The sequence below is a fragment of the uncultured Veillonella sp. genome (genome assembly GCF_963543145.1).
In the GTDB taxonomy this organism is placed as follows: Bacteria; Bacillota; Negativicutes; order Veillonellales; family Veillonellaceae; genus Veillonella.
The window spans coordinates 1-45,074 of record NZ_CAUTZP010000015.1 but is presented as its reverse complement, the minus strand read 5'-3'; the positions used below and the strand labels follow the sequence as shown (position 1 = coordinate 45,074).

The 45,074-nt window shown below is 39.9% G+C and carries 37 protein-coding genes, 1 pseudogene and 1 riboswitch; of the genes and pseudogenes, 8 read left to right on the top strand and 30 right to left on the bottom strand.

The window, feature by feature from the left end:
• Positions 1 to 254 precede the first annotated feature (254 nt).
• Positions 255 to 1,190, top strand: coding sequence for a DUF3829 domain-containing protein (locus RWZ05_RS07325; protein WP_314643283.1), 936 nt, complete (start codon positions 255 to 257; stop codon positions 1,188 to 1,190).
• A 45-nt stretch (positions 1,191 to 1,235) separates the two neighbouring features.
• On the opposite strand, the gene RWZ05_RS07320 is transcribed toward RWZ05_RS07325, so the two are convergent.
• The 10 genes from RWZ05_RS07320 to RWZ05_RS07275 form a co-directional block, all read right to left on the bottom strand.
• Complete coding sequence (locus tag RWZ05_RS07320; RefSeq protein WP_314643281.1) at positions 1,236 to 2,789, bottom strand: ABC transporter substrate-binding protein; 1,554 nt, start codon at positions 2,787 to 2,789, stop codon at positions 1,236 to 1,238.
• Positions 2,790 to 3,142: 353 nt separating this feature from the next.
• Positions 3,143 to 3,958 carry a dipeptide/oligopeptide/nickel ABC transporter ATP-binding protein gene (locus RWZ05_RS07315; protein ID WP_314643278.1) on the bottom strand — a complete coding sequence of 272 codons (816 nt, stop codon included), beginning with the start codon at positions 3,956 to 3,958 and terminating at the stop codon, positions 3,143 to 3,145.
• Positions 3,951 to 4,748 (bottom strand): ABC transporter ATP-binding protein, encoded by a 798-nt coding sequence (locus RWZ05_RS07310; RefSeq protein WP_314643276.1) that lies wholly within the window; start codon positions 4,746 to 4,748, stop codon positions 3,951 to 3,953. The genes RWZ05_RS07315 and RWZ05_RS07310 overlap by 8 nt, the downstream gene beginning before the upstream one ends.
• 12 nt (positions 4,749 to 4,760) lie before the next feature.
• Entirely contained in the window at positions 4,761 to 6,329 is a 1,569-nt protein-coding gene (locus RWZ05_RS07305) for an ABC transporter substrate-binding protein (protein ID WP_314643275.1), read from the bottom strand.
• Between the two features lie 162 nt (positions 6,330 to 6,491).
• On the bottom strand, positions 6,492 to 7,313 hold the full coding sequence (gene nikC, locus RWZ05_RS07300; RefSeq protein ID WP_314643273.1) for a nickel transporter permease: 822 nt from the start codon (positions 7,311 to 7,313) through the stop codon (positions 6,492 to 6,494).
• Positions 7,313 to 8,251, bottom strand: a complete 939-nt coding sequence (gene nikB / locus RWZ05_RS07295) for a nickel ABC transporter permease (protein ID WP_314643270.1) — start codon at positions 8,249 to 8,251, stop codon at positions 7,313 to 7,315. Before nikB ends, nikC begins: the two co-directional genes overlap by 1 nt.
• Before the next feature lie 163 nt (positions 8,252 to 8,414).
• A riboswitch (cobalamin riboswitch) is annotated at positions 8,415 to 8,602 on the bottom strand.
• Positions 8,603 to 9,045: 443 nt separating this feature from the next.
• Positions 9,046 to 10,377 carry a putrescine-ornithine antiporter gene (gene potE / locus RWZ05_RS07290; RefSeq protein WP_314643269.1) on the bottom strand — a complete coding sequence of 444 codons (1,332 nt, stop codon included), beginning with the start codon at positions 10,375 to 10,377 and terminating at the stop codon, positions 9,046 to 9,048.
• 557 nt (positions 10,378 to 10,934) lie between these two features.
• Positions 10,935 to 12,362: an argininosuccinate lyase gene (argH, locus tag RWZ05_RS07285; RefSeq protein ID WP_314643267.1), complete on the bottom strand. Its 1,428-nt coding sequence runs from the start codon at positions 12,360 to 12,362 to the stop codon at positions 10,935 to 10,937.
• Entirely contained in the window at positions 12,362 to 13,573 is a 1,212-nt protein-coding gene (locus RWZ05_RS07280; protein ID WP_314643265.1) for an argininosuccinate synthase, read from the bottom strand. The genes argH and RWZ05_RS07280 overlap by 1 nt, the downstream gene beginning before the upstream one ends.
• 287 nt (positions 13,574 to 13,860) lie before the next feature.
• On the bottom strand, positions 13,861 to 14,667 hold the full coding sequence (locus RWZ05_RS07275) for a biosynthetic peptidoglycan transglycosylase (protein WP_314643263.1): 807 nt from the start codon (positions 14,665 to 14,667) through the stop codon (positions 13,861 to 13,863).
• 363 nt (positions 14,668 to 15,030) lie between these two features.
• Between RWZ05_RS07275 and RWZ05_RS07270 the strand changes: the two genes are divergently transcribed.
• Positions 15,031 to 15,309: a metal-sensing transcriptional repressor gene (locus RWZ05_RS07270; protein WP_004695033.1), complete on the top strand. Its 279-nt coding sequence runs from the start codon at positions 15,031 to 15,033 to the stop codon at positions 15,307 to 15,309.
• A 78-nt stretch (positions 15,310 to 15,387) separates the two neighbouring features.
• Here the strand turns inward: RWZ05_RS07270 and RWZ05_RS07265 are convergent, their stop codons facing one another.
• The gene (locus RWZ05_RS07265; RefSeq protein WP_009352491.1) at positions 15,388 to 15,648 is read right to left on the bottom strand and encodes an HPr family phosphocarrier protein; all 261 of its coding nucleotides are present in this window, start codon (positions 15,646 to 15,648) and stop codon (positions 15,388 to 15,390) included.
• Positions 15,649 to 15,798: 150 nt separating this feature from the next.
• Complete coding sequence (gene ptsP / locus RWZ05_RS07260; protein WP_314643261.1) at positions 15,799 to 17,526, bottom strand: phosphoenolpyruvate--protein phosphotransferase; 1,728 nt, start codon at positions 17,524 to 17,526, stop codon at positions 15,799 to 15,801.
• Between the two features lie 309 nt (positions 17,527 to 17,835).
• Between ptsP and dapF the strand changes: the two genes are divergently transcribed.
• From dapF to RWZ05_RS07240, 4 genes are all read left to right on the top strand, one after another.
• Entirely contained in the window at positions 17,836 to 18,669 is an 834-nt protein-coding gene (gene dapF, locus RWZ05_RS07255; RefSeq protein ID WP_314643258.1) for a diaminopimelate epimerase, read from the top strand.
• Between the two features lies 1 nt (position 18,670).
• Positions 18,671 to 20,068: a Na+/H+ antiporter NhaC family protein gene (locus tag RWZ05_RS07250; protein WP_314643256.1), complete on the top strand. Its 1,398-nt coding sequence runs from the start codon at positions 18,671 to 18,673 to the stop codon at positions 20,066 to 20,068.
• A 107-nt stretch (positions 20,069 to 20,175) separates the two neighbouring features.
• Positions 20,176 to 21,090: a 1-phosphofructokinase gene (gene pfkB, locus RWZ05_RS07245; protein ID WP_314643253.1), complete on the top strand. Its 915-nt coding sequence runs from the start codon at positions 20,176 to 20,178 to the stop codon at positions 21,088 to 21,090.
• 33 nt (positions 21,091 to 21,123) lie between these two features.
• Complete coding sequence (locus tag RWZ05_RS07240) at positions 21,124 to 23,109, top strand: fructose-specific PTS transporter subunit EIIC (protein ID WP_314643251.1); 1,986 nt, start codon at positions 21,124 to 21,126, stop codon at positions 23,107 to 23,109.
• Between the two features lie 113 nt (positions 23,110 to 23,222).
• On the opposite strand, the gene RWZ05_RS07235 is transcribed toward RWZ05_RS07240, so the two are convergent.
• Together RWZ05_RS07235 and RWZ05_RS07230 are read right to left on the bottom strand one after the other, a co-directional pair.
• Positions 23,223 to 23,801, bottom strand: coding sequence for a hypothetical protein (locus RWZ05_RS07235; RefSeq protein WP_314643250.1), 579 nt, complete (start codon positions 23,799 to 23,801; stop codon positions 23,223 to 23,225).
• 8 nt (positions 23,802 to 23,809) lie between these two features.
• Complete coding sequence (locus RWZ05_RS07230; RefSeq protein WP_314643248.1) at positions 23,810 to 24,391, bottom strand: hypothetical protein; 582 nt, start codon at positions 24,389 to 24,391, stop codon at positions 23,810 to 23,812.
• A 290-nt stretch (positions 24,392 to 24,681) separates the two neighbouring features.
• Between RWZ05_RS07230 and RWZ05_RS07225 the strand changes: the two genes are divergently transcribed.
• Entirely contained in the window at positions 24,682 to 28,338 is a 3,657-nt protein-coding gene (locus RWZ05_RS07225; protein WP_314643246.1) for a subtype B tannase, read from the top strand.
• 176 nt (positions 28,339 to 28,514) lie between these two features.
• Here the strand turns inward: RWZ05_RS07225 and cysK are convergent, their stop codons facing one another.
• The 16 genes from cysK to RWZ05_RS07145 form a co-directional block, all read right to left on the bottom strand.
• A complete protein-coding gene (gene cysK / locus RWZ05_RS07220; protein ID WP_012864824.1) occupies positions 28,515 to 29,450 on the bottom strand; it encodes a cysteine synthase A in 936 nt (311 codons plus the stop codon).
• Positions 29,451 to 29,465: 15 nt separating this feature from the next.
• Positions 29,466 to 29,915 (bottom strand): Rrf2 family transcriptional regulator, encoded by a 450-nt coding sequence (locus RWZ05_RS07215; RefSeq protein ID WP_004698292.1) that lies wholly within the window; start codon positions 29,913 to 29,915, stop codon positions 29,466 to 29,468.
• A gap of 377 nt (positions 29,916 to 30,292) precedes the next feature.
• Positions 30,293 to 30,856: an alkyl hydroperoxide reductase subunit C gene (gene ahpC / locus RWZ05_RS07210; RefSeq protein ID WP_004698190.1), complete on the bottom strand. Its 564-nt coding sequence runs from the start codon at positions 30,854 to 30,856 to the stop codon at positions 30,293 to 30,295.
• Positions 30,857 to 31,465: 609 nt separating this feature from the next.
• A complete protein-coding gene (locus RWZ05_RS07205; protein WP_314643243.1) occupies positions 31,466 to 32,611 on the bottom strand; it encodes a low temperature requirement protein A in 1,146 nt (381 codons plus the stop codon).
• Positions 32,612 to 32,824: 213 nt separating this feature from the next.
• Positions 32,825 to 33,262 (bottom strand): helix-turn-helix domain-containing protein, encoded by a 438-nt coding sequence (locus RWZ05_RS07200; RefSeq protein WP_207798782.1) that lies wholly within the window; start codon positions 33,260 to 33,262, stop codon positions 32,825 to 32,827.
• 9 nt (positions 33,263 to 33,271) lie between these two features.
• Positions 33,272 to 34,882: a CTP synthase gene (locus RWZ05_RS07195; RefSeq protein ID WP_314643239.1), complete on the bottom strand. Its 1,611-nt coding sequence runs from the start codon at positions 34,880 to 34,882 to the stop codon at positions 33,272 to 33,274.
• A 15-nt stretch (positions 34,883 to 34,897) separates the two neighbouring features.
• The gene (gene argS / locus RWZ05_RS07190) at positions 34,898 to 36,631 is read right to left on the bottom strand and encodes an arginine--tRNA ligase (protein ID WP_314643237.1); all 1,734 of its coding nucleotides are present in this window, start codon (positions 36,629 to 36,631) and stop codon (positions 34,898 to 34,900) included.
• Positions 36,597 to 37,055: a DUF1934 domain-containing protein gene (locus tag RWZ05_RS07185; protein WP_314643235.1), complete on the bottom strand. Its 459-nt coding sequence runs from the start codon at positions 37,053 to 37,055 to the stop codon at positions 36,597 to 36,599. Before RWZ05_RS07185 ends, argS begins: the two co-directional genes overlap by 35 nt.
• 52 nt (positions 37,056 to 37,107) lie before the next feature.
• A complete protein-coding gene (locus RWZ05_RS07180; RefSeq protein ID WP_314643234.1) occupies positions 37,108 to 37,389 on the bottom strand; it encodes a GIY-YIG nuclease family protein in 282 nt (93 codons plus the stop codon).
• Positions 37,379 to 38,020 (bottom strand): peptidylprolyl isomerase, encoded by a 642-nt coding sequence (locus RWZ05_RS07175; RefSeq protein WP_314643231.1) that lies wholly within the window; start codon positions 38,018 to 38,020, stop codon positions 37,379 to 37,381. The genes RWZ05_RS07180 and RWZ05_RS07175 overlap by 11 nt, the downstream gene beginning before the upstream one ends.
• Before the next feature lie 141 nt (positions 38,021 to 38,161).
• Complete coding sequence (locus RWZ05_RS07170; protein ID WP_314643228.1) at positions 38,162 to 38,383, bottom strand: hypothetical protein; 222 nt, start codon at positions 38,381 to 38,383, stop codon at positions 38,162 to 38,164.
• 193 nt (positions 38,384 to 38,576) lie between these two features.
• Positions 38,577 to 39,353 (bottom strand): HAD family hydrolase, encoded by a 777-nt coding sequence (locus RWZ05_RS07165; protein ID WP_314643226.1) that lies wholly within the window; start codon positions 39,351 to 39,353, stop codon positions 38,577 to 38,579.
• Between the two features lie 8 nt (positions 39,354 to 39,361).
• Entirely contained in the window at positions 39,362 to 39,598 is a 237-nt protein-coding gene (locus RWZ05_RS07160) for a DUF1653 domain-containing protein (RefSeq protein ID WP_314643224.1), read from the bottom strand.
• 44 nt (positions 39,599 to 39,642) lie between these two features.
• Positions 39,643 to 40,716: an iron-containing alcohol dehydrogenase family protein gene (locus RWZ05_RS07155; protein ID WP_314643220.1), complete on the bottom strand. Its 1,074-nt coding sequence runs from the start codon at positions 40,714 to 40,716 to the stop codon at positions 39,643 to 39,645.
• A 149-nt stretch (positions 40,717 to 40,865) separates the two neighbouring features.
• Positions 40,866 to 42,197 (bottom strand): branched-chain amino acid transport system II carrier protein, encoded by a 1,332-nt coding sequence (gene brnQ, locus RWZ05_RS07150; RefSeq protein ID WP_314643219.1) that lies wholly within the window; start codon positions 42,195 to 42,197, stop codon positions 40,866 to 40,868.
• A 130-nt stretch (positions 42,198 to 42,327) separates the two neighbouring features.
• Positions 42,328 to 44,331 (bottom strand): molybdopterin-dependent oxidoreductase, encoded by a 2,004-nt coding sequence (locus RWZ05_RS07145; RefSeq protein WP_314643216.1) that lies wholly within the window; start codon positions 44,329 to 44,331, stop codon positions 42,328 to 42,330.
• Between the two features lie 580 nt (positions 44,332 to 44,911).
• Between RWZ05_RS07145 and RWZ05_RS07140 the strand changes: the two are divergent.
• Positions 44,912 to 45,074 (top strand): annotated as a pseudogene (locus RWZ05_RS07140) (Ldh family oxidoreductase); the annotation flags it as partial.

Genomic DNA, 45,074 nt, shown 5'->3' with positions numbered 1-45,074 from the left:
TATGTTTGGTAATTGAGAATAAAAAGACGTTTACACAAAATTATTGACACTACCTCATTTCATCTGTAAATTGCAATATATAAATATTAATACATGTTCATATCGAATAATTTCATCAATCCCTTATGATTATTACTGTTATACGTCTTTTTTGTCGCTTAGAGTTGTGATATAATGTAACTAATTACTCTTGGGGTATTAGTCTGCCCAAATGGATCCAAAAGAGTTCGTGTGTTTGCAAGGAGCGTACGCAGTTGAAAAAGGGGTACATCAAGTTAATAGCGGCCATCGTACTCGGTGCGGCTATTATCGGTGGTGGGATTTATGGAGTGTATACACTCTTGTCATCCAATACAACGACAATTTTATATCGATCAACAGTTGACGATAAGATCAACGCAATTCGTCCTTATATTGTCGCATTAGACACTTATAACGCGTACAGTGTAGCTTATGCTAACCAATTACAACCAACTCTTGAAGAGTTGCGTAATGGTTCTCATAACACGACGATTACCTTGCCTAAATATAAGGATCTTAGAACGGCTCTAGAAGCAGCAAAACAAGATAGTTCTACTCCATATGAAGACGTAAACCAAGCAACAAATGACGTACTCACCGTGCTTGATCAGATCATTCCCATTGCAGACCAGTTGCAAGCTTACTATGTAGAACGCCGCTTCGAAAAAGATAATTTCAAAGGTAGCGATGAACTAGCTGCACAATATGTGCCATTAGCTGAACAATTCTACGCTACGTATAATGCATTGGATTTAGCTTTAGATAATCGTAACAATGAACTTTATACTGAACGCATGAACGAGTATCAAGGTGAAAAGCGCGATAATGCGGTTAACTTTATTGAGTTAAACCTCATGACAGCACAAACTATTGACCTTATTGATCCAGATGGAAATACGGATACGCAAAAGGTTGAAACTAACTTACAGCAAATTACCCAACGCATTAATAAATTACAACCTGGTACTACTCCAGAGGCACAAAATGCTGTGCGAGAGTATCAAGATGCTGCAAAAGAGTTTGTTGCAGAAGCTCGCAACTATATCATTATTAACTCTTCTTACGGCGAAGCCTATACGCAATTATTTATCAAATATAATAAAATGGTTGGTAAAGCAAATGTTGTTAATATGGCAGACTTAGATGTAACAGAGAAAAATAAAAAATAAAGATATACAAAAATAAGAGGACCAAATGGTCCTCTTATTTTTGGTTTATTTACGCTTCAAATCTTTCGTAATAATGTAGTATTCAGATGGTGTCATCTTAATGCCATCAATCTTATTATTACCTACGATATTGATTTTAGGATAGCCTAAGAATAATGCTACAGCGTTATCTAGCATGAGTTGTTGCGCATTGATAACAGCATTACGGCGTACCTCAGGATCGTTAGAGCTTTCACCAAGGGCTAACAATTCATCAAAACGAGGATTAGAGAAGCCTGTACCATTAGTTTCAACGCCTGTCCCCCAATATTGTTTCAAGAACCATACTGGTTGACCTGTATTAGCAGTTACCACGCTAGAGATAAGCATATCATAATCCCCAGACTGGGATAATGTGTCGATTACAGCATAGTCTACGATTTTAATTTTTAAATCTACACCGATTTTTTTGTAGTCTGCTTGTAATGCTTCTGCATATAGTGGCAATTCAGGACGAGATGTATAAGCATAGAAATCAAGTACTAGGTTTTCACCATCTTTATCTACAATGCCGTCTCCATTCGTATCTTCATAGCCTGCACGTTTAAGTAATTCTTTCGCACGTTCTACATTGTATTTATTAGGGTCGCGCAATTGGTTAAAACCATAGTCAAGGGTTGGTGGCAATGGAGCCTTACCTGCTACAAAGGTATCCTTCATGAGATTTTTCGCATAAGACTCGCGGTCTGCTGCAGCAATAAGGGCCGCACGCAAATCAGGATTTTGAAGCTTCCCTTTTTGCCCCATACGAACAAATACGTCACGCAAAGAAGCTACTTCATAGACAGTAAAGTTCTTATCATTTTGGAAGATACTGTATTCGCCAGGACCAATGCTAACGGCCATATCTACATCGCCCGCTTGTAATGCCATGGCACGTGTGTTGGCATCGTTAATGGATGGAATTTCAACCTTAGAAAAGCCTACTTTACCATCCCAGTAATTATCATTACGTTTGAGTTCTGCGCGCTCTTTTGTGAAAGAGGATACTACATAAGGGCCTGTACCGATAGGACCTTCTTTTGCAATATCACGACCATCGGCCTCTGCTGTAACATCCATAATTAGGAACAATGGATCCCCCAGCAAGTTAGGCAAGTTATCGTATTCCTTGTCAGTCTTAATCGTAAGCTCTTGACCCTTAGCGGTGATGTCTGTATAGTTAAAGAACGTTTTTGCTCGTTTACTCTTAGCGAAGGTTCTTTCTAGAGATGCTTTTACAGCCTCTGCTGTCAAACTTTTACCATTTGAAAATTTTGCTTTATCGTTGATGGTGAAAGTCCAGGTCAACTTGTCATCTCCTTGTTTCCAAGAAGTAGCAAGCCATGGTGTTGCTTTCATTTGATCGTCAAACTTGATAAGCGTTTCACCTACGCCAAAGCGTACAACAGCCCAACTGAAATAATTTTCTGTTGGTTCTAATGTTCCAGCAAAGCTAATGGCCCCTACCTTTAGCACATCATTGGATGGAGTAGCATCTTGATTCATACACCCAACAGTGCCTAGCACGGTCATACCCAAGGTCATGCCAATTAATAGAGCCTTACGTAATCCTGTCATTTACATACCTAACCTTTCTACATTCCTTAACTATTATTTATGCTCAGACACCCACTATGTTGTGCATTAACATAACCGAGTAAACCTAACCCACTTTTACAGCAGTTAATATAACGAGAATCTATGTATATCGCTTCATATGAGCATATTTTGTAATACCCATATGGGTATATTTTATATAGTCAACTATACTATAGATTCGGTGTTAACACAATAAACATTTGCTAAATATTTCGATATGTCTATTGTAGAAAGGCCATTTCATATCTATATTTCACATATCTATATTTCATGTAAAAAAATAGCAGTTAGCTTACAAACTAACTGCTATTATAATGTACCTATTTCTTATATTACGGTTCTAATGCAGCCTCTTCCAGTGTAAGTGGCTTATGATCTTGGCCAATTTCAAAGATGGAGCTCAATAGAACCTTTGTATAAGGATGCTTCGCATCAGCTAAGTGGAATGCATCTAGTTCTTCAACGATAGCGCCTTTATACATTACGACCACCTTATGGCACATAGTACAAATGAACGCAATATCATGAGCGATAAATAGGTATGTTAAGTTTTTCTTTTTTTGTAAACGCGCCAATAAATAGGCAATGGAGTCTTGTACAGATACGTCTAGAGCACTAGTAGCCTCATCTAATACGAGAATTTCAGGCTCTAACACGATTGCACGCGCAATGGCCACACGTTGACGTTGACCACCAGACATTTCATGAGGATAGCGATGCATAAACTCGCGAGGTAAATCTACCATTTCAAGATAATCACCAGCAATCTGTTCTTCTTTTCCTTTTTCTAGAAGGCCAAAGTTGTATAGGGGCTCAAGAATAATATCCTTTACCTTCATACGCGGATTAAACGCCGCAGATGGGTCTTGGAATACCATTTGAATTTTCTTGCGGTATTCTTTTGTTTGCTCAGAGTTCATATGTTGAATCTCTACGCCATCTACATAAATCTCGCCTTCCGTAATAGGAAGCATCTTCATGATCATACGAACCAAAGTCGTTTTACCAGAACCAGATTCCCCTACAATCCCAAGGGACTGGCCTTTTTCTAAGGTAATATTAATATCCTTACACGCTTCGAGCTCACCACCAGTAGGAAGTGGGAATCGTTTACATACATTTTTTAATTCTACAGCGTAATTAGTCAATGTAACGACCTCCTCCCAGTGTTGGTACAGCATCTTTTAATTGCTTCGTATATTCATTAGTTGGATTTTCCAAAATATCTTGTGGTGTACCTGCATCGACAACACGGCCCTTCTTCATAACAATAATATAGTCAGACATATAGGCTGCTACACCAAGATTATGCGTTACCATAACGATTGCAGAATTATGTTCTTTTGCAAGTTCTAGCATTTGCATAACTACTTGAGACTGTGTCGTTACATCTAGTGCCGACGTCGGTTCATCGCCGATGAGCAACGCTGGGTCTAAGGCTAATGCCATGGCAATGCCCACACGTTGGCGTTGACCACCAGATAACTCATGAGGGTAACGACGCAACATATCGGCTCCATTAGGAAGAGAAACAGCTTCTAGCAATTCAATGGCACGACGATCACATTCATCATTATCGATTTCAATGTGAGCCTTAAATAGTTCTCTAAATTGTTTACCGATGCGAACGATTGGGTCTAATGCACTACCACTATCTTGGAAAATCATGGCCATATCTTTACCACGCAAAGATCTCCATTCGGATTTAGACAGGTTACGAAGGTCATGACCATTAAAGCTCATAGAACCTTCTATAACTTCACCACCTACAGGTAATAAACCCATGAGGGCCCGAATCACGGTAGTTTTACCGGATCCAGACTCACCTACAATGGTTAATACCTTGCCGCGTTCCAAGGTAAAATTTACATCCATAACAGCAGGCACACCTTGGTACGCGATGTTAAGGTTTTCTACAGTTAGTATGTTTTCTGCCATTATAGCTCCTTACTATTTTGTAATTTTATTAGTAATCCAGTAGTAATCACTTGGGTACATTTCAGCACCTTTCAAGTAAGAACCAGTAACAATATTAGTTTTAGGATAACCTAAGAATAATGCAGCCCCATCGTTCATCAACAATTGTTGAATTTGAATTACATATGCACGACGTTTTGCAGTATCGAATTCAGTTTCAGCAGCGTCAAGTAATTGGTCAACTTGTGGGTTGGAGTAGCCAGAACCATTTTGAGGGTTGGAACCATCCACATTAGTATGCCAGTAATTAGCTAAGAACCAGATTGGATCACCTGTATTAGCAGTTACGATGTTGGAAATAAGCATATCATAGTCGCCCTCTTGACCCATTTTGTCGATCAAGTTATAGTCAACTGTTTTGATTTTCATGTCGATACCAACTTTTTTGAGGTCAGATTGTACAGCTTCCGCATAAAGTGGTAATTCTGCACGAGAGTTATATACTACGAAGTTGAATGTTAATGGTTTGCCATCTTTATCGAGGATACCGTCGCCATCAGTATCTTTCCAACCATCTTCAGCTAATAATTGTTTAGATCGTTCAGGATTATACGCATTAGGATCTTTCAATTCGTTAAAGCCATAGTCCATGGATGGTGGAATAGGAGCGGAGCCAGGGATAAATGTACCTTTCAACAATACATCTGCATAGCTTGCACGGTCTGTTGCAGAAATAACAGCAGCGCGAACCTTGTCATCACCAAGAATACCTTTATGGTTAATACGTGCCAATACTACACGAAGAGATGAGATTTCATCTACGTTGAATTTATTGTTGCCTCGGAACAAACCGATTTCGCCAAAACCGATATTAACCGCCATGTCGATATCGCCAGATTGCAAGCTCAAAGCACGCGTATTAGGGTCATCGATAGAAGGAATTTCAACAGTTTTGAATGGTACTGCACCATCCCAGTATTTTTCGTTCGCTACCATGTCAGCCCGTTCTTTAGTGAAAGATTTAACTACGTACGGACCTGTACCGATAGGACCTTCTTTAGCGAAGTTACGACCATCTTTCTCAGATTGTACGTCAACGATAAGGAACAATGGATCCGCCAATAGACCTGGCATGTTAGGGTATTCTTTATCTGTTTTGATAACTAATTGTTGGCCATTTGCTTCAATAGAATCATATTTGAAGAATGTTTTAGCCCGATTAGATTTTTCAAAAGCACGTTCAATAGATGCTTTTACTGCTGCTGCATCTACTTTTCTACCATTAGAGAATGTTACTTTATCGTTAATTGTGAAAGTCCAAGTCTTTTTATCTTCAGATACTTCCCATTTAGATGCAATCCAAGGTTGCGGTCTCATTTGCTCGTCGAATCTAGTCAATGTTTCACCTACACCATAACGCATTACAACCCAAGCGAAGAAGTTCTCTGTTGGTTCTAATGTGGATGCGAAATTAGTTACGCCTACTTTTAACACATCTTTGTTTGCAGAACCATTATTATCGGAACCACAACCAGCGATGAAAGAACCCATCATCACAATACTAAGACCTGCTAAGAGGGCTTTTTTCCAAGATTTTTTCATGTAAAATCTCCTTGTACAATGACATACAAAACATAAAAACATTTAACATCGTGACTATGACAATCCTACATAGTCAGTGATGGAAAAACCATAATTTTACAATCCACCCATTCAGAGACTTTCACAAAAGAAAATCACTAAGAAGTGAGCCGATTGACTCTATTACCCTTGGTTCTTAGGATCCACTACGTCCCGTAAAGAATCAGACCAAAGATTAAAGATAGCAACTACGATAAGGATGGACATACCAGGAAATACCATGAGCCACGGGCTCGTTTGCAAGTACTGGCGACCTTCATTGAGCATGAGGCCCCATTCTGGTGTTGGTGGCTGAGCACCAAAGCCTAGGAATGATAGACCGGCTACCTCAATCATGATTGCCCCAATATCTAAGGCACCTGTCGTAATGACGAGGGGCATAATATTAGGAATGATATGACGTCTAATAATAGTCGTTGTAGACGCACCCATCATAACGGCTGCCGTTACATACTCCTCACCACGTACCTTGAGTGTCATAGAACGTACGATACGAGCATATTTTGCCCAACCAACAACGGACAAGGCTAAAATCGTATTTACAATGCTACCGCCCAAGATACCAGCAATAGCAATGGCTAATACGATCCCCGGGAAGGATAGCATGATATCTGCGAAGCGCATGAGAACCATTTCAACTTTACCACCAAAATAGCCCGCTGCAGCACCGACAACGGTACCAAAGCTCACCATGATAGCAACGATAGTAACACCCATGAACAAAGATATTTGAGTACCATAAATAACGCGAGATAATACATCACGCCCCAATTTATCAGTACCAAACCAATGTTGGCTACTTGGTGCCTGTAATGCTTGAGTCATATTAGATGTGAAAGCATCACCTGGTGCGAGCCACGGTGCAAAGATAGCAACGATAACTACCAGAAGCATCAAACAGCTATAGAAAGAGAACAATTTATGTTTTTGAATGAATTCTGCCATTATGCTCTCTCCCGTTTCAATCTAGGGTCTAATAGGATATATGATGCATCTACTAATGCATTGATGCACATATAGGCTAAAGATACCCACAATACAAAGCCTTGGACCAATGGATAGTCGCGCATGGTAATAGCATACACTGCCATGTTCCCTAGACCAGGCCAGGAGAATACCATTTCCACGACTGCTACACCACCTAATAGCCAGCCCATGAGAACACCAAGAATCGTGATGAGCGGCAAGACGGCATTTGGCAATATATGACCAAATAAAATTTTTGTCTCACTCACACCACGAGCACGAGCACCGATTACGTAATCCTTTTCCATCTCTTCAATGATAACGAGTCGTACTTGGCGCATGTACTTGGAACCTATTACAACTGCTAAAGTAACAGCTGGCAAGATAACACCAATCGGTGTCACTCGAGATGTGGCAATAGGTACGAGACCTAGTTTAAGCCCGAAGATATAAATAAGTACAAGACCTAACCAGAACGTCGGCATGGATACGCCTACAAAAGATACTGCTCGCAACAAGTAGTCAATCCATTTATTACGATTTAAGGCGCTTATAATCCCTGCCGGCAACGCATAGAGTAGAGTAAACACTAGAGCTGTACCAGCTAACATTACTGTTCCCGGTAAAGCCTCCATCATTCGATCTACTACTGGCTTTTTAGCAGAGTAACTCCTCCCTAAGTCACCTTGTGCAGCATTCACAACCCAGTTCGCATATTGCACTATAAACGGTTTATCTAACCCAAGCTGAGCTCGAGTCTCATCAATAAGCTCTTGAGACACGATAGTATCTGCCGTTTCTAGTAGCATCGTTACTGGATCGCCTGGTGCTAAATAGGTGAGACAAAATGTCAAAAATGTGATGCCAAACAAGGTAACTATAAATTGCCCCAACTGTTTGACAAAGCGTTTACCCATAGGCGCCTCCTAAACTCTCTAAACACTAACAACAAATCAAAGGAAAAACTAATGTTACCATCTGCTCAACGCAGCAGTAATACGTAAAATAATAAGGAAAATATAATCGTCTGAGAAACAAAAAAGGCTAGTAGCCTGACTAACCTAAATTAAGCACGGTATATGCACACCATGCATTTAGAGCAGGCTTTCTGACTCAGACTCATCGCAACATTTCGGCCTTCCCAGTTTCCCAGTGACCCTATAATGAAACCTTGCTCCTCATTACAGCTATTTGCATAGTATGGGATTTACACCCATTTTCCTCTTTTACGCTCGGCTAACACCGACACTCACTAGTTCATTCACTTTTATCGATTATAAATATACTATATTAATATTCTGTTTACAATACATATACCCCTTAGGGGTATGTATATATCGTTGATTTTCAATGTAATTTTTATACTGATTAAAAATATTGATTAGTAATTAAGTTAATTTCTATGTATAAACCTATTTAGATTACCTTATATATATGTTTTTCTACTGTATTTAATGTATACAAATGTATATATATTAATTTTTTTGATAATGATGATTTTCTTATAAAATATTTTTATACATACCGAAAAAACTTTTAATCTGCTAATCAACTACCATCATCCAATAATTAATATGTAATAATCAAGAAGTATAATTAATATATTATATTAACAATACTGTTTGTTACATACTCAAGAGACTCTTAAAATAGAATACCAAAAAGAGGCTGTTACTAAGTAACAGCCTCTAATAAGACGAGAGATATTCAGTTAATCGATACTTTGTTGTAAGCGGTGTGCTCTACGTGTATCCCACGCTTTACGCAAAACATAGATCACGAAACCGATGCTTACCGCTACTGCACTACCTACCATAGCATCAAAGCCACATGCGTAGATTGCATATAAACAGTAGATAACGCCTGCGCCACACACGTAGTTGGAACGTTTAATACGGCTTTCAGCTACGCCAGCCATACGCATCATTGTAGGTACTGCCAAGATGCACAATACATATGGTACTACATTAGTTACAACCGCTAAGTTTACTAAGATTTCAAATTGCTCACGCAAGGAATCGCTTGCAGTGAACAAAGTAAGTAATGTTTCAACAGCGAGTAAAATGAATACGCCACGAACAGGAGCATCTTTGCTATTTACACGAGCGAATACTTTAGGGAAGTAACCGTGTTCTGCTGCACTTTTGAATACGCGAGACAATGTGAATTGCCAGCAAAGCAAAGCGCCAAAGCAAGAAATAACCATAGCAGCCATAACGATGTTTGCAATTGTATCATTGAACATGTATGCGAATGTCAAACCGAATGGTGCGTTAGAATTTAATAAGTCAACGTTAGGAACGATACCGGCCATAACGTTTGTGGACAAGATGTAAACCACCGCCACTGCTAATGTACCTGCTACAGTTGCAATAGGTACGTTTTTCTTTGGATTCTCAACAGCATCAGCATTAGCCGCTGCGGACTCAAACCCTAGGAAGCCCCATAAAGTTAGGGAAATAGATTGTTTTACCGCATCATAAAGCGGAAGATCATTTGGGTTCCATGCTGCCCAATAGATAGACGAATCAAACCAATACCAGCCGATTGTACCGATTAAAAGAACCGGAACAATAGAGCCCCAAATAGTCATGTTGCTGAGTCGACCTGTGAAGCGATTGCCTCGGAAGTTCAAAATTGCTGCAAACCACAAGAGCACAATTGTTACTTGGCTTGTTTGTGTTGCATTAAGGTCAACACCAAAGAAAGCTGCGCCATAACCTACGGCAGATACCGCGATGGCGATATTAGCAATGATGAGAGATATGCTGTAAGCATAGCTCGCCATAAAATGTCCAGTTTTACCGAAGCGGTGTTCTGCATAACCGCCCATGCCTCCTTTAATCTGGGAGAACATACCCGCTTGAGCAAAAATATACGCTAGCAAAAGCGCACCCACAGCCGTTACGAGCCAAGATAACACTGAAATAGTACCAACTTGAGCCAAATTGGTTGGTAACATAATAATCCCAGCTCCTAGCATATTGGCTGCTACCATTGTGGTTAGCTGGAATACAGACATTTTTTTAGCGGTCGTTTTCATGTATCAATCCCCTTTCACTAAGGTGAATTTTTTCTCGTCCATAATTCACTTAAATATAATATACCGCTAAGTAAATCCAGTTCGTGCTGTGATGGGCTTGAATGTGGATTTACCGTTGTTATTCTTATTACGAATTAAATAATAACACCTATGAAACCAAAATAAAAGTACTTTATTGGCGGACAAGCAATATTACACGAATTGAATAAATTATAGGTAATTTATCATCTAAAACGAACAGAACTCATTTTAATAACGACAAGGTATATTTTTACCCTATTTTATTCTGTGTATATATGTAATTTTTCCTATCTATCACGGTTATAGTGTCGTAGTACAAGACTATTATTTCTCGCAGTCCACTGTATGCGTACATCAATTTACACCATTTCACTAGTAAATTATCAATTAGAAGCGTCTTTTTATAGGTATTATCTGGCTTTTAAATAAAAAAAATCGATATACACATAAGATTAGAGCTAATTATCAAGCTTTTAAAATAGACTTATATGTATATCGATCTTAAGTTTTCAATGGAAAGTTAAAATGTAAAATACTTATTCTTGTACAGATTCAACAATAGCTTTCCATTCAGCAATTTGTTTTTCTTCTGCAGCGATAACAGCTTTACCATTGTTGCGTTGTCTTTCCACACATTCTGGAGCTGTACCAGAGTAGTTGTTACGACCTGCTACGCAAGCTTCGATAGAAATGGCATCAAGGATATCTGCATCAAAATGAGGGGAGATAGCTTTGAAGTCCTCAACGGATAAATCTAGCAATACGCAACCTTTTTCAATGCAATGATGTACAGCATTACCTACGATTTCGTGAGCTTCACGGAATGGAACGCCTTTTTTCGCAAGGTAATCGGCCATATCCGTAGCATTAGAGAAATCATCATCGAGAACAGCTTTCATATGCGCCCCATTGACCTTCATGCCCCGAATCATTGCTGCATTGATGGACAATGCAAAGTGTACTGTATCAATCGCATCAAAGATACCCTCTTTATCCTCTTGCATATCTTTGTTGTATGTAAGGGGCAAACCCTTTAAGGTAGTTAACAGGCCCAGTAAGTGACCATAGGTACGACCAGTTTTACCACGAACGAGTTCGCATACGTCAGGATTTTTCTTTTGTGGCATAATGCTAGAACCTGTACAATGAGCATCATCAAGTTCAATAAAATTAAACTCATTGGTAGACCACAAAATTAATTCTTCACTGAGACGGCTCAAGTGCATCATCACGAGAGACGCAAAGGCCAAGAATTCAACAACGTAGTCACGGTCGGATACGGCATCCATACTATTTTCGTAAATACGGGAGAAGCCTAATAGTTTTTGTGTATAGGTTTGATCAATACCGTACGTAGAACCAGCCAAGGCCCCTGCACCAAGTGGCATGATATCTGCATGCTTAAATACCATCAACAAACGATCAAAGTCGCGTTCTAGCATAGAGAAATACGCCATCATATGATGACCAAATAATACCGGTTGTGCCCGTTGCAAATGCGTATAACCAGGCATGATAACATCACTATATTTTTCAGCTGTTTCGATGAGCGCTTTTTGCATATCTACGATGAGTTCACCCATCTCTACAACAGCTTTACGCACATACATATGTAAATCGACGGCGCATTGGTCATTACGACTACGACCTGTATGCAGACGACCACCCGCTTCACCAATATCATCTGTTAAGCGTTTTTCAATATTCATATGAATATCTTCAAGAGCCACGGAGAATGGGAACTCCCCTTTATCAATTTGGCCTTTAATTTTTGTTAAACCTGCTACAATAGCATCCCGATCTACGTCGGAGATAATATTTTGTTTTGCTAGCATAGTCGCATGTGCTTTACTACCTGCAATATCTTCGGCGTACATCCGCGCATCAAAAGCGATAGAGGATGTAAAATCCTCTACCGCTTTATCAGTGCCTTTTGTGAAACGCCCGCCCCACAATTTAGCCATTATTTACCTGCCTTTTCTTTCATCAAAGCATTAATTTTGAGAGGTAAACCGAACAAGTTGATGAAACCAGCCGCATCAGCTTGGTTGTATACATCATCTTCTTCAAATGTTACGAAATCTTCGCTGTACAAGGAGTATGGAGATGTAGCACCAGCAGAAATGATGTTACCTTTGTACAATTTAAGTTTTACATCGCCAGTTACAGTTTTTTGAGTTTCATCAACGAATGCTTGTAACGCCTTCATCAATGGTGCGAACCACATGCCATCGTATACGAGTTCAGCATATTTGTTAGCAATCAGTTCTTTATAGTGGTACGTAGCTCTGTCGAGGCAAAGGTATTCAAGTTCTCTGTGAGCATACATGATGATGGAACCACCTGGGTTTTCGTAAACGCCACGGGATTTCATGCCTACCAATCTATTTTCAACGATATCTACAACGCCTACACCATAATGTGCGCCAATTTCGTTGAGTTTTTCTAACAATTGTAATGGAGTACCTTCTTGGCCATCTACCGCTACAGGTACACCCTCTTTGAAGGATACAGTTACATAACCAGCTTCATCTGGAGCTTGCTCAGGCGTATGTGTTACCAAGTATACATCATCTTTAGGAGCATTTGCTGGATTTTCAAGATCGCCGCCTTCATGGGACAAATGCCATACGTTTTGGTCCATGGAGTACGGATGTTTTTTAGTAGCTACTACTGGAATGTCATGCTTAGCAGCATATTCCATGCAGTCAGTTCTAGATTTCAAGTCCCACTCTCTCCAAGGAGCGATAATTTTCATATTTGGAGCCAACGCTTTGATGGTAAGTTCGAAACGAACTTGGTCATTACCTTTACCAGTCGCACCGTGAGCGATAGCATCAGCACCTTCTTTTTCAGCAATATCTACGAGGATTTTACCAATCAAAGGTCTTGCGAAGGATGTACCTAATAAATATTTACCTTCGTAAATGGCACCCGCTTTTACTGTAGGCCACACATAGTCTTTTACGAATTCTTCTTTAGCATCCACAATGTACGCTTTAGACGCACCAGATTTGATGGCTTTTTTCTCAACCGCATCATAATCCTCAGGTTGACCCAAGTCTACACATACAGCGATAACTTCAGCACCATAGTTTTCTTTTAACCAAGGAATGATAACGGATGTGTCCAAACCACCAGAATATGCGAGTACTACTTTATTTGCTTTACCCATGATAACACCTCATAAAAACTTTCAATCTATTTAGACTCATATAATCAATATTATATCAGATAATTGTGAAAGCACCGTGGTTGGATCTACGACCAACGGTCACTTCTTCCTTCTGACAAAAAATAGTATACACCTGCATAATTATAAATGCAAGTATTATTTTTATTCAATTTAATAATATATTTCGAAACGTAACTATTCAAATATAAAATAAGCTATATTATGTATTCGCCTACACAATATAGCTTATTTAGGTATATTAAGATATATATTAAGTTATTATTAATTTATTCTTCTACAAGGCCCAGCTCTTGTTGGTATGCATAGTCTGCCTCGGCTTGTGTAATCATGCCTTGGTCTACCATTTGTTGTAAGACAAGTTTTTGTCTCGCCTTTGCCCCTTTATAGTTTGTATACGGATCCAAATAGGATGGTGCATTAGGTAGAGCTGCAAGAAGTGCACTTTGGGCCAAGGTCAATCGACTCGGGCTCGTTCCAAAATATCCATGTGACGCCTCATAGATTCCGTAGTAGTTATGACCATAATATACGGTATTCAAATACATCGTTAGGATTTCATCTTTTGAGTAATAATGTTCCATTTCACTGGCCAGAATTGCCTCTTCCACCTTACGACTCAAAATTCGTTTTGATGAAAGGAATAGATTTTTCACTAGTTGTTGTGTAATGGTACTGCCACCTTCGACGGTTTCACCAGCGATAGTATTTGTATAAAAAGCACGAATGATACCGAGCACATCAATGGCTCCATGGTTATAATATCGTTTGTCCTCGATCGCAATGAGTGCATTCTTTGTATATTCTGGAATCACGTCGCCCTTAACCCAGTGTTCCTTTTTGATACGTTGATGTAGTGCAGTTTCTACTTTTTCTTTAAACGTAAATAGGCGCATAATCCGGTCTGTACGACTGAGCGTATCTTCACTTTCCTCTATTCGTTTTTCAACAGTTGTATGAGCGTTACTTTCACGAGCTGTACCTTGATAACTATGGTATCCGTCATATATAAACATAGCCAATATAATGACTATCACAAAGACCAGTAAGTTTCGAAGGTAATGAAACACTTTCATTGCTTTCACCTATTTCATAAAGGCTTGTAGATAAACACATATAATAGAGAGATCCGTTTGTAACAATATATCTACAGAGCCTAGTACATATACAAATACAATGTGTATTAAAAGTATTGTATCACATCAATGAAGAAGAAGATATTAATTATACTAGGTCTTAATAGGTGCCCATCATGCAAAATATATTTGATAATTTAAATACTGTATGTAAAGGTCTCCCTAAAATATACATTCAATGGAATTGTAAATCTATATATGCAGATTTAATGCATATTAGGTATACTTATTAAGTTGTATTACAGTCTTTAGATAGAGTATAATTAATAAGATGATAAAAAACATGCCCATTGGAGGAGTAATATGAAACAGTGTATGGATTCAGAAAATCTGCATCGTCGATTGCGTAAAATCTTAGGTCAAGTGCAAGCTATTGATCGAATGATTGAAGAAGACATTCCCTGCGAAGATGTGTTGAGTCAAATTAATGCAGCTAAGTCTGCACTACACAAAGTAGGACAAGTAGTTCTTGAAGGTCACATCAACCACTGCGTACGCGATGGTATCGAGCATGGCGACGTAGAAAAAACCATTAGCGATTTTACAAAGGCTGTAGAACGTTTTGCTAATATGGGAAAATAAAGAAGAGGCTAAATTGCCTCTTCTTTTTTTGTAAAAAAAGACTCTACCGTAGTAGAGTCCTTTTATTTCCCTCACAAATTAGTCGTGATTAGTTGTTAAGAATTCGCTCAATGCAGCGAGTGCATCGTCTTCGTCAGCACCGTCAGCTGTTAAAGTAACGGATGTGCCTTTTGTAGCGCCTAAAGTCAATACCGTTAAGATGGATTTAGCATCAGCTGTTTTGCCGTTAGCAGCGATTGTCACTTTGGAAGCGTATTTAGCAGCCAATTGTGTGAAAGCTGTAGCAGGACGAGCGTGTAAACCAGATTCGTTTGTAATTTCTACTGTTAATTCTTTCATGGTAACCTCTTTCTATATAGATAGGACGTGCCTATCCCTTACGTTCTAATAGATATATTGTATCAAGTTCAAGCGTTTCAATTCAAGTATATGAAAACTTATTTCCTTTGAAATGATATACTTAACGCTTTCCGTTGACTTCTAACAATACTATAGTAAACCTTTTTCTATTAATACGGATTTAGCATATTCTGTAATTTCTTCAGCTGTATCCATAGTAAGCACTTTATTTGCCACCTCTTCACATTCTGCTTTAGAAACGGAACGCAAAATATTTTTAATCAGTGGAATAGAAGATGCTGTCATGGAGAACTCGTCTAGGCCTAGGCCTAATAGAATCATTGTAGCCATAGGATCGCTAGCAAGTTCACCACACATGCCGGTGAATTTACCTTGTTCATGGCTAGCATCAATAACATGTTTGATAAGACGTAACACGCCTGGATGCAATGGTTGATAGAGACTACCGATAGCTTCGTTCATACGGTCTACCGCCAAAGTATATTGGCATAAATCGTTTGTACCGATGCTGAAGAAGTCTACATACTTAGCAAGGATTGGCGAAATAACAGCTGCCGCTGGTACTTCGATCATGATACCAACCTTAATATCCTTGTTGAACTCTTTGTCTGCTGCTGTAAGCTCTTCCTTACATTCATCAAGCAAATCATTCGCTTGTTTTACTTCCTCTACGGAAGCAATCATGGGATACATGATGTGAATATCACCAAAGGCACTAGCACGCAACAACGCACGCAATTGCACTTTAAAGATATCTGGACGATTTAAGGAAATACGAATAGCACGATAACCAAGGAATGGATTCATTTCGCTAGGTAAATCAAGACATTTTAGTTCCTTATCGCCACCGATATCCATCGTACGGATAATAACAGGTTGCCCCTGCATATCTTCTGCAACCTTTTTATACTCTTCAAATTGTACATCTTCAGATGGTAATTCATCATTTTCCATGTACAAGAACTCTGTACGGTACAAGCCGATACCTTGAGCACCCATAGTAAGAGCATGTTTAGCATCTTTAGACTTACCAATGTTACCAAATAATTCTACATGATGACCATCAGTTGTGGTAGCTTCAAGATTAGCAGATTCGCGCAACCGTTTTAATTCCTCTTGGTATGCAACCGCTTGATTGGTGTATTCCTCCCAATCCGCATCAGATGGATTTGTTTCAACAACGCCATCTGTACCAAGTACAACTGCTTTCTCGCCATCAACAAAGCCTTCAATATCACCAACGCCCATAACGGCAGGAATTTCCAAGGTGCGCGCCATGATAGCTGCATGAGATGTAGGGCCACCCGCCGCTGTTACAATACCTTTCACAACACTTTTATCAAGAGAGGCTGTATCAGATGGAGCCAAGTCATGAGCCACCAAGATAACCTCTCCAGAAATATGGGATAACCCACGAGGATTCATGCCTAACATATTACGCATTAAGCGATCACCAATATCCTTAATATCTGCACCGCGTTCGCGCATATATGGATCATCCATACCAAGAAAGATATTTGCAAAGGTTTCAATAGTTTGAGCCGTAGCTGCCACTACGTTAGTACGGCTAGTCTCAACAAGGGATTTAATACCATCAGATAGAGATGGATCTTGGGCAATTTGCATATGTGCTTCAAAAATAGCAGCCTCGTCAGGTCCCATTTCTTTTAAAGCCTTTTGGCGTATAATATCCAATTGTTTTAAGGTGGATGCCATAGCAGCCGCAAACTTACCAATTTCCGCTTCTACTTTGTCCTCAGCTACAGTGTAGTCAGGAATAACAATTTCCTCTTGAATATATCTATATACATTGCCTACTGCAACGCCACGAGATCCAGAAATCCCTTGAATTCGCATATGTGTTCCTCTTTCTATTACGATAAACTACATTACTTTTTATTTTATCATTTCTCCGTTAAACAATAAAGTAATTAGACAACATCTAACAGCCTTAGACGCCATCCCACATGGGTTATTTTTGACGCATCAATCAATTTAGATAGATACTAAAAGAGGGTTAACTTTTCGTCTATTTCGCCATAATTTTATAAGATTTCACCTCATAATCAAGTGTTCTTTATGTTATAATATAGAATATATAATTATATACATCTGAGACTTTCACAGGCTTCATGGTGAAAGTCTTACTTATTGATAGGAGATTTTATGAAATTAACTAAAATGCATGGTCTCGGCAATGATTTTATCCTCTTTGCGGACCCACAAGGGACTGAAAAAGACTACACAGACCTCGCCATTCGCCTTTGTGATCGCCGCACAGGTATTGGTGCTGACGGTCTTGCCATCCTAGTTCCTTCTAAAACATGTGATGTGCGCATGCGCATTATCAACTCTGATGGTAGTGAAGCAGAAATGTGCGGCAACGCCATTCGTTGCTTTGCCAAATACGCTTACGAACACGGTGAAACTACGAAAGAGACTTTCACCATTGAAACCTTGGCAGGTGTAATGAAACCTACGTTGACCATCGAAAACGGCATCGTAACACAAGTTACAGTAGACATGGGTAAACCATTTTTTAAATCCCAAGATATTCCTATGAATGTAGACATGGATAAGGTTATCGATGTAGACCTCGATGTTAACGGCGAAACCGTAACGGTGAGCTCCGTATTGCTCGGTGTACCGCACACAGAGGTATACATCGACGATATTACGAAAGCACCTGTAACAACACAAGGACCTATCCTTGAAAAACACAATGCATTCCCAGCTAACACAAATGTTAACTACATTGAAGTGGTAAACGACAAGCATATCAAGGTGCGCACTTGGGAACGCGGCGCAGGCGCTACATTAGCATGCGGTACAGGCTCTTGCGCTTCTGCTGTTATGTCCTTTGAAAAAGGCTTAACTGGTCGTGAAGTAGATGTAGAGCTCTATTTAGGGACATTACATATTTCATACTTGGAGGATGGCACGGTGCTCATGACAGGACCTGCTGAGGAAGTCTTCGAAACAGAACTTCCTATCGACTAAGATGAAGTGGTTACAACTCATATTAAATGCGTTCTTAAAATACCAAAAAGGCCGTGCGCTCATGCAAAGTAATGTAGAGCCCCTCATAGGGTTACTCGCATCCATCCTCGTCATCATCGTAGCACTCGCCAATGGCATTGCTATCGGCTACGCCTTAATTATAGTATGGTGCATTATGGCCTTTGTATTTTATCGCAAAGGATATCAGCTAAGGGAGCTGTTAAATCTATCATGGGCAGGTGCTAAAACGTCCATCGTAGTGATGCAAATCTTCCTTCTTATCGGTTGGCTCATCGCCATGTGGCAAGCTGCAGGTGTTATCCCTATGATTATCGCTATGGGCATCGATGTAATTAGCCCGTCGCTCTTCATTGTTTCCGCCTTCTTATTGACAGCCTTAGTGAGCATGTTGTTAGGCACAGCACTAGGAACTGTGGGTACCATGGGTATTGTACTCATCACGATGGCAAGGGCCGGTAATATTCCAGAGGATATCGTAGCAGGCGCCATTATAGCAGGTGCGTACTTTGGCGATCGGAATGGTCCTTTATCATCGAGCGCCTCTCTCGTAGCAGCTTTAACGCATACAAAGGTCTCAACCAATATCCCTATTATGTTTAAGGATGGTCTACCAGCACTTGTAATTTCCACAGTGCTTTATCTATTACTATCGCAGCGGTTCTCACTTAACTATACTAATAGCTTGCTATCCGATACAATCCACTTTATGTTCAACATCGATTGGACCTTATGGATTCCAGTGATTATCATCATCGGTCTATTGCCTTTGAAAGTATCTATTCGTTGGCCCATCGGCCTCAGTGCATTGGCGGCGGCAATTCTAGCTTATACAAATCAAGGATCTACCCTTTCTGAATTGGGATGGTATACCTTAACAGGCTTTGAACTACCACATTATAATCCACTAGCAGATATCATTCACGGCGGTGGATTGCAAGCCATGTTCATCCCTACATTATCTATCTTTATGGCCACTGCCATTTCAGGTATGCTCGAAGGGGTTGGCTTTTGGAATGATGTTAGACAACTATTAGAGCGAGCTAAAACACGGAGCGATGTATTTGCTGCCAATGTAGGTCTCTCACTCTTAACCGGCGCTGTCGGCTGTAGCCAATCTATTGCGGTTGTGATGACACATTCCATTATGCGCATTACCTACGCGCAACGGGGTATTCAAGATGAAGATGTGATGCTCGACTTTGCAAACAGCGGTATTGTCCTTGCCCCCTTACTACCATGGAACATCGCTGCTTACGTACCAGTAGTTATGATGGGTACTAGCATAGCAGGCTATGTACCATTCGCCTTCTTCCTCTATCTCGTACCAATCATTTACTGGTTACGATTACGGAAGCAAGATCAACCAATCATACGCTAAATACAAGATTAGTCAAATTTAGGCTAGTTACAAGATTAGTCAATCATAGGCTATTTACAAGATCAGCTAATAGGCTATTTAATTTATCTTATTTAAGGGGGATTTGTATGATTTACACCATTACCTTTAACCCAGCCCTCGATTATATCGTGCGACTTGACCACCTCAAGACGGGCACTATTAATCGTACAACCCAAGAATACGTTCTTGGCGGCGGCAAGGGTATCAACGTATCAATCGTGCTCAATAACTTGGGCATGGATACAACGGCTCTGGGTTTCATCGCCGGCTTTACAGGTGAAGAAATCGTTACGCAGCTCAATAGCTTCGGCGTAAAAGAAGATTTCATTCGCCTCCGCGAAGGTTTAACCCGCATCAATGTTAAGGTAAAAGCCTCTGATGAGGAAACAGAGATCAACGGCCGTGGCCCAATCATCGCTAAAGATGAATTAGAAACCCTCTACAAACAGCTCGACGCATTGACTGAACAAGATACATTAATCCTTGCAGGCAGTATTCCTTCTAGCTTGCCTAGCGATATGTACGAGCTCATTATGGAGCGCTTGCAACATAAAAACATTCGCATCGTCGTAGATGCTACAAAAGATTTACTTACACGCGTATTGCCATATAAACCGTTCTTGATTAAACCTAACAATCATGAACTTAGCGAAATCTTTGGTCGTACACTCTCTACTAAGGAGGACCTCGTAAAAGCTGCTAACACATTACAAGAGAAAGGCGCACAGCATGTGCTTATCTCTATGGCTGGTGATGGAGCCATCTTGGTCGCAGCTGACGGCACTGTATATACAAGCCCTGCCCCTAAGGGAACACTCGTAAATTCTGTGGGCGCTGGCGATTCCATGGTAGCAGGCTTTATTACAGGCTTTGAAAAGACAGGTGATCTACAAGAGGCACTTTACTGGGGTATCTCTAGTGGCTCTGCCTCCGCTTACTCTGAAAACCTCGCTACACTAGCAGAAGTAGAAGCACTACTTTCACAAGTACGAGCTAAATAGTTTTATATTTTATTTGCATCAAGGAGTTTATATATGCAAATCACTGATTTATTAAAACCACAATCTGTTTTACTCAACGCGGAACCGGTGACAAAGGCGGATGCCATTTACATGTTGGGTGAGTTAATGGAAAAAGGCGGCAACCTCATCGACAAAAGTGAGTACTTAGCAGCTGTTTTCGCTCGTGAAGAGTCTGGCTCTACCGGCCTTGGTGATGGTATCGCTACACCACATGCTAAATCTGCAGGCGTAAAGGAAGCAGGCCTAGCAGCTATGGTTGTGCCTCACGGTGTAGACTTTGAAGCACTCGACGGCCAACCGTCTCGTTTATTTTTCATGATTGCTGCCCCAGAAGGTGCTGCTGATACTCATGTAGAAGTATTGAGCCAATTAGCTATGATGGTTATCGACCCTGATTTCAAAGAAGCCCTCATTGCTGCTCCAACTGTAGAACGTTTCTTGGAACTTGTAACAGCAAAAGAGCAAGGCAACTTTGATCCATCTGTTGAAGGTTTCATCAAAACTGCAGAGTCTCAATCAGAAGAATCTGAAGTAACTGATGCTAGCACAGCAGATATATCTGGTGGAACTACTGCAACGGTTGAAAAAATTACCGTAGACAACCCTCATTACGACGTATTAGCCGTAACTGGTTGCCCTACTGGTATTGCTCATACATACATGGCTGCAGAGTCTTTAGAACGAAAAGCCAAAGAAATGGGCATTTCCTTAAAGGTTGAGAAAAATGGTGCTTCTGGTGTTAAAGATGCACTCACAGCAGAAGAAATCGCTCATGCTAAATGCATCATCGTCGCTTCTGACCGTCAAGTAGAAATGGCTCGCTTTAACGGCAAACCTATGATTCAAACTAAGGTTGCGAACGGTATCAACAAAGCGGAAGAACTGCTAACAGAGGCTATGTCTGGTACAGCTGCTGTATACCAAGCATCTGCTGCAGACCGCGAAGCTGCTGAAATCGCTGCGAGCGCATCCGACAGTGTAGGTCGCCAAATCTACAAACATTTGATGAACGGCGTATCTCACATGTTGCCATTCGTTATCGGTGGCGGTATCTTGATTGCTCTCGCCTTCTTGTTTGACACATTAGATCCTGCGAATCCTAAAAACTTTGGCTCTGGCAATCCGCTTTCTGCATTCTTAATGCAAATCGGTGGTGCCTCCTTTGGCTTCATGTTGCCAGTATTGGCGGGTTACATCGCTATGAGTATTGCGGATCGTCCAGGTCTTGTAGCTGGTTTCGTTGGCGGCTTACTGGCTAATCAAGGCGGCTCTGGTTTCCTTGGCGCCTTGATTGCTGGCTTTGCTGCAGGTTATTTAGTATTATTAGTTAAAAAATTAGTATCTGGTTTACCTCAAGCATTAGAAGGTACAAAACCAGTTCTCTTCTACCCAGTACTAGGCGTATTATTCATAGGTTTAGCCATAACATTCGTGATCAACCCTCCTGTATCTGCCCTTAACCATTGGTTGATGGATTCCTTACAATCCATGGGCACTACTAGCCGTGTATTGTTAGGTCTCATCTTTGGTGCTATGATGTCCGTTGATATGGGCGGTCCTGTAAACAAAGCAGCTTACGTTATCGGTACTGGCGCACTTGCCACTGGTGAATATGGTATCATGGCGGCTGTTATGGCAGGCGGTATGGTTCCTCCATTGGCAATCGCTCTTTGTACTACATTCTTCCCTAGCCGCTTCACAGAGGCTGAACGCAAATCTGGTATCACAAACTACATCATGGGCCTTTCCTTCATCACAGAAGGTGCTATCCCATTTGCAGCGGCTGATCCAGTTCGCGTATTACCAGCGTGCATCATCGGTGCTGGTACAGCTGGTGCGTTATCCATGTTCTTCGAATGTACACTACGCGCTCCACACGGCGGTATCTTCGTAGTACCTACAATCGGTAACCCACTACTCTACCTTGCATCCATTGCAATCGGTTCCGTTGTGGCTTGCTTCATCTTGGCACTTGTAAAACCAAGCCTCAAAAAATAATTATGAAAGCTAGCATAATACTACTGCCTACAGCCCAAAATCACATAAATTAAAGTAGTATATATAGCAAAAGGACTAGAGCCCTAGGGTTCTAGTCCTTTTCTTATTATAAACTATCGACTTACATCATCATAAAATATGCCAAATACTTTCTTAAAAACTCGGTTTGCAACGTGATAGCTTTCAAAATCGAAATCTGTAGGTGTTAAAAAGGTAACATGCTCATACCCTTTATAACCTGGTTGTGTAGGTTTGCTTTCACCATTAAGGGTATAATCCTGTTGTGCCTTAACAGTACCTACAATACCAGAATCATCCATTTTAAGATTCCATATATCATTTAAACTAAACTCAGAAAATCGTTGTTTAAAGTCCGGCATTCTTGCTACTAAATTAGCAAAGGAATACGTCAGATTATAGTCATACCGAATTATATATTCTCGAATCAAATCAGAAGACGGTAATACAACGTATATCTTAGTCTCTATAGTTTTTGTTCGTGCATCGGTAGATGTATCTCGAAGTGTGCTCAACTCAATATATTTCCCATCTCCACTACCAGTGTCACCTTTAGATATAATGTGTTCGAAACGGCTAGTATCTTGCAATTCGGCATTAGAAACTGCTTTCACAGAATTAACGGAAACACACCATACGCATAAAATCGCCATTAAAATTAAGAAACGTTTCATAAGGCACCTCATTTCACCACAATATCATCGAAATGCTGCTGATAAGCAACAACAAACATTGCATCGGCTATGGCAAAGAGCTCCTGATCAGAACGATTACGTTCAAGTGGTTGTGAGAGATGTACAAATTTTTCTGGACTATTAACTACAGTACCATCCCAGGTATAACGTTTCACTCCTTGTAACTCAATTTGTATACCAGACTTATCTTGTGCCGCCTTGATTACTGCATACATAGCCGGCGATGGATTTACACTCTCTTTGGCATGTATTAAGCTACCCAAAGAGTAGTTCGTATCATAGGTAGCAATCAATTCATATTCTGTAATAGCCCAGCCACGAGCACGTTCGTCAACGGAGTAAAAGGTACCCTTCAATTTGTAATGAGGTGCAGCATATTCAAGAACCTCTACAGAATAAGTATTTAAAAAGTCTACAATTCTATAGCTTGAAGCATCATTAAAAGAATATGTTTTTTGATATACATTTTTAAACTGTGGCGATCCATTTAATTCATTAATCGAGATAGCCTGTGTCTGCATGGTGAAAGTAGCTAACACCATACACACTAATAAGAATTTTCTAAACATTTTCTCTCCTTTATCATTAAGACTCAGCTAAATTACCAAAAGCATATCATATTTTATTAATAGATGTATACTTAATGGAAAATATCTACAAATCATTATAGATAACAACTAATCTCCTAGCACTTTAAACTTATTTATATTTTTCTATTTTCATCTCCTTTACATTCATCCAGTATTCACCTATGTTTTTATAAATTGTACAAATATATCGATTTATGTTAAACTATATAAATATAAATAAATTTTAAAATTATAAATTATTATTTGAAATCTAGTTCGGAGAGTAATTCATGAAATCATCTAGGAAACGTAAGGTCACAGCTGCATTTTTTGCAGCAGCAGCGTTGGGTGGTGTTGCCCACGCAGCCCCTACCCTCAACATGAATGATTTAGTAGGTTCAAATACGCCCACTGAATCAACGACTCAAGTCACTACTAATGTAGAGGCACCAGTCGTACGACCTGTAGTAATCCAACCTACGCCCCCAATTACACAAACAACTGTTGTTACTCAACAAGAAGCACCCGTAAGACCTATACAGGTTCAACAAATGACCTCAGTCCAAACTGCACCTCAACAAATGGTTCCAATGCAAACGCAACCTATAATGCAGGCACAAACAGTTAGAAGTGTAACAACGCAAGCACCTCCAAAGGTATCACCTTTGATCCCTCGTGTACGTCCAGTACCAGTAACAGATACTGCAAAAGCTTTATCTCAACAGCATATGGCAATTTCTCAACCACAATACGTTGTTAATAAACAAACTAACACTGTTATGGAACCAACATTGGCTATGCACAGCTTGATAAATGTACAACGGAAAACAGAACCTGTTACTGTACAAAAACAAGTAGATGGTAAGCAACAAATACAAACTACACAAGTACAACGTACGCCAGTAGTTCTACAAGAGCAATCTACTATGCCTTTAACAGTTGCTAATACAACAACAACTAAAGCCGTTGTAGCCAAACAAAACTTGACTATCCGCGATATTCAACGTGCGGAACGTGAAAGAATCGCTCAACTAGAAGCAGAAGAAGCTGCTAAACAAAACGGCGTGGTGCAAGTTGATCAACAAATGGTTGCCCAAAAACAAGCCGAGGCTCAACGTCAAGCAGCAATTCTTGCTGAACAACAACGTCAAATGGCGTTGCAAGCAGAACAACAACGTATAGCCCAACAACAAGCCGAAGCTCAACGTCAGGTGGCAATGCAAGCTGAACAACAACGTCGTATCGCTTTACAACAAGCCGAGCAACAACGTATCGCGGCTCTAAAAGCGGAGCAAGAAAGAATTGCAGCTCAACAAGCAGAACAACAACGTATCGCGGCTCAGCAAGCTGAGGCTCAACGCCAAGCTGCATTAAAAGCAGAACAAGAGCGTATCGCAGCTGAGCAAGCTGAGGCTCAACGACAAGCGGCTCTAAAAGCAGAACGTGAACGTATCCTTGCACAACAAGCTGAAGAAGAACGTTTAGCTGCTGAAGAAGCTGCCCGTCAACGTGCAGAAGCTGCTGCAAAAGCGGAAGCAGAACGTCAAGCTGCCCTAAAAGCAGAGCAAGAACGCATCGCTGCTCAACAAGCGGAACAAGCACGTATCGCAGAAGCACAACGTCAAGCAACTGAACAAGAACGCCTTCGCATCCAAGAAGAGCAACGTCGTATGGCAGCTCAACAAGCAGAGCAACAACGTATCGCAGCTGAGCAAGCTGAAGCTCAACGCCAAGCGGCTCTAAAAGCAGAACGTGAACGTATCCTTGCTCAACAAGCTGAAGAAGAACGTTTAGCTGCTGAAGAAGCTGCCCGTCAACGTGCAGAAGCTGCTGCAAAAGCGGAAGCAGAACGTCAAGCTGCCCTAAAAGCAGAGCAAGAGCGTATTGCAACTGAGCAAGCCGAAACTCAACGGCAAGCGGCTCTAAAAGCGGAACAAGATCGTATCGCGGCTGAGCAAGCTGAAGCTCAACGTCAAGCCGCTCTAAAAGCAGAGCAAGAGCGTATCGCAGCTGAGAAAGCAGAGCAAGAACGTTTAGCCGCAGAAAAAGCAAAAGCAGAACGTGAAGCTGCTATTAAAGCAGAGCAAGAACGTATCGCAGCCCAACAAGCAGAAATTGCAAGACAAGCTGCAATCAAAGAAGAGCAGGAACGTTTATCTGCTGAGCAATTAGCAAAAGAAGAGGCGGAAGCTGCTGCTAAGGCTCAAGCTGAGGCTGAGGCAAAAGCTAAAGCCGAGGCAGAAGCTAAGGCTAAAGCACAAGCCGAAGCTGAGGCAAAAGCTAATGCTCAAGCTGAGGCTGAGGCAAAAGCTAAAGCTGAAGCTGAAGCAAAAGCTAAAGCTGAAGCTGAATCCAAAGCTAATGCTCAAGAAAGCAAATTACCTCAATCCTATGTAGATGCTCGTAATGAAGCATCCACTAAAGGATCTGCTGTAGCAGAAGAGAAAAATATTCTTTCCCAACCAATGGAACCACCATTGCAAGCCGATGCATCTGCAAAGATTAGCCTTGCCTTCGACGTGAAAAATTACGAATCCATGTCTACAACAGTAGATAATAAGGAAATCAAATATCGTGCCTTCGAATATATCCCTTACGTGGCTAATCCTATCGATATCGATCAACAGTACATGAACATTTATGTTCCTGAAGAATACTTTAACAACGGCACTGTAAATGGCTATACGTCACAAACAGCCCCTATCTTCATGCCAAATGCGGTAGGCGGCTACATGCCAAGCCAAGCTTTGACTCCAAAAGTAGAAAATGGCAAACCTAACAGTGTTGTATATGCATTATCTCGTGGTTACGTAGTAGCCTCCCCAGCTACTCGTGGCCGTACAAACAAAGCCTCCGATGGCAACTTCATCGGTAAGGCTCCAGCAGTAATCGTTGACTTACAAGCTGCAACAGCTTACTTACATGCAAACGATTCCACTATGCCAGGTAATGCAAACCGCATTATTACAAACGGTACAAGTGCAGGCGGTGCAGTATCCTTGTTACAAGGCGCTGCAGGTAACAGCTCTGACTTCCAACCATATTTACAAGCATTAGGCGCTGCTACAGCAGCAACAAATGTATATGCAGTTTCTGCGTACGCTCCGATCACTAACCTTGATGCAGCAGATATGGCTTATGAGTGGAGCTATAATGGTATTACCTCCTTCAACAAAGTATCCATGGGCCAAGGCGAATTGCCACAAGCTAATGTAGGTGGTAACTTTGCCCCTCCACAACGCACAATGCAACGTGTAACCTTGAATGCTGATGATGTGGCTTACTCCAATCTGCTTAACGAACACTTCCCTGATTACGTGAATAACTTACAATTGCGTGACTCTGTAGGTCGTGTGTTGAAATTGGATAAGAATGGTAACGGTACTTTCAAAAACTATGTGAAAGAATTTATCGTTGCAGCCGCTAACAAGGCACAAGCTAAAGGTACTGATTTATCTAAACATACATATCTTGTACGTGATAATAAAACCGGTACAATCAAAGATATTAACTGGGAAGCTTATAACCATTTTGTAAGTCGTTCTAAAGCACCAGGTGCATTCGATTCCCGTTCTAATGACTCTGGGGAGAACAACTTATTCGGTACAAGTACAACAGATAACAATCACTTTACAATTACTGCAGCTTTACACGATACAACATCTAATCCAGAGGTATATGTACAAAATGCTAAAATCGTTACTATGATGAACCCAATGAACTATCTCGGTTCTCCAGCAGCGACAAATGCACAGTTCTATCGTATCCGCTACGGTACAGCTGATAGCAATACATCTATAGCAATTCCATTGATCGTCGGTACCCGTGCTCAAAACCTTGGGTATAAAGTAGATATGGCTACACCATTTGGTGTAGACCATTCTGGTGACTACGATCTAGATGAATTATTCAACTGGATGGACAATATCGTTAAAAACGGTAGATAATTACAAGTAAATACATACCATAACATAAAAGGAGCTACCTAGTAGCTCCTTTTCTTTATATCAATTTAAATAATCAAAAAATAAAGTCCCAGTGTGTAACATAAGAAAAAGCCCCTCTAAGCGAGGGGCCTTGCTATATTAGGAAAGCATACACTGCTTTCACCAATCATATTCTATTACACTTCAGGGAATAAAGCTGTAGATAAGTAGCGTTCGCCTGTATCAGGGAGAATTACTACAATATTTTTGCCTTTATTTTCAGGGCGTTTTGCCAATTCTTGAGCCGCCCAAAGCGCAGCACCAGAGGAAATACCTACCAATACACCTTCTGTGTGACCGAAGGCTTGAGATGTAGCAAAAGCATCCTCGTTAGAAACTTGGATTACTTCATCATAAATGTTAGTATCCAATGTATCTGGAATGAAGCCAGCACCTAAACCTTGGATTTTATGAGGGCCTGGTTTACCATTAGACAATACAGGAGAATCTGCTGGTTCTACGGCAACCACATGTACATCAGGGTTTTGTTCTTTCAAGTAGCGACCTGCACCTGTCAACGTACCGCCTGTACCAACACCAGATACGTAGATATCTACGGTACCATCAGTATCTTGCCAGATTTCAGGACCAGTTGTTCTGTAGTGAATTGCAGGATTAGCTTGATTTACGAACTGACCTGCTTCAATAGCGCCGGCTGTAGCCGTTACGATTTCCTTAGCTTTTGCAATAGCGCCTTTCATACCAAGAGAACCGTCAGTCAATACGAGCTGAGCACCATAACCAAGCATTAATTTACGGCGTTCAATGGACATCGTTTCAGGCATTACGATTACAACTTTATAGCCAAGCGCGGCACCTACAGCAGATAAGCCAATACCTGTATTACCAGATGTAGCTTCTACAATTGTACCACCTGGTTGTAATTCACCAGACTCAACAGCCGCTTGAATGATTGCTGCTGCGATACGGTCTTTTACGGAACCGCCTGGGTTGAAGTATTCCAATTTTGCGAAAATATTAGCGTTTGCACCATATTTTTTACCAAAACGTGTAGCAGCTAATAAAGGTGTTTTACCAATTAATTCAACAAAAGATTTTGCAATTTTAGACATAGTGGTCACTCCTTATTAAATAGAACCATCCCAATTATCATATTTTGTATCAAGTTTAGCGTAAGTCCCATCAATTACATCTTGTAGGGTTACGTTTTCTAAATAATCATGAATATAGTTTTGTAAGCCTGCCCAGAAACCAACGGTGCGTTCGTTGATTACTGTATCAGTACTCACCCCTTCATCAAGGGTAGATATGATAGCCATCGATTCCTCAGTAGCAAGCAATATTTCAATAATTGTGTACTCCTTAGGGCTTTTAGACAATCGATATCCGCCGTATTTACCGCGGATACTATCCACTAGGTTAGCAGCGCCTAAACGAGCTACGATACCTTCTAGGTATTTTTCAGATATGCCTTGTCGTTCTGCCACAGATCGCAAGGAAACTGGTTTATCTTGCCCTTGCTCTGCCAAATCGATGAGAACCATCAATGCATAACGACCTTTTGTGGAAATCCTCATATATCTTGCCTTTCTTTGTAAACGTTAGTGTTAAACACACCCATATTAAAAAGTGCCTATATTATATTTATAAAGCTATTTATAAAACCTTTCACATTAATAGGAATTAATTTCATTATAGACCACTCACTATAAAAATGCAAGAACTTATTTCCTACTTTTATTAAGGGATATTAACAACACAAAAGGACCAGCCCGAAGGCCAGTCCTTTTGCGTATAGTTTGTAGTTTGTTATATGAGGTTTACCATGATGAATTGGAGAGGGTTCATCTGGTATTGGGACTTACCGTATCGTCAGGAAAACGATGCGCGCCCGTGTTTATGTCATTTGAGGAGTTATCTAGATTACTCTAGCATTTAAGTATAAGTTTCTTAATTAGATTTTACCTACAAGATCAAGACCTGGTTTCAAAGTGTCTTTACCTGGCTTCCAACGTGCAGGGCACACTTGATCGCCATGTTTAGCTACGAATTGAGCAGCTTGTACTTTGCGAACCAATTCTTCAGCGGAACGGCCGATACCCATATCATGGATTTCAGCTGTACGAACGAAACCTTCTGGATCTACTACGAATGTACCACGGTAAGCCATAGCAGATTCTTCTTGGAATACGTCGAAGAAATCAGCTAATTCATGTTTTTTATCAGCTAACATGTAGTACTCGATTTTATTAATGCTTGGAGAAGCATCAGACCATGCTTTGTGAACGAATTCAGAGTCACAAGATACGGAGTAAACTTCGCAACCTAGTTCTTTCAATTCTGCATAAGAGTTTTGTACGTCTTCTAATTCTGTAGGGCAAACAAATGTGAAGTCTGCTGGATAGAATACGAAGATGGACCATTTGCCCAACACATCGGCAGTACTAACTTTTACTAATTCAGGTTTTTTGAAAGCATCTAGAGTAAATTCAGGAAGTTGTTTACCAATAATAGACATGTTATGTCCTCCTTAATTGAGTTCCAAATTGTAATGATTATATTTGTATTGGTGCACTTAACACCACGTCTATATCTATCTTTGTCTATATAATAACAAATATCATTCAATATTGCAAGCGTTATTTTTAAATTTATCGATATATTTTTCCAATATTTTTCGATATGAATAAAAAAGAAGAAAGATGCTCATTTCTGAGCATCTTTCTTCTTTTTACGTACTACAACAAATTTACTGCTTATAGCATGATCAAAGGATATTAGTCCCGCTAGGTTAGCAACACCTCGTCGTGCTATATGCCCCCTACATGAATTTGTAAGAACTTTTCATATTGAAAATAAACAGAAATGTTGAAATATAGCTGATTTTAGGGAAATACTTTTAGGTATTTTCAATGTCAGGATTTAAAAATGGGGCAAAAGTGGGGCAAAAACGAATGACTCACATTTGGTTTGAAAACCTATAATACCTAATGATTATGCCATACTAGATATATAGTGTTGTTATAAATAAATGTCAGTGCGAGTTCAAATCGGAGGATAAAATGGAAAAACAAATTAATGAAAAAAAAGCCTTGGTTCCCAAAGCTTTTTTTATGTTATAATCTCATTAAAATATCCCCCAGTTAGATTTGGAATATTTTTTATTCTGTGTCACATAAAAATAAATAAAATGACTAGCTATAGCTAGAGTAAAAATGGTTGCAACACTCAGCACTATTGTAGGATTAGAAGCGAAAACCAAAGCCAGAATCAAGGCAACCAGATAGAGTGTCGCTTGGATACAGTAGTAACTTTTCGAATAGCTAAGATAGTGTTTGTTATAGGGCCCATTTGCTAGGACAGCAGCTTGGAAGAGGCCAATTCCGATATAAAAGAAGCTGATTGCAACGAGAAGATTAGCCTCAGGATTCAGAAGAAAACCCATCGAAACTGTCATCAACATAAGCCCAATGAAAATAGGATAGTGACTGTAAATTTGAAATAGTCCCTTTTGATTAGATTTTTCATCAATAGCATGGTCAAATTCACCAAAATAAAACAGGAACAGAGAAAGCATGATAATGAAATTTAGAACCGAATAAATCGAGAAATTCTCGACTGTAAAGAAGCTAACTAGCCCAATAACCATCTCTCCAAACGTAATAATGACAAGAAGGGAGACGCGCTCGATTAAATGGGGAAGATTTACCTGGAAATGCTCATCTTTAGTAATCAAGAAAATTGGCACAATAAATGTTAGCAGAATACTAGCAATAAAGATATAGACTCCAACGTAAATAGGAAAAAGAGCTGCCAGATAGGCTCCTAAACTTTGTAGACCTGTTAACCATAGAAAACCTTTGATACTTTCCCGATTAGCATTATCGGTTGATTCTCTAAAAAATTCAACCAAATATTGAAAAAATAAGGTAAGGGTTAATGTGCCAACAGCCCAACAGGTATGATAGTACCATTGTTGCCAATTGTATCCAATCATATTGGATATAAAGAGCAGAAGTCCCATGTTGATAAACATGATTACCATATTAAATAACGAGTTCTTTCCATAGCGATTGGTATAAATGGTTTGAATCATCCAGGAATTGATGATAACCATAACAGAGATGAAGAAATCAAGTAAAGAATCCCAAGATAAAACAACGTTATGAAGAGGGTGAATTAAAGCAGTTGCTTTTGAAATTGCAAAAACAAAAACTAGGTCATAAAAAAGTTCTGAAAATTCTACACGTTTATGTTTAATAAGAGTTGTCATCTTAAGACCTTTCTATTTTAGAAGTACTATTTATTATAACAGAAAATGGTAATGAAAGAGAACGAGATGCTTAAATAACTTCATGTGACGCGAATTGTCAAAACCTTGGAGCACATTTTCACGTACCAGCTTACAGGCGGAGGGTTTGACGATTGATAATGAAGAATAAGATTATACAATAGAAAAAGCGAGCCTAAAACTCGCTTTTTTTATTTAATCTAATAGCTCCTTATTTTCAATTAAGAGTTCGAGTGGAGATTTCTCTCTTGCTACAATAAAACCAGGTTCATATTGGTTATGAACTGTTCTTTCCTGAGAAGTTGGATCAATATACAACTCTTCTCCATCTTCTGTGTATAGTTGGTTGCCTCTTGTTAGGTAAAGTAAATCCTCTAAGTGTTGTCCATTAGTATGTAGGAAATGCTCGATGTATTTGACAGCTTTTAAAATCTCACTTACTTTATCAAAGTATTCATTCGATTCAAGAACACTCTTTTCTAACTCAATCTCTTTACTAGTTCCAAATAGTTGGGTTGGAGTTGCATTAAAATATTCTGCTATCTTATCCAAATTTGCAAAGGTAGGATAGCTTTTTTGTTTTTCATAATCAGAGATGGACTGCATACCTATAATAGATAAAATAGATCCCATCGCTTTAATCTATTTTTTTAGTTCTAAGATTGCATCTACGAAACCACGGAATAATGGGTGTGCATTATTTGGGCGAGATTTAAGTTCTGGATGTGCTTGTGTACCAATAAAGAATGGATGATTTTTTACTTCAATACTTTCAACAAGACGGCCATCTGGAGATGTACCGGAAATTACAAGGCCTGCATCAGTCAATTGTTGACGGTATTCGTTATTGAATTCATAACGGTGACGATGACGTTCATAGATAAGGTCTTCCCCATAGGCTTCGCGAGTTTTTGTACCCGCTTCTACTTTACATGGGTAAATGCCAAGGCGCATTGTGCCGCCTTTTTTATCTACATCTACTTGGTCACTCATCAAATCGATTACTTTATATTTAGCGTTTTCATCGAATTCACTAGAAGTAGCACCTTCCATACCGCATACATTACGAGCAAATTCCATTACTGCAGATTGCATACCAAGGCATAGGCCCAAGAATGGAATATTATTTTCACGAGCGTATTGGATTGTGCGGATTTTACCTTCTACACCACGGGAACCAAAACCACCTGGTACAACGATGCCATCGATACCTTCATAAACATCTTTAGGATCAACGGATAAATCATCAAGTTCTTCGGAGTCAATCCAACGAATATGTACCTTAGTATCTGTTGCAATACCAGCATGGCTCAAAGCTTCTGCTACAGAAAGGTAGGCATCATGTAAAGCTACATATTTACCAACGATAGCCACTGTAATATCTTTGCTTGGATTCAAGATTTTGTGAACCATTTCTTTCCATGCAGTCATATCGCAAGGACGTTCTTCAAGACCTAATTTTTTGATAACGATGTCATCAAGACCTTGATCTTGCATCATCAATGGTACTTCATAGATGGAACTGCAAGTTTGATTTTCAATAACTGCTTCTGGTTCTACGTCGCAGAACAAAGCAAGCTTTTCTTTCATTTCATCAGAAATATGTTTTTCGCTACGGCATACCAAGATATCTGGTTGAATACCGATGCTACGCAATTCTTTTACGCTATGTTGTGTAGGTTTAGTTTTTAACTCGCCTGCTGCATTGATGTAAGGCACCAATGTTACGTGAATATAAAGTACGTCATTACGGTCTACTTCTTTTTTCACTTGGCGGATAGCTTCCATGAATGGCAAGCTTTCAATATCACCTACTGTACCGCCGATTTCAGTGATAACTACATCAGCATTATCCTCTTTACCTACGCGGTATACATTTTGTTTAATTTCATTTGTAATATGTGGGATTACTTGTACAGTGCTGCCCAAGTAGTCACCTTTACGTTCTTTATTAATTACAGACCAGTACACTTTACCAGCGGTAATGTTGGAACGTTTACTAAGGTTAATATCGATGAAGCGTTCATAATGGCCCAAATCAAGGTCAGTTTCAGCGCCGTCATCTGTTACGAATACTTCACCATGTTGGTAAGGGCTCATCGTACCAGGATCGATATTAATATATGGATCAAATTTTTGAATTGTTACATTGAAACCGCGGTTTTTAAGCAAGCGCCCCAAGGATGCTGCTGTAATCCCTTTACCAAGAGAAGAAACAACGCCGCCAGTTACGAAAATATACTTAGTTGCCATGATGCCTCCCACCTATTACATTTTTTCCGGAGCGGAAATACCTAAAATACCCAAGCCTTGACGAAGTACGAGGGCAATTGCTGTGATTAATCCAAGACGAGCTTGTTGCAACGCTGGATCTACGCCAATGATACGACCTTGACGGTAGAAGGAATGGAACATGCTTGCCAAATCGTATAAGTAACGAGCAATACGGTGTGGTGCACGATGTTCGGCAGATTGAACTACCTCTTCTGGATATTCAGCTAATTTCTTAATTAATTCTAATTCCATTTCACTTGTAAGCGTTGTGAAATCAGTGTCACTATAATCACCAAAAGCGATGCCAGCTTCACGCACTTGGTTGTAAATGCTGTGAATACGAGCATGAGCATATTGGATATAATATACTGGGTTATCATTACTACGAGATTTAGCCAAGTTAATATCAAAATCAAGTTGGCTATCTAGAGAACGCATCAAGAAGAAGTAACGAGATGCATCTACGCCAACCTCTTCAATTAATTCATCTAATGTAACACTATCCCCGCTACGTTTAGATAATTTAACAAGTTGTCCATCACGGAACAACGCTACCATTTGTAACAATAATACTGTTAGTTTATCAGGATCATAACCAAAAGCCGCCATAGCTGCTTTTACACGGCACACATAGCCATGATGGTCAGCACCCCAAATATCAATCATTTCTTTGAAGCCACGGTCATATTTATTGCGGTGATATGCAATATCCGCTGCTAAATATGTAGGAACTCCATTATCACGGATAACTACGCGGTCTTTATCATCACCATAGTCAGTAGATTTTAACCACAATGCGCCACCTTTTTCATACACTTTGCCAAGAGCCTTTAAAGCTTCTACGGAATGATGAATTTCATCAGTTTCATGAACAGTACGTTCAGAGAACCAATTATCAAAAGTAACGCGGAAGTTTCTCAATGTTTCCTCTAGGCGAGCTAGTTTTTCTTTAAGACCTTCCTCTTTGAACAAGGCAATACGATCTGCTTCGTTCATAGCATTTAATTTATCAAAGCCTTCGCGTTCTGCAATAGCTTTTGCAGTTTCAATAATATCAGGACCACGGTAACCATTTTCTGGGAACACGAGAGCCCCTTCTGGAATGTCAAATTCAGGCATAGAACCGTCTTCATTGCGTTTAGGTGGGAATACTAATGTGGCACCTTGCAACTCTTGGAAACGGTACTCGATAGAGATAGCCATGTTGTCAATTTGGTTGCCCGCATCATTGATATAGTACTCAGATTGTACATTGTAACCTGCTGCACGCAATAAGTTTACAAGTGCACTACCGTACGCAGCACCTCGACCATGACCCACGTGCAAAGGACCTGTTGGGTTTGCACTTACGTATTCTACTTGAATCGTATCGCGTGCACGCAATGGTTGAACACCATATTGATCGCCAGCATTTAAAATGGCTTTCAACGTATCGTACACCATATCAGATTTCAAGAAGAAGTTGATGAAACCTGCACCAGCAACCTCAGCACGTTCAAGCCAATCAAAATTCATATGGCTAATCAAAGCCTCTGCAATAGCACGAGGGTTTTGACGAGCTACACGAGCGGATTGCATAGCGATATTTGTAGAAAAATCACCGAACTCTTTTTGAGGTGGCACTTCGAGAACGATTTCTGGATATTCACCAGCTGGTAAGCCACCGCTGTTAATCGTATCTTGTAATGCCTGTTCAATCCCCGATTTCAGGATTTCCTTCATTTCCATGCTCTGTATCCTCCCGCACGTCTATATCTAACTGATTATAAAATTGCCATTCACCTTCGACGGAAATGTCATATCCTAAATGAACATGACCTACGCCTTCGTGAAAGTCTACTGTTAATTCATGAGTTTTTACGGCCATGTGTAAATCGCCATACGGCGTTTCATACACGGACTCGCGTTCTTCACCACGGACGTATTGATGACGCATATTCACAGCCCCTGTTCGGAGCAAAACAATAGAGTCATCATGGATTTTAATGGTCGTCTTTACCCCATCTAAACCAGTCACACTAGATTCTTCGTAACGCACATACTGAGCATTACCCTTTTCATGTGATGTACCTGGGGAAATCAGTTCCACTACGGTATCCTTGCCGTCCATATCTCGTTGTACACTTTTTACGGACACTAGAACCCGCTTCATTTTTCGACCTCCATGGTAGTAATTAATCATCATATTATACCATAATTAATGACTATTTTGCACCCTTAATGAGCCTCAACTTCTTAGTCTTTGTCATCTGTTTAATGGCATATTCCCTACGTTGGGCGTCCTGTTTATGGTGAAAGCTTTCAGCATATACCAAGGTCACAGGGCGGCGGCCCCTCGTATACTTGGCACCACCGGGAATATAGCCATTGTGCGCCTCTATACGGCGCTCAAGATCTGTAGTCCAGCCACAATATAAGGAATCATCAGAACAACGCACTAAATACACATAGTGCCGTTCTTCAGACCTAGCCTCCTTATTTGCCATTTTTCGCATCATCAGTAATCGGTTCCAATGTAATGGAATTAATAATTACTGGTTCTACAGGCTTATCGTTACGGCCAGTTTTTACTTTACCGATTTTTTCCACAACATCCATACCTTGTACTACAGTGCCAAAGATAGTGTGTTTATTATCTAGCCAATCTGTAGGACCTAAGGTAATGAAGAATTGGGAGCCCCCAGTGTTCGGACCACGGTTAGCCATAGCAAGGACGCCCATTTTGTTGAAATGTAGGTCATTAGAGAATTCATCAGGAATTGTATAGCCTGGACCACCAGCACCTGTGCCCTCTGGATCCCCACCTTGAATCATAAAGCCTTCGATAACGCGGTGGAATGTAACACCGTTATAGAAACCTTTTTTTACTAGATAATCAAAGTTTTTTACTGTAATCGGCGCTTTAGAGCCTAGCAAACGAACTTTGAATTGACCATAATTTGTATCAAAAATAGCGTATTCATCAGCAATTGGCGTGTTAGAGAAGTTAGGCATGGTTACAGATTCTGCCTTTACAGTATTACCTTGTGGTTGTTCCCCACTTTTTGTACCACATGCCACTGTACCAAGCATTGTAATCCCCAACATCGCGCATAAAGCCAAACGTTTCCAGTTCATATATCCCCCAAAAATATATCCTATATACTAACATGTATTTAAAATTCACATAGAAAAGCCGCTCAACCCGTGAGCGGCTCTTTTTTAGTATATCATATTACACTCGTATTGAAAGCCAAAATATTCTAAAAAATCATTAAATTAACGATCCGCAAGCACTTGACCACGGTCGTTGTTTATGCTCTTAAGCAATGCTTCGATTTCGGAAAGCTCTTTTTCTACAGCTGCTTTATCAGCTTTTTGAGGATTTCTTTCCAAGTTATCTACAAGAGTAGTTAAGCGAAGCGTAGATTCCATTGCTGCCGCATAACCTTTTTTACCCTCTTTTTTCAATTTTTCGATTTGTTTTTTGCTTTGTTCCATATTAGCTTTATAATCTCACCTTCTGCGAAGCCGCCTTTCAATTGAGCCAAACCTTCTGCTTGGAATTGAGCAAATGCAGCATTGTCACTGTTGAAGCGGTTAGTGGCATCAATAAGTGTGTTAAGATTTGCAGCAGCTACAAAAATTAAACATTCATATAAATTTCACTTTAATTAAGGGAATTAACTACAAATCAATCGATCCACTTAAAATGTTTACACGCATTATAAATGCCATCCTTATCACAGTCCGTAGTAATATAATCCGCTTTTGCTTTTAATTCAGGGCGCGCATTCCCCATGGCAATATTAAGCCATTCAGGGCTAAACATGGATAAATCATTATAGCCATCGCCAAATACAACAGCTTGGTTTGGTTTCATTCCAAAATGCTCAAGCATATTGCGAATACCTAATGCCTTTTCCATTGGTTCATACAAAACACAGCCTTCGCCATAGCGGATCAGCTTGTGCGTCATATGCTCAATCTCTTTCTCCTCTTCTTCTCCTTCTTTAAAGAACACATAAATCTTATAAAACTCTTCCACACTATGAAAGTCAAAATTAGGATCTACGGTCGTTTTAAATACATCCCAATTAGGATGCCATTCCAAAATTTCCTTATACGGTGTAATGCGACCTAAGTGATTACGGTCCGTAACAGCCCAAGGAATATTATGAGCCTCTAGGTATTCTAAATATTTAATACACGCATCGCGATCCATGCCAATCATGGACACCAATTCATTATTGACGGTAATGCTATGACCACCATCCGCTACAAAATCGGTAAGCCCTGCTTGTTCCGCAAAGCGTTTAGCATCTACTTGGATACGTCCCGTCGCTAAGGCTACGCGATGACCACGGCGCTTTAATTCATCCAAACAATATTGAGCACTGTCAGGAATTTTCCCTTCAGGCCATACAGCTAGGGTATTATCGATATCGAAAAAGAAAAACTTCTGCTCCACAGGCCCTCCTAGTCACGTCCACTCATCAACTTAAACCGCTCTTTTTGTTTTACATCTGGATATTTTTCATGGTCCACATCACTCAAAAACATATCTAGTGGTCGTACATATAAGTCACGTTGATCATATAATTTTTGATATACCACGAACTGTTCACTCGTTTCCGAATGAGTTGCAACATCTAACACGTAATAGTACATGCCTTTAAAATGACGATATAAGCCACCCTTTACAATTTCTCGCATTTATAACCTCATCACATAACATACACAAACAGTTACAAACCATATTAATCAAGAGATTCCATATATTGAATAGCCTTAGTCAACATATCTGCTGTAATTTTATATGGAGATACATCAATATCATGAACAGATGTAGCCTTTTCAACAATTTGAGGAATATGAGATGTAGTAAGATCTAATTGTGAAAGTTTAGTAGGCCAACCTAATTCGCGATATACTGGCAACCACCGTTGTAACTCATCCATTTGTTGGTCAACGGTTAACAAAATAAGTAAGCCATAAGCTACCATTTCACCATGCAAATGATTTTCTTCTGTTTCTTTATTAGTAACACAGCCATAACATACAGCATGAGCCATGTTACTATTATATGCCATAGGAACACAACCTGATACAACACCGGTAGTAAATATAACAGTCATAGCAATGGTATCAAATGCATCACTACGTTTATTAGCTTGACTATCTTTATAGGCTTGTATACCATGTGCTAAAATTGGTTCACTACACATAGAAGCTAGAGTAAGGCCTAACTGAGTATTATAGTCTTGCTCGCGATTGCGAGCAGAAAGATGAGTTTCATAGTGTTTTGCAATAGTATCTCCCATTCCTGCCCACAAGTAGCGGCTTGGTGCTTCTACGAGAATATCAGCATCAATAAAGCAGTGCACAGGAGGATGATTTACAAAAGCTACGTCATCAAAAGTATGATCTGCCGTGTATACAGCTGCCACTTCTGACGTTGCTGCACAAGTAGAGGCAATGGTTGGAATTGTAAAGAATGGTTTATCATCTAACTCTATAGCTACTACTTTTACCGTATCCATGGCCTTACCACCACCAACAGCAAACAAAAAGTCCGCATCTTTTACAGATGCCATTTGTGCAATTTCCTTGCCTCGAGCAAAAGTACACTCTCCACCAAAGTGGATAATATCTAGCACCTTAATTCCCGCTTTATCAAGCACTGGACGAATGTGTGGCAAAGCTTTAGAAAGAGCTGTTTCGCCACCGATGATAGCTACAGACTTGCCATATAATTTTGTAAACTTTGGAATAGCGTCAAATACATCATGACCTCCAAAACTATAACTAGGTAAACAATGAGTACTACGCATAAAATTTCCTTCCTTCTTTTATCATTTATATCCTTATTTATCCTTATTATAGAAACTTCTACACACAAAATCAATTTTATATGACAACAATCAAAACATAAAAAGGTTCTATACTTTCACAAAACGAAAGCATAGAACCTTTACTATTATTATTTATTTTCGGGCACGAGACCTTTATGGATAAGGCCTACAACAAAGCCTAATACCGCAAAGCTCACCCAACCCATGCCAGCAGATTGGAATGGAATATATTGAGTAAAGAGCTGTTCCAATGCAGCAGGTGCAATACCTGCCGTTTCAAGACCAGTCATAAGAGCAGAGATCATTGTGAAAGCCATTGTCCATGCGTATACGCAGCGACGACCACCGAACACATTATTAAGAAGTGCTAACAAAATGATTACAATCGTTAACGGATACAAGAGCATCAATACTGGAATTGCTGCACTAATGATGGTTTTTAAACCAAACATGCTAAGGCCAAATGCTGCTACGGAGAAAATTACTACATATAATTTATAGCTAATCTTCGGTGTCAACTTGTGGAAATACGTACCACAAGAGGTAATAAGACCGATACTCGTGGACAAACAAGCTAATAGAACGATAATAGCCAAAATGATTTGACCAAAATCACCAAACAAGTAGTTCGCACTTACGGACAATACTGGAGCGCCTGTGTCAAATAAGCCGAAGCGTTCCACGCTTGTAGCACCAATGTTAGCAATAAACACGTACACAATACCAAGCAGACCTACCGCAATAGCACCAACCTCCATTACTGTTTTTGTAACCACAGCACGAGATGTAGCACCACTGAGACGTACAAAGTCGATTACAAGAATAGCAAATACTACAGAAGCCAACGCATCCATCGTATTATAGCCATCCAAGAAACCTTGTAACACAGCTGTTGGTGCATCACCATAAGCAGGTTGTGGCACTGCATAGCCGCCTAGCGGAGTTATAAAGGATTTAATAATTAACAACAGAATTGCAATTAGCAATGCTGGTGTCAAAATATTACCGATACGATTAACAAGCTTGTGAGGGCTAATGGATAGCCACAAAGAAACACCAAAGAATAATGCCAAGAAAATTGGTTCCATATTCATGCTTAAACCTTCAGTAAAAGGTTTAATTGCGATTTCATAAGCTACAGTACCAGTACGTGGCGTCGCAAACATTGGACCGATACTCAAGTAAAGAGCAACTGTGTACAACAAGCCATAAATCGGATGAACACGGCTCGCAAGTTCTTCAACGTCTTTACAGGAGGAGTAACCCATCGCTACAACACCTAAAAGTGGAAGGCCTACACCTGTTAATACGAAGCCGAGCAAAGCCCAACCTACATTACTACCAGCATGTTGACCTAAGGCCGCTGGGAAGATCAAATTCCCGGCCCCAAAGAATAGGGCGAATAACATCATGCCTATGGCCAAATAGGCACGGGTCGACAAGTTGTCGTTACCATTCATAAATGTAACCCCCTTTAGGTTATATAAAAATAATATTATTATTATAATCCAAAGGGGGTTGAGTATACAAGAAAACATTCTTACTATTCCATATTAGCATAACGTTATTCCCATAAGTAAAGGGATTTAACTAGGAAAGTTTTCTTATATGAACTTGTACATCATAAAAAGTGCTGCCCCAACCTTGATCGGTAGGGCGATCTGCGGTAAGTGCATTGATAGCAACTTCAGGGTCGCTAGATTGGGATTGCCACCATACACCAAGAGTGACTAATGTACCCTGTTGTACCTCATCATCATAATAAGCTTTAATTTTTAGGCGACCACGGTTGTTATATATTTCTATGTCACAACCATTAGTAATGTCATATAATTTTGCATCTTCTGGATGGATACGAAGTTTCATCAATTCTGAATCATTAAAGTCTAACTCGCAAAAGCTAGAATCCAAAATACGAATATCGTTACCATTGATAAGCCAGAATGGCGCAGCATCACCATACGGTGGCATATATCGAATGAGGGGCTCTACATCGTGAGGATTATAAAGCTCAATTTTACCAGATGGTGTTTTAAAATCCATCTTATAATTTGTAGGCATAGTCATCTCTACAGGTTCACCACTAAGAATCAAATCTTGGTCTTCTTTGGATATACGATTAGAGGTGCGCACAATTTGGTCTATTAGCTCCCGCTCGCTAAGATTAAAGAACTCATCGTTCAAGCCCATTCGCTTCGCCAATTCTGCAATGACTTGCCAATTAGAGCGAGATTCACCAATCGGATCAATTAATTTATATCCTGTTCCAATAGTATAGTGTCCATAAGAATTATATATATCATCATGTTCAACTGATGTGGTAGCAGGCAAAACGATATCCGCATATTTACATGTATCTGTAAAAAAACGTTCATGAACTACAGTAAATAAATCATCACGCATCAAACCTTTTCGCACAACATTTTGATTAGGTGCTGTTATTGCAGGATTACTAGAAAATACATAAAGACTATGTACTGCAGTACCTGACGGATTTGTAAGCATTTCACCTAATTTTATCATGGGCATCAATCGTTTTGCAGGAGCATGAACGTGAGCCTGTTGCATCACCTCTTTACCGACGAATTTACTACCGCTAGCACTTGATAACAGACCCCCACCAAGGTGCTGCCACGCTCCCACAACAGCGGGCAATGCATTAATAGCACGACAAGTCATAGCGCCATTGCCGTAGCGAGACAACCCACTGCCAAGACGAATAAATGGAGCCTTAGCTTTAGCATAAGCGTGAGCAAACTCAGTCATACGTTCTACAGAAATACCACATATTTCAGACGCTTTCTCTGGTGTGAAGTCAATTAACGTTTCTTCTACCAGCTGATCATACCCTTGTACATGTTGATTAATAAACTCTAAATCGGCCAAGCCATCACGGTGAATGATATGAAGCATACCTAGTGCTAGTGCCCCATCACTACCGGGTTTTACGATAAGCTGTTCATGAGCTTGACTAAAGGTATATGTTTTATGGGTATCAACAATCCAAACTTGAGCCCCATTCTTTTTAGCAATATTTACATCATGTAAGATATGAATATCTGTAGCGGTCGCATTTATGCCCCACAGTACAATTAAATCACTATGTTGGGCCTCTTGTGGCTTAATAGCCAACGTATCGCCATAAACTGAGCGAAAACCCGCTTGTTTCGCAGGCGAGCAAATACCTCTATCTTGATCGGTAGCACCTATACGACGAAAGAAATAGTCTGCTGCGGGGCTTTGAATGACGCCCATTGTTCCGGCGTAGGAATACCGTAAGATACTTTCACTACCGTGAGTATCAATAGTGTGCTTGAAATTATTTACTATTGTGTCTAGCGCCTCATCCCAGCTAATACGTACATATTGGTCTTCCCCAATACCTTTTTTCCCAATACGCTTCATAGGGTGTTCTAAGCGCAATGGAGAATGGATAACATTTTCGTAGTGCACCATTTTCGGACATAATGTACCACGGGTAAAAGCATGATCCTTATTACCGCGCACAGATATTACCTTATTATTTTCAACACTTACAATTAGCCCACATGCATCAGGACAATCATAGGGACAAACAGACTTATATTCTTTCAAAATAAGCACCTCGCTTATAAATTATATAAACTATAGGATGTATATTTATATTATAGTATAGTACGGTCTGTATATGTGTAACCTTTTGCACACATTCTAACTCTAAAAGAGTTCGGAATTTAGCAACATTATGTATATCAATACATTCAGTTATCACATTATATTTATGACCTCATCACTTATTTTTATATGTATATCCTAATATTTCAAGTTTTATCGATATCTATCCATTATCATTCTTACTCTACCTCTAAACAGATATACTAATAAGCTCTATAAAAATACCATAAATCTATAAAAAAATCATACACCTATTACTAAAAGTCATAACCATATAGTTTTAGGTATAATCAGTCATTTCATGAACACATTCCAGAACATGTGATTAAAATCACCTACACGTATGCGTATTTAGTAATGTTATTCAGACTGTAAGACTATTCAATCTCACTAATTTCTGTGCTATACTGACATTGTCATTTGAGAGGATATAGAGCACACTATGCATCATGTTAATTTCATGATTTTTTAAGTGTAGTTGCTATATCAGGTACATATTTTCTGAAAAGAGGTTTTAACGATGGCAGACGCAAAAAACACTGTGTTATTCCCTTATGAAACATTGAAAAAATTGAGCATGGACGCTTTCCAAAAATTCGGTTTCTCCGAAAAAGAAGCTGATATCATCCAAGACGTACTTTTGACTTCCGACTTGTTCGGTATTCAAAGCCATGGTATGCAAC

What these genes read in the sequence shown, in the direction of transcription:
- RWZ05_RS07320 (WP_314643281.1), bottom strand. Translation starts at nt 2,789, where the DNA reads ATGACAGGATTACGTAAGGCTCTATTAATTGGCATGACCTTGGGTATG.
- RWZ05_RS07310 (WP_314643276.1), bottom strand. Translation starts at nt 4,748, where the DNA reads ATGGCAGAAAACATACTAACTGTAGAAAACCTTAACATCGCGTACCAA.
- RWZ05_RS07305 (WP_314643275.1), bottom strand. Translation starts at nt 6,329, where the DNA reads ATGAAAAAATCTTGGAAAAAAGCCCTCTTAGCAGGTCTTAGTATTGTG.
- nikC (WP_314643273.1), bottom strand. Translation starts at nt 7,313, where the DNA reads ATGGCAGAATTCATTCAAAAACATAAATTGTTCTCTTTCTATAGCTGT.
- nikB (WP_314643270.1), bottom strand. Translation starts at nt 8,251, where the DNA reads ATGGGTAAACGCTTTGTCAAACAGTTGGGGCAATTTATAGTTACCTTG.
- potE (WP_314643269.1), bottom strand. Translation starts at nt 10,377, where the DNA reads ATGAAAACGACCGCTAAAAAAATGTCTGTATTCCAGCTAACCACAATG.
- argH (WP_314643267.1), bottom strand. Translation starts at nt 12,362, where the DNA reads ATGGCTAAATTGTGGGGCGGGCGTTTCACAAAAGGCACTGATAAAGCG.
- RWZ05_RS07280 (WP_314643265.1), bottom strand. Translation starts at nt 13,573, where the DNA reads ATGGGTAAAGCAAATAAAGTAGTACTCGCATATTCTGGTGGTTTGGAC.
- RWZ05_RS07275 (WP_314643263.1), bottom strand. Translation starts at nt 14,667, where the DNA reads ATGAAAGTGTTTCATTACCTTCGAAACTTACTGGTCTTTGTGATAGTC.
- RWZ05_RS07270 (WP_004695033.1), top strand. Translation starts at nt 15,031, where the DNA reads ATGAAACAGTGTATGGATTCAGAAAATCTGCATCGTCGATTGCGTAAA.
- RWZ05_RS07265 (WP_009352491.1), bottom strand. Translation starts at nt 15,648, where the DNA reads ATGAAAGAATTAACAGTAGAAATTACAAACGAATCTGGTTTACACGCT.
- ptsP (WP_314643261.1), bottom strand. Translation starts at nt 17,526, where the DNA reads ATGCGAATTCAAGGGATTTCTGGATCTCGTGGCGTTGCAGTAGGCAAT.
- dapF (WP_314643258.1), top strand. Translation starts at nt 17,836, where the DNA reads ATGAAATTAACTAAAATGCATGGTCTCGGCAATGATTTTATCCTCTTT.
- RWZ05_RS07250 (WP_314643256.1), top strand. Translation starts at nt 18,671, where the DNA reads ATGAAGTGGTTACAACTCATATTAAATGCGTTCTTAAAATACCAAAAA.
- pfkB (WP_314643253.1), top strand. Translation starts at nt 20,176, where the DNA reads ATGATTTACACCATTACCTTTAACCCAGCCCTCGATTATATCGTGCGA.
- RWZ05_RS07240 (WP_314643251.1), top strand. Translation starts at nt 21,124, where the DNA reads ATGCAAATCACTGATTTATTAAAACCACAATCTGTTTTACTCAACGCG.
- RWZ05_RS07235 (WP_314643250.1), bottom strand. Translation starts at nt 23,801, where the DNA reads ATGAAACGTTTCTTAATTTTAATGGCGATTTTATGCGTATGGTGTGTT.
- RWZ05_RS07230 (WP_314643248.1), bottom strand. Translation starts at nt 24,391, where the DNA reads ATGTTTAGAAAATTCTTATTAGTGTGTATGGTGTTAGCTACTTTCACC.
- RWZ05_RS07225 (WP_314643246.1), top strand. Translation starts at nt 24,682, where the DNA reads ATGAAATCATCTAGGAAACGTAAGGTCACAGCTGCATTTTTTGCAGCA.
- cysK (WP_012864824.1), bottom strand. Translation starts at nt 29,450, where the DNA reads ATGTCTAAAATTGCAAAATCTTTTGTTGAATTAATTGGTAAAACACCT.
- RWZ05_RS07215 (WP_004698292.1), bottom strand. Translation starts at nt 29,915, where the DNA reads ATGAGGATTTCCACAAAAGGTCGTTATGCATTGATGGTTCTCATCGAT.
- ahpC (WP_004698190.1), bottom strand. Translation starts at nt 30,856, where the DNA reads ATGTCTATTATTGGTAAACAACTTCCTGAATTTACTCTAGATGCTTTC.
- RWZ05_RS07205 (WP_314643243.1), bottom strand. Translation starts at nt 32,611, where the DNA reads ATGACAACTCTTATTAAACATAAACGTGTAGAATTTTCAGAACTTTTT.
- RWZ05_RS07200 (WP_207798782.1), bottom strand. Translation starts at nt 33,262, where the DNA reads ATGGGATCTATTTTATCTATTATAGGTATGCAGTCCATCTCTGATTAT.
- RWZ05_RS07195 (WP_314643239.1), bottom strand. Translation starts at nt 34,882, where the DNA reads ATGGCAACTAAGTATATTTTCGTAACTGGCGGCGTTGTTTCTTCTCTT.
- argS (WP_314643237.1), bottom strand. Translation starts at nt 36,631, where the DNA reads ATGGAAATGAAGGAAATCCTGAAATCGGGGATTGAACAGGCATTACAA.
- RWZ05_RS07185 (WP_314643235.1), bottom strand. Translation starts at nt 37,055, where the DNA reads ATGAAGCGGGTTCTAGTGTCCGTAAAAAGTGTACAACGAGATATGGAC.
- RWZ05_RS07180 (WP_314643234.1), bottom strand. Translation starts at nt 37,389, where the DNA reads ATGGCAAATAAGGAGGCTAGGTCTGAAGAACGGCACTATGTGTATTTA.
- RWZ05_RS07175 (WP_314643231.1), bottom strand. Translation starts at nt 38,020, where the DNA reads ATGAACTGGAAACGTTTGGCTTTATGCGCGATGTTGGGGATTACAATG.
- RWZ05_RS07170 (WP_314643228.1), bottom strand. Translation starts at nt 38,383, where the DNA reads ATGGAACAAAGCAAAAAACAAATCGAAAAATTGAAAAAAGAGGGTAAA.
- RWZ05_RS07160 (WP_314643224.1), bottom strand. Translation starts at nt 39,598, where the DNA reads ATGCGAGAAATTGTAAAGGGTGGCTTATATCGTCATTTTAAAGGCATG.
- RWZ05_RS07155 (WP_314643220.1), bottom strand. Translation starts at nt 40,716, where the DNA reads ATGCGTAGTACTCATTGTTTACCTAGTTATAGTTTTGGAGGTCATGAT.
- brnQ (WP_314643219.1), bottom strand. Translation starts at nt 42,197, where the DNA reads ATGAATGGTAACGACAACTTGTCGACCCGTGCCTATTTGGCCATAGGC.